Genomic DNA, 56,362 nt, shown 5'->3' with positions numbered 1-56,362 from the left:
CTATCGATCGGCGGCCGGCTTCGGCATCCGTCTCGACGGTGGCACCGCCTATTCCGGTGCGATCATCACCCGCTACTACGACCCGCTGCTGGTCAAGGTGACGGCGTCCGGCAGCACGCCGCAGGAAGCGATCAGCCGCATGGACCGTGCGCTGCGCGAATTCCGTATCCGTGGTGTCGCGACGAACCTCACCTTCCTCGAAGCGATCATCGGCCACCCGAGTTTCCGCGACAATTCCTACACCACCCGCTTCATCGACACGACGCCGGAGCTCTTCCAGCAGGTGAAGCGTCAGGACCGCGCGACGAAGCTGCTGACCTATCTTGCCGATGTGACCGTCAACGGTCACCCGGAAGTGAAGGGCCGCCCGAAGCCGCCGGCCGATGCAGCCAAGCCGATCATTCCCTTCATCGATGCCGAGATCAAGCCGGGCACGAAGCAGCTTCTCGACGAGCTCGGTCCGAAGAAGTTCGGAGACTGGATGCGCAACGAGAACCGCATCCTGATGACCGACACGACCATGCGCGATGGCCATCAGTCGCTGCTCGCGACGCGTGTTCGCACACATGACATCGCCAGGATCGCCGATACCTATGCCCGCGCTCTGCCGAACCTCTTCTCCCTCGAATGCTGGGGCGGGGCCACCTTCGATGTTTCCATGCGCTTCCTCACCGAGGACCCATGGGAGCGCCTAGCGCTGGTGCGCGAAGCTGCGCCGAACCTGCTGTTGCAGATGCTGCTGCGCGGCGCGAACGGCGTCGGCTACAAGAACTACCCCGACAATGTGGTGAAGTATTTCGTCCGCCAGGCCGCCAAGGGCGGCATTGATCTCTTCCGCGTCTTCGACTGCCTGAACTGGGTCGACAACATGCGGGTGTCGATGGATGCGGTCATCGAAGAGAACAAGCTCTGCGAAGCGACCATCTGCTACACGGGCGACCTCCTGAATTCGGCGCGGCCGAAGTATGATCTGAAGTACTACACGGCGCTTGCCGCCGATCTGGAAAAGGCTGGTGCCCACATCATCGCCGTCAAGGACATGGCCGGGCTTCTGAAGCCGGCTGCGGCCAAGGTGCTGTTCAAGGCCCTGCGGGAGGCGACGAGCCTGCCGATCCACTTCCACACGCATGACACGTCCGGCATCGCTGCGGCGACCGTGCTTGCGGCCGTGGAAGCCGGTGTCGATGCGGTAGACGCTGCCATGGATGCTTTCTCCGGCAACACGTCGCAGCCCTGCCTCGGCTCGATCGTCGAGGCACTTCGTGGTTCGGAACGTGATCCGGGCCTCGATCCACACTGGATCCGCCGTCTGTCCTTCTATTGGGAGGCCGTGCGCACACAATATGCGGCCTTCGAGAGCGATTTGAAGGGTCCTGCTTCTGAGGTCTATCTGCACGAGATGCCGGGCGGACAGTTCACCAACCTCAAGGAACAGGCCCGCTCGCTCGGTCTTGAAACCCGCTGGCACGAAGTGGCGCAGGCTTATGCCGACGCCAACCAGATGTTCGGTGATATCGTCAAGGTAACGCCGTCCTCCAAGGTTGTCGGTGACATGGCACTGATGATGGTGAGCCAGGACCTCTCGGTGTCAGATGTCGAGAACCCGGCCAAGGACATCGCCTTCCCTGACTCCGTCCTCTCGATGCTGAAGGGTGATCTCGGTCAGCCTCCGGGTGGTTGGCCGGAAGCGCTGCAGAAGAAGGTTCTGAAGGGTGAGCAGCCGTATATGGCCGTGCCCGGTTCGCTGCTCCCGCCCGCCGATCTCGATGCCGAGCGCAAGGTGATCGAGGAGAAGCTCGGTCGCGAGGTCACCGATTTCGAGTTTGCCTCCTACCTGATGTATCCCAAGGTCTTTACCGATTACGCATTAGCCGCAGATACCTATGGCCCGGTCTCGGTTATCCCGACGCCGCAGTATTTCTATGGCCTGCCGGCTGGGGAAGAGCTCTTCCTCGATCTCGAAAAGGGCAAAACGCTGGTCATCGTCAATCAGGCGCTCGGCAATACCGATGACAAGGGTATGGTCACCGTGTTCTTCGAGCTGAACGGCCAGCCGCGGCGCATCAAGGTGCCGGATCGGGCCCACGGTGCTTCGGGCAGCGCTGTCCGCCGGAAGGCAGAAATCGGCAATGTCGCACAACTCGGTGCGCCAATGCCGGGCGTTATTTCGCAGGTTTCCGTCTCTGCCGGCCAGGCCGTCAAGTCTGGCGACGTATTGCTTTCGATCGAAGCGATGAAGATGGAGACGGCGCTGCATGCCGACCGCGACGGGACGATTTCGGAAGTCCTTGTCCGGATCGGTGACCAGATCGATGCCAAGGATCTGCTGATCGTTTATTCGGCCTGACCCCTTTAACGACTACTCAAAAGAGAAGAGGCCCCGCCATCGCTGGCGGGGCCTCTGTCGTTTTGTCTATTCTGCTGCCTTGATTTTCGGCTTTCGTGCCGGCTTCTTTGCGGGCGTGGGCGCCGGCGGTTCGGGGAGATCCTGGCCTTGCGCCTGCGCCTTGCCGTCGAGCATCACGTCATAGCCGCTCGCGCTGCGCTTGACGTCGATGTCGATCTTGCGGCCCTCGATCTCCACCTGAGCCTTAAAGCCTTGCCAGTGGTCCGGCAGTGCGGGGCTAACCACGATCTCATTGCCCACGCGCCGAATGCCGAGGAAGCCTTCTACGGCAAATCGATAGAGCCAGCCTGCGGAGCCCGTGTACCAGGTCCAGCCGCCGCGTCCCGCATAGCCGTCACCGCCGTAGATGTCGGCCGCGACGATATAGGGCTCTACACGATAAAGCTCTGCTTCCTCTGCCGTACGAGCGTGGTTGACCGGGTTCAGCATTTCGAACACTCGCCATGCATCAGCCGTGCGGCCGGCCTTGGCCAGCGAGAGACCCAGCCAGATCGCGGCATGGGTATATTGACCACCGTTCTCGCGCACACCGGGAGGATATGCTCCGATGTAACCTGGATCGATCTCCGGCTTTTCGAAGGCCGGAGTGAAGAGGCGGACGATACCGTTTTCCGTATCCACGAGCCTGGAGACGGCCGAGTCGAGTGCCTTCGCAGCGTGCGCAGGGTCACCGAGGCCGGACAATACGCTCCAGGACTGCGCGATGGAATCGATCTGGCACTGAACTGACTCGTTTGAGCCGAGCGGCGAGCCATCGTCGAAATAGCCGCGACGATAGTGGTTGCCGTCCCAGCCTTCAGATTCCAATGCTGCCTTGAGCTTCACCACATGATCGCTCCAGCGCGCGCTGCGCTCGCGCTCGCCCCGCTTCTCGGCGTGGGTCTTGAAGCGTTCGAGCGTCGCGGCGAGCAACCAGCCTAGCCAGACGCTTTCGCCACGGCCTTCGGCGCCGACGCGGTTCATGCCGTCATTCCAGTCACCACCGAGAATCAGCGGCAGACCGTGCTGGCCGGTTCTGCTGACGGCGAGATCGAGTGCGCGAGCGGCGTGTTCGTAGAGGTCAGTCGTCTCGGCGGCGGTGCTGGGCAGGAAGAAGCTGTCATGCTGCCCCTCCGTCAGTTCCGGTCCGTCGAGGAACGGGATCTGCTCCGCGAGTATCTGATCATCGGCGGTGGCCGTCACATACTGATCGATCGCATAGGCGAGCCAGACCACGTCGTCGGAAATCATCGTGCGCACACCGGCGCCCGTCTGTGGCAGCCACCAATGCTGAACATCACCCTCGACGAACTGGCGCGCCGCTGCCGTCAGGATCTGGCGGCGGGCCAATTGCGGCTCGACAGTCAGGAAGGCCAGCGTGTCCTGCAGCTGGTCGCGGAAGCCATAGGCGCCGCTCGCCTGGTAAAAACCGGCGCGAGCGAAGATACGGCAGGCGCGTGCCTGGTAGGGCAGCCAGCGGTTGACGAGGTTGTCGAAGGCCTTGTCGCCGGTTTCCACCGAAAGCTTGCCGGTGAAACCTGTCCAGAAGTCACGATTTGTCTTCAGGATCGTTTCGAAGCCTTCAGCGCGAACCGATCTCACCAGATCTGCGGCAGCTTCCGCTGTGTCGGTCTCGCCGAGCAGGAAGGTCATGTCGCGGGACTGACCCGGAGCGAGCTGGATATCGAAGGCGATTGCGGCACAGGGATCGCTCTCGCTTTCGATCGAGCCCGTCAGGGTAGACGCGCGGGCAACGGCCTGCGGGAGTTTGATCGTTCCGTTGCGACCGATGAATTCGCGGCGGCTGGTCGTGTAACCCTCCGGCTGTTCCGGACCCGCCAGGAAGGCGTAGCGGCCCGAATGATTGATGTCGTAGGGGTTGGACGCGACAAGAGCGCCGGTCTGTTCGTCGAAGGTCGAGAGAACGAAGGGAGCTGTACGGGCCGGGTTGTTGCCCAGCACCCATTCTGCATAGCCATAGATGCGGAACTTGCGGGCTCCGCCGCTCGTATTCTTCAGCCGTATCTTAGAGAGCTTGACGGGGCGGTCGCGGTCAACCGTCTGTGTCAACTCGATCTCCAGATCCCCGTGTCGGCTGACGAAGGTCGAGTAGCCGAGACCGTGGCGGGCCTCGAACGTCGCTGCCGGATCGAGATTGAGCGCGCTCACCGTCGCATAGGCACGGCCGCTATCGAGGTCGGCCACGTAGAAGCCTTCGCCGGGGCGGTTGATGACCGGATCATTGGTCCAGGGGGTCACCTGGTAATCGCGCGAATTCTGGCTCCAGGTGAAGCCTGCGCCTTCGGCGGAGACATGGAAGCCGAAATTCTCGTTGGCGATCACATTGATCCAGGGATGCGGCGTCGTGCTATTTGCGTCGAGGCGGACGACGTATTCCGTGCCGTCCTTCGAGAAACCGCCGAAGCCATTCCAGAAGTCGAGGTCGGTGCCGTCGGGCGCTTGGCCCGCTTTGGTCGTGGTCGGCAGGGACGGCGGCAGACCCGCCCATTCGACATCGCCGTCGATGGTGCGCGGCGTGGCGAACAGCGAGACCGCACGGTTCACCTGGTCGACGATCTTGCCGTTGCGGGTGTGCAGGACGACACGGGCTGCCGCGAGGACGGCGAGCGTTGCGCCTTCGTCCTGCAGATCGTCACGAACGGTGAAGACATGCTGGCGACCGCCCGGCAGGCGATGGCGGAGATTGTCGGCCATCTGGTCAAGTGCATGCTGCATGTCCTGGGCATAGGACGTTGCGCGCTCGTTGATGATCGCAAGATCGGCGACGACGCCACGGCGGCGGAGATATTCGAGCGCACTCATAGCTTCACGGGCGATGTCCATGTCCATGTCGTCATTGATGCGCAGTGCGAAGATCGGGAAGTCGCCCGAGATCGCCATCGGCCAGAGGGCCGACTGTGACCGGAGGCCCTTGCGAACCGTTTCCGGATCTGCTCGCAGGTGGTTGTCTGGATAGACGAGATAGCGGCCGAGATGCTGGAAGGCGGCGGCTTCCTGCGAGGTGATGCCGATGTGCCTGAGCTCGACCTGAGCGCGGGTCCAGGCATGGATGAGCTCGTGGCTGAAGGCGTCCGGATGGCGATAACGCTCGATCGCCTTGTCGATTTCCTCGCGATTGGGTGCGGCCATGGTCCAGAAGATGACCTGAACCTTCTTGCCGGCGGGCACGCGCACGACGCGGCGCAGGCTGAGGATCGGGTCGAGCGTAAAGCCTTCCGTGCCCGACAGGTTGGCGCCCGGATCGAAGGCTGCGGCTTCGCCGAGTGTCCGGCCGCGGCCGAGGAATTTGCGGCGATCGGTTTCGAATTCCGTCGGGCGACCCTGGCCTGCGCTGTCCACCACGAGGTGGGCGACGCAGATATCGGGATCCGACGGGCTGCGCTTGTTGCGCTCGGCGCGAATGACGTCACGTCGGCGGCCGAATTCGGTCTTTACGAACATGCGGGAGAACAGCGGGTGAGCATTGTCGCTGTCCTCGAAGGCGAGAACCGGTTCGGTATAGGAGGTGACCTCGATGTAGCGGTCTTCGGTGCCCGTGTTCAGGATCGTCAACCGGCGGCCTTCTGCATCATGCTCGGTGCCGACGATGCATTCCACTGATGTCGAGATGTCGCCCACCGTCTTGAAGAATTCGGCCTTGTCGTCGCCGAAGATGACCTTGGTCTTTTCGTCTTCCGCACGGCGTGGCGCTGATGTCGCCGACCACCATTCGTTGGTCGCGGTGTCGCGCAGGAAGAGGTAGGTACCCCAGCGGTCTTCTGTCGTGTCGGGCTTCCAGCGGGTGACGGACTGGCCGTTCCAGCGGGAAAAGCCCGAGCCGGTCGCCGTCAGCATGACGGAGTAGTGGCCGTTCGACAGGAAGACGACTTCCCGGTCCTTGGTGAGGGGATCTTCGACCGTTCTGATTTCGGCGCGCAGAAGGTCGGCCTGGCCCTTGCCCGGCGTCTGCGGCTCGTATTTCGCGCTCATCACAGGGATTTCGCGCGGGGTCTTTTCCTGCAGAAGCAGTTCGGCGGCTTCGATCACCGGATCGGCGTGGAAGAGTGCACGCAGGCGACCGTTGAAGGCGACGTTGGCAATCGCTGCGATCGACATGCCGTGGTGGTGGGCATAATAATTGTAGACTACCGCACATTTCTTGCCGTCCGGCAGGCGGGTCGGCGTGAAGTCGACGGCATCGTGGAAACCGTAGGCGCCGAGCGCGCCGAGCTTGCGCAGGCGCTTCAGATTTTCAAGCGCTGCTTCCGGATAATACTGGCTGGCCAGGATGGAGGCATAGGGCGCGATGACAGCGTTCTGGCCGAGGCCGCGCTTCAGGCCCAGCGTCGGCACACCGAAGTTGGTGTACTGGTAGTTCATCTCATGGTCGCGGGCATTGAAAGCCGCTTCCGATATGCCCCAGGGGATATTCAGTCGGCGACCATGGTTCATCTGCTCGATGACGATCAGATTGTTTGTCTGGTTGAGAATGCCACCCTGACGCTCCTGCATGACGAGCGGCGGCATCAGGTATTCGAACATCGATCCCGACCAGGAAATCAGCGCAGCGCGGGCGCCGATCGGCACGACCTGGCGACCGAGGCGGTACCAGTGTTCCGTCGGCAGGTCGCCCTTGGCGATGGCAAACAGGCTGGTCAGGCGGCATTCGGAGGCGAGCAGATCGTAGCAGGCCTCGTCCAGTTCGCGAGCGTCGACACGGTAGCCGATCGATAGCAGGCGGCGCTCCGGACGGAAGAGGAAGGTGAAGTCCATCGAGAAGGCGATGTTGCGGGCGCGCTCGGACAGCTGGCTCAAACGCTGACGCAGCGGGTCGATGTTCGACAGGTCGAAGGCCGTGTCTGCGATATGGGCTTCGCAGACCGCGACGAGCGATTCCGTCCAGCGGACAACCTCGGCGCTCTGCTCCGAGCGCACTTCATGATGCAGGTTTGCCGCCAGTTTCTGGACGTCGCGTGCCAGGACTGCCAGGTTGATGATGCGGATCGAGGCGAATTCATGCTCGCGCTTGACCGCGACGAGCGCCGTGTTGAAGCCGATGATGCGCTCTTCCAGGCGACGCCGCAGGGGGCGAACCGTCTTTCGGTCGTCGGGCAGCTGCTCGAGAATTTCCAGGAGGATGCCGCCGACATCGCCGATGCCGTCGAGATTGCCTTGGAGATGTGCAGATGGCGCTTCCGCCCATTCACGGCAGGCGGATGAAATCGCGATCAGATGGCCGGCAAGGTTGCCGCTGTCGACCGCCGAAATGTAGCGGGGACCCAGAGTGTTGAGGGTGTCGGTGTAGTACCAGTTGTAGAGGTGGCCTCGATACTTTTCCATCCGCTCGACGGTGGAGATCGTCTGTTCCATGCGCTCGATCGACTGCTCGAAGCTCAGCCAGCCGAAGTGGCGGGCCGACACAACGGAGAGCAGGTACACGCCGATATTCGTTGGCGACGTGCGGTGCGCAATGACCGGCTCGGGCGTTTCCTGGAAATTGTCCGGCGGCAGATAGTTGTCGCCCGCCGTGGTGAAGGTCTCGTAGTAGCGCCAGGTGCGGCGCGCGATCTTGCGCAGTTCGTACGAGACGTGTTCGGGGACTTCGAGGCTGTCTTCCGTCTCGGCCGACTGGCTGACATACCAGGCGAGCAGCGGGGAGAGGACCCAGAGGAAGGCAAAGGGAAGCCCGATCAGATAGCCGTAACCACCAGGCAGGGCCGCAACCCCGACCGACAGGACCGCCAGGATCGGGGCGTGGCGCATGTTGTGATAGTATGAAGAGATCGTCCCCTGGGCGGCTGACTGCACGCTTGCGGCCGTTCGCCATTCGAGGAGAAGCTTGCGGCTCACAAGCAGACGATAGAGCGAGCGAACGATGGCGTCCGCCATCATGCAAGCATTGTCGGCGATGAACACGATGCGGAGCGCGACTTGAGCGTTGATCGAGCGGACTTCCGACCACAGTGTCTGGAAATGAGCGGCCGGCACGATGTCGGTCTGGCGCGGGACGATGCCCGACAGAAGCGACAGCGTGGGCGCGACGAAAAGGCTGAAGATCAGCAGAAGTTGCCAGATGGTGGCACTAACCGGATCCATCGTGGCCCAGCCTAGAACCGAGGCCGCATACCAGGCGATCGGGGTTAACGAGCGGCGCAGGTTGTCGACCATCTTCCAACGGCCGAGGCTAGTGATACCGCGGCCGGTGTCGCCGATATAGGGAATGAGCTGCCAGTCGCCACGTGCCCAGCGATGCTGCCTCGAGATCTCGACCTCGTAGCGCGTCGGGAAGTCCTCGACCAGCTCGACATCGGTGACCAGGGCGCACCGCGCAAAGGAGCCTTCGAGCAAATCGTGGCTGAGAACGCTGTTTTCGTCGATCCGCCCCTTGATGGCGGTCTCGAATGCATCGACGTCGTAAAGTCCTTTGCCGGTGAACGAGCCTTCCCCGGTGATGTCCTGATAGACGTCGGATACGGTGAAGACATAAGGGTCCAGACCGCGGTTCATCGAGAAGATGCGCTGGAAGACCGAGGCGTCCTTGCCTGTGGTCAACGACGGGGTGACGCGGGGCTGCAGGACGCCGTAGCCGCTGATCACGCGACCCGTCTCCTCATCATGCACTGGACGGTTGATCGGATGATGCATCTTTCCGACCAGCTTGGTCACGGCATCGCGCATTAGGCGCGTGTCAGCGTCGAGGGTCATCACGTAACGGACGTTTTCCGGGGCATTGCTCGCGCCGGGGAGATAGGAGGTGTCGCGGTCGCCGCGCAGCAGCAGGTTCAACTCGTGCAGCTTGCCGCGCTTGCGTTCCCAGCCCATCCAGCAGCCTTCGGCGTCGTTGTAGAGACGGCGGCGATGCAGGAGATAGAAGCGTGTCTTGCCAGCGAAGTCATAACGGCCATTGAGATGAGCTACTTCGCGCTTGGCATATTCGAGGACTTCGAGGTCGGCTGAGGATTCCTCGGTCTCGCTGTCCTTCCAGTCGCTGAGCAGAGCGAAATAGATCTCGCCGTGCGGATTGGTCAGATAATGTACTTCCAGATTGCGGACGAGTTCATCGACGTCGTCACGCTTGGTGATCATGCAGGGCACGACGACGAGTGTGCGCGCCTCTTCCGGGATGCCTTCCTTGAACTCGTAACCGGTCAGCCGGAACGGTTTGACGAAGAATGTGACCAGCGTATTGAACAGGCCTGTCGCTCCTTCCGAGACCGGCAGGGAAACCAGGATCAGCAAGATCAGCACCAGCGAGGCCGGCAGTCCTACTTGGTTGAGGAAGTAGCCGATGAATGCGAGTGCGGTGATCGTCAGGGCCACCACGGGCACGGCGATCGAGAACCAGTTCAGCCGCTTGATGAAGTCGGTGACGATGCGAGACAGGGGCTGGCTGTAGCCAATTGCATTCTCAAGGTCGGTGCGACGGCTGCCGACCAGATAGCTTCCGACGTCGAGCTGACCGTCCGGACCTGCCGCTTGGGTCGCCAGGTCGATCGCTGTCTGGGCGATCTCGATCTCCGAGAGGTCGCATCGTCGCGCCAGCTTTTCGATCGTGTTGCGGTAGGTGTTGCGCGAACCGAAGTCGAGCTCGCGGAAGTCGGTATGTTGGCCGAGGACACGGTCAATCTTGCTGACATCCTCCACCCAGACCGACCACTCCTTGTCGTCGATCTCGCGCAGGCCGCGGACGATGTTGCCCATCGTCACATTGCCGGAGGAAAGCCTGTTGTGCTCGGCATCCATTGCCTCTTCGGCTGTGCGCCCGGCGGCCTCCAGACGGCTTTCCAGCCATTCGACAGCAAAGCTCGTGTTTTGCGAACCGTTGCGCAGGCGGTAGAGGAACTGGGTTGCAAAGGTATTGTCGTCGGCGAGCTGTTCGATCTGGCTGAGATAGGTGGCAGCCGCGACCGGGTCGTTCAGGCGGATGATCTCGTCGGCCACTTCGTTGGCGCGGCGCCGCATCCGGCGCGAGCGATCGACGCGGGTTGCGATGCGGCGGAGGTTTTCCACCAGCACGAATCGCACGATCGACGGCAGCGCCCAAAGCTCACCAATTTCAAGCGTCTGATGTTCCTGGTATCCCTCGACCAGTGCCGTCATGCTTTCCTGGCTGACGGTGGAGTGGGTGTGGGCAACATAGAGCCAGGCCAATGCCATGGTCCGCGGTATTTCGCGGTGGCCAATCTTCATCGTCGGAAGCTGGCGGTAGAACTTCTTCGGGAAGTCGCGGCGAACCTCCTGGATCGCCTCCTCGATGATGTAGTGATTGTCGAGGAGCCATTCGGCGGCCGGCGTGATTGCAGCACCCGCCTCGACGTCTGCAGCCGTTGCGCGGTAGACCCGCAGGATCTCGCGCTCGTTCTCCTTGTGCCGGGCAAAGAAGTCGAAGTCTATCAGGGCCGGCAGTTCGGTTGCGCCGTTCAGCGCGAGTGACGCTGCGCTCTCCCGCAACTCCTCGATCGTGAAATAGGCAGATCGAATGGAATCGTTATGGTCGATCTGCTTGGGCTCGAGGTCGCGCGATGGGACATGCAGCGTCATGAAGAATAAGTTCTCAGTTCGGTGGTTGAATTGAAGGCCGTCGGGCTCGAACCGTCCGGTCATCGCCGTGGCGCCTCATTGCATACAATCTGGCTGTAGACCAACAATCGAGACAGAAAAAGGCCGTAATACGACGGGTAACCGGTTGCGAGGGAACTCTGTAGGCGACTTTGGCGTCCTGGCAGGTGAATTGGCGTTTTTATGCCTTATTTCAAGCGTCTGGCCAAGTGGCTTGCTGGCCGTCGCTCGGGGGCAGCCTCGCTTTGGCTCGTCCGTCGCAGTCGATCTGCCGTTGAGGTTACCAGATCCCAAATCAACATGTCGCCAATGGCTCTCCGCCTTCATTGTCTCGCGGTCGGAGCATCCCTGAGGGACAAGCCGCCGAGCAGTGCCTCGACAGCGTCGAGCGCAATGTCGGAGAGACGCCTTTCGTCGAAAAGATCGCTGGCAAGGGAGTTCTCCAGCCATAAACCGTCGATGAGCCCGTTGATGGCGACCGCGAGGTGGCGTCCCTCCGAAAAGGCCGGCTTGTGTCGGCAAGCGGTCAGGAGGGCATCCACCAGACCCTGGAGAATGCCGATGAAGAGAAGGTAGTTCTCCCGGTGGATGCGGGCGAGTTCGTCATCCGATCGGACACGACCGATGAAGGCCGCCCATAGGGACAGCGCCTTCGGATCTGCGATCGGTGGGCTGACATTGGCGACGATGAAGTCGTGCAGGCGTCGTCGTGGGTCGTCACCAGCCTCTGCCATGGCGTCCACTGCAGTCCCGGTCATGCCAGCCAGCATTTCCCTGTAGGCGGCCTGCACCATCTCGTCCTTGCCGGAAAAATAGTGGCGGATTAGCCCTCCGGTCACGCCGGCGCGGGCCGCGATGTCCCGAACGGTCGCACCTTCCAGGCCGTGATCGGAAATGCTGTCCAGCGTTGCTGCAATCAGGTCCTTGCGGCGCTCGGTTTCACCGGCACGCTGGAACGTGCGTCGTGTCATGCGGGCAACTCCGGCTTTGGATGGTGGCCTGGCCTGCGGGCCCTGCGCATACCTTTTTTACACGGTTGAACAACCAGCCGGCAAGTGCCAGAGTCCGCGCCTTCACGAACATGCCAGTCGATAGCCAAAAGGTAATTCCCATGACGATCCATGCTCCCAATGTGATGGCCGAAGTGCTTGCAACGCGCCATCATTTGCATCGGTTTCCGGAGATCGGTCTGTCGGAATTCAACACGTCGGACTACGTGGCGCAGCATCTGACGGCCCTCGGCTACGAGGTGACACGCGGGCTCGCGACAACTGGCGTGGTGGCGACGCTCAGGAACGGGTCGAGCAACCGGAGTATTGGCATCCGCGCCGATTTCGACGCTTTGCCGATCCTGGAAGAGACCGGATTGCCCTATGCCAGCGAGATCCCGGGTGTCATGCATGCCTGCGGGCATGATGGCCACACAGCCATGCTGCTTGGCGCGGCCAAAATCCTGGCCGAGCGTCGGAACTTCGACGGCGTTATCCATCTCATCTTCCAGCCTGCCGAGGAAAATTTTGGTGGCGCCCGCATCATGATCGAGGACGGGCTTTTCGATCGCTTCCCCTGCGATGCTGTGTTTGCGCTCCATAATGACCCGGACATTGCCTTCGGCCACTTCGCGCTTCGGGAAGGACCGATCATGGCCGCCGTCGACGAGTGCAAGATCACGGTGAACGGCCGCGGCGGTCACGGCGCGGAGCCGCAGTCAACGGCGGATCCGATCGTCTGTGGCGCATCGATCGTAATGGCCCTGCAGACGATCGTCTCGCGCAATATCCATCCGCTCCTTCGATCCCAAGGTTCGCGACCAGCTCGAGAGCCGCATTCGGGCCGTGGCCGAGGGGCAGGCTGCAAGTTACGGGATGGGCGTCACGATCAACTACGAGCGCGGCTATGACCCGACCGTCAACCACAAGGTCGAAACGGACTTCGTCCGCGATCTTGCCGTGAGCTTTGCCGGACAGGACAAGGTCTTCGACCTGCCACGGCCGATGATGGGCAGCGAAGACTTCGGCTACATGCTGGCAGAGCGACCAGGAACCTATTTCTTCCTCGGCACCCAGCGCACGCCAAATGATCCGCCGCTGCACCATCCGCGCTACGACTTCAATGACGACATACTTCCCATTGGCACCACCTTCTGGGTGGAGCTTGCCGAGCGCTACCTGTCGAGATCCTGAGAGGGCATGCGTCGCCGGGCAGCGAAGAGAATGATCATGCCGGCGCCGGCGATGAGCACGGCGCCTGCCCAGACGTTCGGACCAGGCACGTCTCGCCAGATCGCGTAGCCGAGTGCGAAGGCCCAGATCAGCGCGGTGTATTCGAGCGGTGCAATCACCGAGATTGGCGCGCGGCGTAGCGCTTCGAAGAAGCTGATCTGGCCGAGACCGCCGATGAAGCCGACGGCGAGCAGCAGGATCTGTGCTCCTCCGCTCGGCATGGTCCATGTCATGAGGGCCATGGGTGTAGTCAGCAGCAGGAAGAAGACATTGGTCATGGTCATCTGGACCATGCTGCTGGCGCTTTGGCTGGTGGTTCGCAGCAGGGTTGTGGCAATCGCCCAGCAGACGGCTGCCACCAGTGCGAGATAAACGGGCCAGCCGGTGGCAAGCCCCGTCGGGTTGCTGGCGATGACGACGCCGACAAAGCCGGTCAGGACGGCGATCCAGCTTGTCAGGGGTACCTTCTCGCCCAGGATCGGGATCGCCAGCAAGATCGCTGCGATCGGCGCGGCGAAGTAGAGTGTCGTGAGATCAGCGAGCGGCAGATGCTTGGCGGCGTTGAAGTAGCAGAGCCAGGCGGCGAGCAGGAAGAGGCTGCGCAGCATCATCGGGCGCAGGGCCGGCGACGTGACGGTTTCGCGGGCAAGCGATCGACCACCCAGGATGTAGCATCCGAGCAGGATCGCGATGCTTCTGCAAAACAGGATCTGCCAGACCGTCGTGGACTCCACGAGCAGCTTGATCATCGCGTCATGCATGGCGAAACAGAGATAGGCGAGACTGGAGAGCAGGATCCCAGTGCCGACTGCGGTTTTCACAAGGTGTATCTTTCAGGTAGGGCGGAGCCGAGCGAGCGACCGCTTCGGGCTCCATGTGTCGGAGCTCGAGCTCAGTCTGTCAATCCCGGCTGGCGGCAGTGCGATTGTTGTCGATCGAAACAAAAATTTACAATTCCGTCTGCTGTCCCACATTGCCGTCTAAATCGATTTAATTACAGTGCGCCCGACTCTGGGAGCAGGACATGAACGACATAACGCAGACTATCATTTCTACGGAGGCGCCCGCGCCGATCGTCACGAGGGAACGGGTGGCAGTCGCACTCCTGTTCTTCCTGAACGGTCTGGTCATTGGTGCCTGGGCGCCCAAGATCCCGTTCTTCTCGCAGGCTCTCAGCCTGACAGAACTGATGCTCGGTGTGATGATCTTCGTCTTCGGCGTCGGCTCGCTGGTGTTGATGCCGATCGCCGGCATGCAGATCGCCCGCTACGGCTCGCGTCGCGTGGTCGAGATCACCACGCTCTTGTTCATCCCGACGATCGTGCTCGTGACGCTCGTCGACAATATCTGGACGGGTGCTGTCGCCATCTTCCTGTTCGGTGGCCTGACCGGGGCGATGGATGTCGCGATGAACGCGAATGCAGTCGAGGTGGAGCGCAAGATGCGCCGGTCGATCATGTCCTCCTGCCACGCCTTCTGGAGCCTGGGCGGGCTCTGCGGTGCGGCCACGGGAGGCTTCCTGATCGCGACGCTCGGCGCCGTGGGCCATGTGCTGCTATTGGCTGCCGTCTGCTTCGTGCTGTTCGTGGCGGCACGTCCCATGATCCTGGCTGATGCACCGCATCTGACAGATGAGCCGGCCAGGGCCAAACTGCCGATGACGCCGCTGCCTTGGCTGATCGGCACCATCGCGCTCTTTTGCATGATCCCGGAGGGGACTGTGCTCGACTGGAGCGCGCTTTATCTGCGCAACGAGCTGAATGCTTCGACCGAAATGTCTGGCTTTGCCTTTGCGGCCTTCTCCTTCACCATGGCTGTTTGCCGATTTGCCGGCGACTTCGTTCGGGACCGGTTCGGTGCCGTCAACACGCTGCGCTTCTGCGGCATTGCAGCCATCATCGGCCTGGTCATCGCCGGGCAGTCCGGCAATGTAACGCTGGCGCTTATCGGTTTTGCCATCACCGGGATCGGGATTTCAAACATGGTACCTATCGCCTTTTCGGCAGGCGGGAATATTCCCGGTCTAGCGCCCGGTGTCGGCCTCTCGGTTGTCACGACGATGGGTTACTCGGGGATCCTGTTTGCGCCGTCACTGGTCGGCTTCGTTGCGGAATACACGTCGCTTTCGACCGTCTACACCGCGATCCCCTCGCTGCTGATCGTCGTACTCGCATTCTCGAGGCTCGCGCGCCATGCGGATCGGGTGACCGGCCATTAGCGGTGATGGGTGTCTGGAATGTCTTGAACGCGCATGTGATGGCATCGGCGTGCCTTGCGGTTGACAAGCGAACGGCTTTGATCCACCTCCATGGCGATTGAGGCTTGCAGAGAACCAGCCATGACCGCACCCATCATCCCGCCCGCCGACGCTTTCGACCCAAAGCCCCGCCGCTCTTCGGTGGCGGTCGAAGTCGGTGGTGTCATTATCGGCGGTGGCGCCCCCGTCGTCGTCCAGTCGATGACCAATACCGACACGGCCGATGTCGATGGCACAGTCGCCCAGGTCGCCGCGCTCTACAAGGCAGGCTCCGAGGTGGTGCGCATCACCGTCGATCGCGACGAGAGTGCGGCTGCCGTGCCGAAGATCCGCGAGCGGCTGCTGCGTCTCGGCATGGATGTGCCGCTCATCGGTGACTTCCACTATATCGGGCACAAGCTGCTCGCCGATCACCCTGCTTGCGCCGAGGCGCTGGCGAAGTATCGCATCAACCCCGGCAATGTCGGCTTCAAGGACAAGAAGGACAAGCAGTTCGCCGAGATCGTCGAGATGGCGATCCGCTACGACAAGCCCGTTCGCATCGGGGTGAACTGGGGTTCGCTCGATCAGGAACTCCTGACCCGGTTGATGGACGAGAATGCAGCGGCGGGATCGCCTCTGTCGGCGCGTCAGGTGACACGCGAAGCAATCGTTCAGTCGGCACTGATTTCGGCTGAACTGGCCGAAGAGATCGGCCTGCCGCGCAATCGCATCATTCTGTCGGCCAAGGTCAGTCAGGTGCAGGATCTGATTGCCGTCTACTCGATGCTCGCCGAACGCTCCAACCACGCGCTGCATCTCGGTCTCACCGAGGCCGGCATGGGCTCGAAGGGGATCGTCGCCTCCTCGGCTGCCATGGGCTACGTGCTGCAGCACGGGATCGGCGACACCATCCGGGTGTCGCTCACGCCTGAGCCTAATGGTGATCGCACGCGCGAAGTCCAGGTGGCGCAGGAACTGCTCCAGGTCATGGGTTTCCGACAGTTCGTGCCAGTCGTTGCTGCATGTCCCGGCTGTGGGCGCACAACCTCGACCGTCTTCCAGGAGCTTGCGCAAAAGATCCAGGACGACCTGCGCAAGAACATGCCGGTCTGGCGCGACAAGTATCCGGGCGTCGAGGGCCTGAACGTCGCCGTCATGGGCTGCATCGTCAATGGCCCAGGAGAAAGCAAACATGCCGATATCGGCATCTCGCTCCCCGGCACCGGCGAGAACCCGGCAGCGCCGATCTTCATCGACGGACAGAAGGCGATGACCCTGCGCGGACCGAACATCGCGGCCGACTTCGAGGCCTTGGTGGCGGACTATATCGAGAAACGCTATGGACAAAAGTCGGCGGCGGAGTGAGCTTGGCGGCCAACTTTTTCTTGCCGCAATTTCACGGTTGACGGATGATCAGCCGAATCCTGGAGGGACACCGAGCATGATCAAGAAGATCGCCATCATCGCGCTGAGCGCGACCTATCTGAGTGCCTGCACCACGACCGACCCCTACACGGGCGAACAGAAAGTTTCGAACACGGCGGGCGGCGCTGCAATCGGTGCAGCCGTCGGAGCTCTCGGTGGTCTCGCCGTCGGTGGTTCTCCGGTCGGACGTCGGAATGCAGCACTCATCGGTGCCGGTGTTGGCGCGCTCGCGGGCGGCGCCATCGGCAACTACATGGATCAGCAGGAATCCGAACTGCGCGCGCAGCTGCAGGGCACCGGCATTTCGGTCACCCGCGTTGGCGACCGGATCATCCTCAACATGCCGTCCAACATCACCTTCAACACCGATCAGGATGCGGTCATGCCGCAGTTCTATCCGACGCTGAATTCCGTGGCGATCGTGTTGCGCAAGTTCGACCGCACGCTCATCGACATCAACGGCCATACCGACTCGACGGGTAGCCAGGGATACAATCAGGCTCTGTCCGAGCGTCGTGCCATGTCGGTCGCGGGCTACCTCAACAGCCAGGGCGTCGATCCGCGGCGTGTCTCGGCCGTCGGCTTCGGTCCGAACCAGCCTGTCGCATCGAACGCTACCCCGGACGGTCGCGCGCAGAACCGTCGCGTGGAAATCCAGATCTCGCCGCTCACGCAGGGCTGAAGTTTCTAGACAATACGTCTGAAGGCGCCGCTATCCATGCGGCGCCTTTTTCGTTTCAGCGGAAGGTGAGCAGCTTTACTCCGGCAAAGGTGAAGAGAACTGCGAGCGTCCCGTCTATGTAGCGGCGTGCGGAACGGTAGACGCGCAGCGCACCCGGTGTCGAGAAAAGCAGCGCATAACCCATGAAGACGATGAACCCGGTCACCAGGCAGCCGGAGACAATGATGGCGACTGCCAACGGCGTTGCGTCGGCCGGCAGGCCCAGCGAAATGATCGCGAGCCAGGCAAAAATCGCCTTGGGATTTGTCAGGTGGATCGCATAGCCCATCAGGAATGTGCGGCGCAGGCCGGCCGTTGCCTTGCTCACGCTCATGGGATCGATGCTGCTTGCGGCAGAGCGGAAGGCGCGCCAGGCGAGATAGAGCAGGTAAAGGCCGCCGAGAATTCGCATCAGGATCAGAGCCTGCGCATATTGCGAAAGGATAGCGGCGAGCCCGAGGGATGCGGCGATCGCCCAGGTCATCGACCCGCAGAAAATGCCGGCAGCGATGGTCAGGCCGTGGCGACGACCCTGGCCGAGCGAGGCCGAAGCGATCGCCATCGTGGCGGGGCCGGGGCTGAGCACCGCGACGAGATAAACGAGATAGGCGGCCATGACCTGGGGCCAGTGGGCAAGAATTTCACTCATGGAATGCTCCGGCTCTTCCTACAAAGATCTGGAGACTAGACTCAATCTGTCCGCTTCACACATCAGATGATTTGATCGATCGCGCTCAGAAACTGATGGCATTCCTCGGTCGTGCCGATTGTCACGCGGAGAAAATCGGAGATGCGCGGCTTGCTGAAGTGCCGGACCAACACAGCACGCTCGCGTAGACCTCGCTGCAGATCGGCGCCCTCGTGTGCCGGGTGGCGGGCGAAGACGAAGTTGGTCGAGGAGGGCAGGACCTCGAAGCCGCGAGCCTCGAGCGCCTCAGTCACCATCGTGCGGTTGGCGATGATCTTGCCGCGGGCCTCGTCGAACCAGGCTTCGTCCTCTATGGCCGCAGTGGCGGCCGCTTGGGCGAGCATATCGACAGGATAGGAGTTGAAGCTGTCCTTCATCCGCTCCAGTGCCTCGATCATCGGTCGCTGGCCGAGCGCGAAACCGACGCGCAGGCCGGCAAGCGACCGGGATTTGGAGAAGGTCTGTACGACCAGCAGGTTGTCGTAGCGTGGGATGAGCGAGGCGGCGGTCTCGGCGCCAAAATCGACATAGGCCTCGTCGATGATTACGACCTGGTCGGGGTGGGATGCGACGAGCTTCTCGATATCCGTGAGCGGCAGCGCGATGCCCGTCGGGGCATTCGGATTGGCGAGGATGATCGCGCCGGATGGGCGGTCGTAGTCGGCGATGCGTACGCGCAAGGCGTCGTCCAGCGGGATTTCTTCGACCTTCACCTCGAAGAGCCGGGCATAGGTCTTGTAGAAGCTATAGGTGATATCCGGGTAGAGCAGGGGGGCGTCGTGCTTGAGCAAGGCGGCGAAGGTGAAGGCCAGGACCTCGTCCGAGCCGTTGCCGACGAAAACCTCGTCCAGCGTCAGGCCGAAACGTTTCGCAATCGCCTTGCGCAGGTCCGTGGAGGCCGGATCGGGATAGAGGCGCAGTCGTTCACCAGACGCAGCGGCGATCGCGTCCAGCACGCGCTGTGAGGGCCCGTAGGGGCTTTCGTTCGTGTTGAGCTTCACTAGGCCGGGGATTTTGGGCTGTTCGCCGGCAATATAGGGCTCCAGTGCGTGAACGGCGGACGACCAGAAACGGCTCATACTATTTCTTCCTGTAGGCGATGAAATGGGCGGCTTCTTCGAGTGGCGCTGCCTGCGAGCCATAAGGTTCAAGCAGAGCATTGGCCTCGGCCACCAGACGGTCGAGTTCGGCGCGGGCCCAGTCCGTACCCTTGAGGCCGACGAGGGTTGCCTTGCCCTTGGCGGCGTCCTTGCCAGTGGCTTTGCCGAGGGTCGCGGCGTCAGAGGTAACATCCAGAAGGTCATCGGCGACCTGGAAGGCACGACCGATGATCTCGCCGAAGCGGCGAAGGCGATCGCGATCTTGTGCCGGTCGGCCGGCGATGATCGCGCCGGCTTCACAGGCGAAGCGCAGTAACGCGCCGGTCTTCATGGCTTGGAGCCTGACGATTCCTGCTTCATCCGGCTGTTGCCTGTCGGCGGCGAGATCGAGCATCTGGCCACCGGCCATGCCTCCGATGCCGGCGGCGCGCGAAAGCTCCAGCACCAGTGCCACCTTGGCGGCATCCGGCACGAGTGTCTCCGGTGACGAGATAATGTCGAAGGCATAGGTCAGCAGGCCGTCGCCGGCGAGGATGGCGGTCGCCTCGTCGTACTGCTTGTGGACCGTCGGCTTGCCACGGCGCAGGTCGTCGTCGTCCATGGCCGGCAAGTCGTCATGGACGAGCGAATAGCTGTGCAGGCATTCAAGCGCGCAGCCGACTTGCAGGGCGGCCTCATCGCTTCCGGCGAACATGCGCGTCGCCTGCATCACGAGATAGGGGCGCAGGCGCTTGCCACCGTTCAGGGCGCCGTAATGCATGGCTTCGATCAGCTGCCCGGGACGCGCTATTTCCGCCGGACGAGGGGACCCATCCAACAGTGAAGCGAGCCTCGCCTCAACGATCTCGGCATAGGCGGACAAGCTTTGTTCAAAGGCTGCGGCGCTCTGGGTCATGCCGGCTATTTGGCACGCTGCCCCCTGACAGGCAACGGGAAATTGACATCGGACAGGGGCTTCTAACCGTGGTCTGTCTGGTCATTTCGTCGCGGTGCCGCTAAGAGGGGGCATCATCGATCATGGACCCACCTCATTGACACTGGAAGTCGAGGCATTGGAGCGACGCGAGCAGGTTGCGCCGGCGGAAAAGCGGAGACGGTGGCCCGGGATTATCCGGGCCGTCCTTATCGCGCTTCTTCTTTTGCTCGTCGGACCCTATGTGCTGATCCTGCTGTATCGCGCTGAGTTTGTGAGGCCGGTCTCGACCCTGATGCTGGCGGATCTCGCCACCCTGCAGGGTTATGATCGCCAATGGGTCGATTTCGAGGACATCTCCCCGAATGTCGTGCGCGCTGTGATGATGTCGGAGGACGGGCAGTTCTGCAATCATGGCGGCGTCGACTGGGCCCAGTTGCAGTCCGTCATCGACGACGCCATGGCGGGAGAGGTGACGCGGGGCGCAAGCACCATCCCGATGCAGACGGCCAAGAATCTCTTCCTCTGGAACGGCCGCTCTTTCATCCGCAAGGGCTTGGAGCTGCCGCTCGCCATGGCCGCTGACACCATCTGGCCGAAACAGCGGATGATGGAGATCTACCTCAATGTCGCGGAGTGGGGGCCCGGGGTCTACGGCATCGAGGCGGCGGCACAGTATCATTTCAAGACGTCTGCCGCGAAGCTCAGTCGCCAGCAGTCGGCCCTGCTTGCCGTGTCCCTGCCCAATCCGATCGACCGTGTGGCAAGCAAGCCGGGGCCTGGCCTCAAGCGTCTGGCCAATGTCGTCGATCGCCGGGCCCGCGCTTCTGGGGATTACATCACCTGTCTTTATGATTGAGATCAGAAGCTTTCGTTGGTCGAAGAGCCGGTGGTACGTCTAGGTTAGAGCTCAACCGTGCGGAGAGCCTTATGGACGAACTAACCCTGTACATCGCCAACAAGAACTATTCCTCCTGGTCATTCCGGCCTTGGATCGCAATGACTGCTGCCGGAATTCCGTTTCGCGAGGAACTGATCCCATTCGGGCCGGGCGCTACGCATCCGCGCTTTCGGGACTTGTCGCCGACAGGGCGGGTTCCGGTGTTGCACCACGGTGCAGTCCGGATCTGGGAATCGCTCGCCATTATCGAATATATTGCCGAGCTTTTTCCCGACGCCGGGCTCTGGCCTGCCGACCGCGAGAGCCGTTCGCTGGCGCGCTCCATCTCCATGGAAATGCTGTCTGGCTTCCGGGCCTTGCGCAGCGCCTGCCCGATGAACATGCGCCGGCCGGTCAATGGGATCGCGCTGCCCGAAGGCGTGATCGCCGACGTCACCCGGATAGAGGAGATCTGGCGAGATATGCGTCAGCGCTCCGGCGGACCCTTCCTGTTCGGCGCGTTTTCAGGTGCCGACGCGATGTTTGCTCCCGTGATCAACCGCTTTGCCACCTATGACCTCGTGCGCGATGCCGAGACGATCGCCTATATGGATGCGATGCGTGCGCATCCGGCCTGGCGGGTCTGGGAAGAGGCGGCACTTGCCGAATCCTGGATCGTGCCCGAGGACGAGGCTTGATTGGGGCGTGTCGCAGATTCGAAAAAAGTGACCTGGGGACTGGTCAAACCCACTTCGGGCATGTATAAGCCCGCCAAATTCCGAATTCGAGACGGGTTCTGTCCGGCCTCATCGAGGCCGAATAAACCCATCTTGCCCGTCACGTGGAGTAACGAAAATGGCTGTACCAAAAAGAAAAACAAGCCCGTCCAAGCGCGGTATGCGCCGCTCTGCTGACGCGCTGAAGGCATCGACCTATGTCGAAGACAAGAACTCCGGCGAACTGCGCCGCCCGCACCATATCGATCTGAAGACCGGTATGTATCGCGGCCGTCAGGTTCTGACGCCGAAGGAAAGCGCATAATTTTCTGCGCTTTGACAGACTAATTCGAAGGGCCGGCGCTTGCGCCGGCCTTTTCATTTTTCATTAGGCATAGTTAAATCGCGCGGTCGATTGCCGCCGAACCGGGCGGGGTCGCAATGCCAGGAAGGATCCCGCATGCTGATTGCCGTGCCGCTGATGATCGTCCCCTTCATCTTCTACAACGCCGTCATGCTGGGCAGCGGGCTTGCTGCCTTCTCCGGCGTGATCATGACTGTTCCGATGCTGTCGGGTGCCGTGTGGACGATGACGCTGGGTGATCTCGTGATCCTCTCTGCCCTCGTCTGCCTGTTTTTCGAAATGTTGAAGTCAACGCTGAGCACGCGAGGTTCGCTGATGAACCACATGCTGTCGATGATGGTCTTTGTCGGGTTTCTCGTGGAATTTCTACTGGTGCGTGATGCTGCCACGCAGCTTTTCTTCAGCCTGATGGTGATCGCTTTCATCGACGTGGTCGCCGGCTTTACCATCTCCAACCGGGCTGCCGGCCGGGATGTGTCGATCGGGCTCTGAGCGCGCCATCAAAAAAGGCCCCTTGCGGGGCCTTCGGGTTCTTCAGAGGTTGTCGAGCTTGTTCTGCAGGGAGCGCAACTGCTCCTTGAGTTCGTCGATATCCTTGGCTTCCGCCTTCTTCGTTTCCTTGGCCGGCTGCTGGCCGCCAAGAAACGGCGAGAACATCTGCATGGCCTGCTGGAACATGTCGGTGTTGCGCTTGACCTGCTCTTCCATCAGCTGAATGGGCATCTGAAGGTTCTTCGACAGCGGATGGTCGCCGAAGGCCTTGGTCATCTGCTCGCGCATCTGGGTCTGCTGCTCGGTGAAGGCTTTCATCGAATGTTCGAGGAAGCTCGGCACCACCATCTGCATCTGGTCGCCGTAATAGCTGATGAGCTGGCGCAGAAAGGAGATCGGCAGCAGTGTGTTGCCCGTCTTGGATTCCTGCTCGAAGATGATCTGGGTCAGAACGGAATGCGTGATGTCATCGCCGGACTTGGCATCCTGCACCAGGAAATCCTCCCCCTTCTTGACCATCTTGGCCAAGTCCTCGAGGGTGACATAGGTGCTCGTGCCGGTGTTGTAGAGGCGTCGATTGGCGTATTTCTTGATAACGATTTCGCCATCGGCTTTTGCCATTTCGGTCTCCTAACCCGTCGTTTTCTGATTGTTTTTGCTCTTCCCGACCCTGAGTGTAAGCGCAAATTCAGTCCGGTGACAATCTCTTTGTGCGATGCAGGATCGGCATTTGACGAAAGACAGGAAAGCGCCACCAAAGAACGAGATGGCTGGGTTTATCCTGTTTGACACCGGCGACAGTCTTTGTCAGTTTCTCCTCAATCATAAAACCCGAGGAGACGTCCATGAGCACCCCGTCCATCGTTATCGCGAGCGCTGCCAGAACCCCGGTCGGATCTTTCAACGGGGCGTTGGCGTCCGTCGCCGCGCATGATCTCGGCGCCATCGCCATCAAGGCCGTGCTGGAGCGCGCCGGTGTCGAGGCTGCCGAAGTCGACGAAGTCATCCTCGGTCAGATCCTGACGGCCGGACAGGGCCAAAATCCGGCTCGCCAGGCGGCCATGAAAGCCGGAATTCCGCAAGAGGCGACGGCCTGGGGTCTCAACCAGCTCTGCGGTTCGGGCCTGCGTGCGGTCGCCATCGGCATGCAGCAGATCGCGGCTGGCGATGCAAGGATCATCATTGCCGGAGGTCAGGAATCCATGTCCATGGCGCCGCATTGCGCACATCTGCGCAACGGCACCAAGATGGGCGACATGAAGATGATCGACACCATGATCAAGGACGGCCTGACGGACGCCTTTTACGGTTATCACATGGGGACCACGGCGGAAAACGTTGCCCGCCAGTGGCAACTGACCCGCGATGAGCAGGACGCATTCGCTGTCGCTTCGCAGAACAAGGCGGAAGCCGCACAGCTCGCCGGCCGTTTCAAGGACGAAATCGTGCCGGTCATCGTGCCGGGTCGCAAGGGTGACGTAACCGTCGACCAGGACGAATACATCCGCCACGGTGCCACGCTGGAAAGCATGCAGAAGCTCAAGCCGGCCTTCGACAAGGAAGGCTCGGTCACGGCGGGCAACGCATCCGGCCTCAATGACGGTGCGGCTACAGCTCTGCTGATGACCGAGGCGGAAGCTTCCCGCCGGGGCATCACGCCGCTCGCCCGTATCGTCTCTTGGGCCACCGCCGGAGTCGACCCGAAGATCATGGGCACGGGCCCCATTCCGGCCTCCCGCAAGGCGCTCGAAAAAGCCGGCTGGAAGATTTCCGATCTCGATCTTGTGGAGGCCAACGAAGCCTTCGCGGCCCAGGCCTGCGCAGTCAACAAGGATCTCGGTTGGGATACGTCGATCGTCAACGTCAATGGCGGTGCGATCGCGATCGGCCACCCGGTCGGTGCATCGGGCGCGCGTATCCTGAATACGCTCCTGTTCGAGATGAAGCGCCGCGGCGCCAAGAAGGGCCTCGCGACGCTGTGCATCGGCGGCGGCATGGGTGTTGCCATGTGCCTCGAGGCCTTCTGATCCGGACAGCCAGAATGGCACCGGCTCAATCTTAATGGAATGAGGCGCTGTCCCGGTCGCTTGCCGGGATCGCAAAGTCATGCCGTTGCGTCGGGAGCCGCGGCGGTCGATCCAGATGGGAACTCACATACAAGAAACGGGGAGGACAGCATGAGCAGAGTGGCTTTGGTGACCGGTGGCACGCGTGGCATCGGTGCAGCGATTTCGACCGCCTTGAAGAATGCCGGCTACAAGGTGGCCGCCAATTTTGCGGGCAATGAAGAGAAAGCGAAAGCTTTCGAGGCGGAGACCGGCATCCCCGTCTTCAAATGGGACGTATCGAATTATCAGGCTTGCGTCGACGGAATCGCTTCCGTTGAGGCCGCGATCGGCCCGGTCGAAGTCCTCGTCAACAATGCCGGCATCACGCGTGACGCCATGTTCCACAAGATGACGCCGGAGCAATGGGGTGAGGTCGTCAATACCAATCTCACCGGCCTCTTCAACATGACGCATCCGGTCTGGACCGGTATGCGTGACCGCAGTTTCGGACGCGTCATCAACATCTCGTCGATCAACGGTCAGAAGGGCCAGATGGGCCAGGCGAACTATTCTGCGGCCAAGGCGGGCGACCTCGGCTTTACCAAGGCGCTGGCGCAGGAAGGTGCGGCCAAGGGCATCACGGTCAATGCCATTTGCCCAGGTTACATTGGGACGGAAATGGTGCGCGCGATCCCGGAAAAGGTGCTGAACGAGCGGATCATCCCGCAGATACCGGTCGGCAGGCTCGGCGAACCGGAAGAGATCGCGCGCTGCGTCGTCTTCCTCGCTTCGGATGATGCCGGTTTCATAACGGGATCGACGATTTCCGCAAACGGTGGCCAGTTCTTCGTCTGAGGTGCTTGAGTTCCACTAATTGGGGCCGGCCTTGTGCCGGCCTTTCGTTCTCTGGAGGCGTGCATGTCTGAACCCTCCGTCGATTATGTTCACTTCGCTGAACGTCTGGAATCCGCGTGGTGTATCGAAACGTCCAGCCTGTGGTCCCCCGTCAATCCGGCGCGGGGACAATGCGGTGTCACCAGCCTCGTCGCCCATAACTTGTTCAAGGGCTACATATTGAAGACGTTGCTCCCAGAGGGGCCGCACTTCTACAATTTCATAGGCGGGCGTCGCTACGATTTTACGTCGAGTCAATTCGACCACCCGATCGACTATCAAGATCTAGCCGCAGATCGAGAAGAGGCGATGTCTGATACCAGTCCCGCATAGTATCGGGTGCTGCGCACACGGCTAGGGCTCACTGTTAAGGATTGAGCCTCCGCCTCGACGACGAGAGTCTTAATATCCACTGTGGCTTATGGTTAACAAATTGTTTTTCAACAAGATATAGCCGTGAACAAACCCGGAAGCTTGTTCGGTCCGTGATTCGTCGCCGATTCGTTCCGGCTTTGATCGGAAGGTTAATTCAGGTGACAAAAAAGCCGCCGGACCCGGGGATCCGACGGCTTTCTTCGAGGGGTAAGTTTTAGCGGCAGCGTGCTTCGTAGGTGCGGCCGTAGCGGTCGCGATAGACGCAGTAGCCGCGGCGTTCCTGGGAGTTGCCGATCAGGGCGCCAGCCACACCACCTACACCTGCGCCAATGGCGGCGCCACGAACGTTGCCGGTGGCAACGCCACCAATGATTGCACCCGAAGCCGCGCCGATGCCGGCGCCACGTTCGGTGGCGGTGCAAGATGCGAGGGGGGCGATCAATGCGAGTGCCAGAAGGGTCTTTTTCATCGTCCTATACCTTTTCACGTCGAGTTGGATTTCACATCAGGTCAAATGCGGCCCATCAGCATCAGGATGATGAGGATGAGAAGTACGAGGCCCAAGCCTCCCGACGGGCCGTAGCCCCAGCTGCGGCTATGGCCCCAGTTCGGCAAGGCGCCGATCAGCAACAGAATTAGAATGACGATGAGAATTGTACTCATTGGGGGCCCTCTCCTAAGCCGTGGTGGATATTCCAGTCTTGTGCCGATTGAACGCGATGGCTGGCGCTTTGTTCCATCGGGCCCAACAGGCGGCCGAGGAGCCGGTGCAAGCCCGCAACAGCCGAGGTGCTTCGCAGGACCGGCGTGATTGGCGCCGACGGCGCTGGCATCATCGAGAGACCATAGAGAAAAGCCGAGATCGCCTGATCCGTCCGGGCCTGGTGTTCGACCATCGGAAGGTGGCCGCAATTGCGCAGGATCACGGTCTGTGCCTGAGGCAGCAGCGTGGAGACGCGAAGCTGATGTGCAGGCGGAACGATCGCGTCATTGGCGCCGACAAGATTGAGCACCGGGACCTTGATACGCGGCAGATCCCTGACCAGCGTCGTCGCGGACATGAAGCGGATGCAGGCCGCGATGTCTTCCGGGCGCGCCCGCAGGAGTTCGAGGCGTACATCCTCCATCGCCTCGACCGCGCGATCGTCCTGCCAGGGGCATTTCTTATCATACACGCATTCAATCGATCCCCAGCGGAACTGTTCCTGGGTGGCAATCCAGCGCCGGAAGAATTGGCTAAAGAGGAAGGAGCCGACGCGGGGAACCCGGAGCAAGCGCGCGGGCAACCGCTCCTGACCCTCGAAACGTCCGCAGGCAAAGGCACCGATCAGAGTGATCGACCTCACCAAGTCGGGATAATGAAGCGCAAAGAGCAGAGAGACGAAGCCGCCGGTGGAGTGACCGATGAGATTGACGGGGCGGCCGCCAAAATCGCGCCGGATCGCCGCCGCATAGGCGTCGGCCACGTGACGAGGCCCGATCAACTGGCCCGGCTCGTCGAGCATCCACGGATAGTGGCCCGGAAGCGGATAGGCCGCTGTGCGCCCATGGCGGGAAATGTTCGGGGCGTAGGTCTGCCAGAAAGAGGCAGCCATGACCATGCCATGGATCAGGACGAAGTCCTGTCCCGAGTCTACTTTGGCGATCCAGTCCGAGGGTGGTGGTTGAAGTGTCATCGCGGGGTACCTCGGCCGAGGCAACGTGCGCCACGGGGCGAATGTTCCATCCGTTCCAAGGCTGTTCCGGCAGGAGGTGGGCATTTAAGTGGATCTGTCGATTCAGGATATGGTAGGGAATGCGGGTCTCCCTATCGACATCTAGCCGTGAACAAAGCCTGAATCCACTGGAGTCGTCGATTCGTCGCTGATTCGTTCCCAGAGTGTTCCCGAATCCAAAAACTGATTCTGATCAAGGGTTTGCACGGAATTCTGGGGTGATTGCGACAAGCGCCTTGCCTTTGCCCCGGTTCGTCTCCATCTGTTGGCCAAGGGCGCCGGAGAGCGGACGACGCGCGGTCCCGGCAAGCGGAGCGGTCTTTGAATACGCAACCCATGATCCTGAGTGGCCGCGGCGTGAGTGCTGTGCTGGGGCCAACCAATACCGGCAAAACCCATTTTGCGATCGAACGCATGGTTGCGCACGGATCCGGCATCATTGGCTTGCCGCTGAGACTGCTTGCCCGCGAAGTCTATACACGTGTCGTCGAGCGCGTCGGCGCGCAGAATGTCGCGCTGGTCACCGGCGAAGAGAAGATCAGCCCTCCCAACGCCCGGTTTTCCGTCTGCACCGTCGAGGCAATGCCGCGCGAGACGAAAGCGGCCTTTGTCGCGATCGATGAAATCCAGCTGGCCGGCGATCTCGAACGCGGCCACATCTTTACCGACCGCCTGCTTCACCTGAGAGGCTGCGAGGAAACGCTGCTTCTCGGGTCGGCAACGATGAAGTCGATCCTGATCCAGCTTTTGCCGGGGATCACCATCGTCGAGCGCCCCCGTCTCTCCCAGCTCTTTTACGCCGGCCAGAAAAAGATCACCCGCCTGCCACAGCGTACCGCCATCGTCGCCTTCTCCGCCGACGAAGTCTATGCGATCGCAGAGCTGATCCGCCGCCAGCGCGGCGGTGCGGCCGTCGTTCTCGGCGCGCTCAGCCCGCGGACCCGCAATGCCCAAGTGGGCCTCTACCAGGAAGGCGACGTCGAATATCTCGTCGCGACCGATGCGATCGGGATGGGCCTCAACCTCGATGTCGACCATGTCGCCTTCGCCCAGGACCGCAAGTTCGATGGCTACCAGTTCCGCAACCTCAATCCGGGCGAACTCGGCCAGATCGCCGGTCGTGCCGGTCGACACATCAGGGATGGCACGTTCGGCGTGACGGGTCGCGTCGATCCGTTCGACGACGAGTTGGTGGAACGGCTCGAAACGCATCAGTTCGATCAGGTCAAGGTTCTGCAATGGCGGACGGAGAAGTTCGATTTCTCGTCGATTGCCGGTCTGCAGCGAAGCCTTGATGCGGTACCGCGTGTCGAAGGGCTGACCCGCGCCCTGCCGGCGACCGACCAGCAGGCGCTAGAGTATCTGTCGCGCTATCCTGAGATTTCCGACATCACCGACCGGCCCGAACGCGTGGAAAAACTCTGGGAAGCCTGTGCGCTGCCCGACTATCGGCGCATTACGCCTGCACAGCATGCAGACCTGATTCAGAGCCTCTATTTCGATCTGGTGCGGCGCGGCACCGTCAACGAGGATTTCCTCGGCGAACAGGTGCGCCGGGCAGACCGGATCGACGGCGAGATCGATACGCTTTCGGCGCGGATTGCGCAGATAAGAACGTGGACCTATGTGTCGAACCGGCCGGGCTGGCTTGCCGATCCGACACACTGGCAAGAAAAGACGCGGGAAATCGAAGACCGATTGTCCGATGCGTTACATGAACGGTTGACGAAACGCTTTGTTGATCGCAGGACATCTGTGCTCATGAAGCGCTTGAGAGAGAATGCGATGTTGGAAGCTGAAATCAGTGTAAACGGCGATGTCTTCGTGGAAGGCCATGCCATGGGACAACTCTCCGGTTTCCGGTTTACGCCGATTTCCGGCATGGAAGGTTCGGATGCGAAGGCCGTCCAGGCTGCTGCCTACAAGGCGTTGGCGCTGGAATTCGAGGCGCGTGCCGCGCGACTTCATGCTTCCGGAAACAACGACCTCGCCATCAGCTCTGACGGCCTCGTGCGTTGGCTCGGTGATCCGGTTGCCCGCCTCGTCGGTACGGATCACATCCTGCATCCGCGTGTGATCCTGCTCGCTGACGAACAACTGACCGGCATTGCGCGCGACCATGTCGCTGCCCGCGTCGAGCGCTTCGTCAATCATCACATCTCGACCGTGCTGAAGCCGCTCGATGACCTTTCGCGTGCGGAAGACTTGCAGGGTCTGGCCAAGGGGCTCGCCTTCCAGCTCGTTGAAAACCTAGGGGTACTTTTCCGCCGCGACGTGGCAGACGATGTGAAGACCCTCGATCAGGATGGCCGCGCGTCCATGCGCCGCTATGGCGTACGCTTCGGCGCCTATCACATCTTCATGCCGGCGCTGTTGAAGCCGGCTCCGGCCGAACTCATCACGCTGCTCTGGGCGCTGAAGAATGACGGTCTCGACAAGGCGGGTTACGGCGACCTGATCCCCGTGCTGGCTGCCGGCCGAACCTCGGTCGTCACGGATCCGAGCTTCGAGCGCATGTTCTACAAGCTCGCCGGCTTCCGTTTTCTGGGCAAGCGTGCAGTGCGCATCGACATTCTCGAGCGTCTCGCCGACCTGATCCGTCCGCTGCTGCAGTGGAAGCCGGGTTCGCCGGCACGTCCTGATGGTGCCTATGATGGCCGCCGCTTTACGACGACGACTGCCATGCTTTCCATTCTGGGCGCTACGCCCGACGATATGGAAGAAATTCTGAAGGGTCTCGGTTACCGCGCCGACAGCGTTTCGGCTGAAGAGGCTGCCGCATTCCTCGGCGCCCAGACCGGCGCGGCTGCTCCGGAGGCCGTGGCTTCCGAGAAGGGCGATGACGATAGCGTCGATGATGCCGACCAGTCTGGCGAGGCGACTGCCGAGAGCGACGCGCCGGCTGCTGCTGTCTCCGAAGAGCCGCTTGCAACTGATGCGCCCGCACCGGAAGAAGCTCCCGTTGCGGCAGAACCGTCTGCCGAAGTCACCGAGCCGAAGCCCGTTCTTCTGTGGCGTCCTGGTGGCCGCAGCGACAATCAGCGTGGCACCGGTCGTCCCGGTGGGGAACGCCGTCCGCAAGGCCAGCGCAATCAGGCGCCACGTGAAGGTGGTGACGCTGCAGGCGAGAAACGTGGTGAAGGTCGCCGCGACGATCGTCGCTCCGACAATCGCGGTGGTGAGCGGCGGGATGATAATCGTGGCAAGTTCGCCGGCAAGGGCGACCGCCAGGATCGGGGTGATCGCAAGGACCGCGGGCCGCGTCCGGAGCGTGACAACAACAAGTCGCAGCCGGCTCGCTTCGAGGCCAAGCCGCCACGCAAGGAGAAGCCGATGGATCCGGATTCGCCCTTCGCCAAGCTCGCCGCTCTCAAGGAACAGCTGAAAAAATAATGGACGATAAGCAGTCACAAAGCGGTTCGCGCCAGCGCATCGACAAGTGGCTGTTCTTCGCCCGTGTGGCAAAATCACGCAGCCTGGCGCAGGACCGTGTGACTGCGGGCCATGTCAGCGTCAACGGGCAGAAGGTCCGCCAGGTGAGCTATCAGGTCAAGCCTGGTGACAGGCTGGAGATCGCCATGCCCGAACGCGATCTGATCCTGGTGGTGAAGCTTCCAGGCGAAAGACGCGGCCCCTATGAGGAGGCGAAGCTCCTCTATGAGGACCTGACGCCTCCATCAGAAAAGAAGCCCTTCAGTCCATCCGAGCCGGGCGTTCGGGCTCCGGGGGCAGGGAGGCCGACGAAGAAAGAGCGCCGCGCGCTCGATGATCTCCGCGGCGAGCCGGATTGGTCGGCGGATTAGAAAATTTCTACAAAGCCGCCAGAATTGAGGGCGTTTATCCTTGCCTTGTCAGGGATTCCGCTTTAGCTCACATGCCGTCCGACAGAAATTTTCGGCGGGGCGCGAGCCATCCGAGCGGGGTACATGCCCTGACCGAATGTTCCATATTCGCATCTCTCCTGCCGTTCGAGAACGTCCATCCTGGAGTGCCGCATGACCTATATCGTCACCGACAACTGCGTTCGCTGCAAATATACCGATTGTGTCGAGGTCTGCCCCGTCGATTGCTTCTACGAGGGCGAGAACTTCCTCGTCATCCATCCGGATGAATGCATCGACTGCGGCGTGTGCGAGCCGGAATGTCCTGCGGAAGCGATCAAGCCGGATACCGAGCCGGGCCTCGACAAGTGGCTGAAAATCAATGCCGATTATGCAAAGATCTGGCCGAACATCACAGTGAAGAAGGAACCCATGCCGGAAGCCAAGGAGATGGACGGCGTCGATGGCAAGTTCGAGAAGTTCTTCTCGGAAAATCCTGGTTCTGGAGACTGACAGGCGTATTCCGGAGGGTGGCTAAATCCTGCCCAATATTTTGTCATCCGGTGACGGATTCGCCGTCGGGTGCGTCACGATTGTGGCGCACTGCACTAAAATATTGATTTCCTCGTCTTTTTGTGATAGCCTCTTTGAACTGTTCCAATTTGCGGCATAGCTATGCCCTGAACCATCACGAAAGCAACTTCACCAACGCGCGATTTCTGTGACATCGGCGACACCGCTCGTGTCGTGTCTCTGTCGCGACCAAGTGATGTTTAACTGCGTGGTGGACTGGACCAGGATGACAAGTTTCGCAGTCTTGTCGTCTCATCCGGGCCTGACCGACCCGGCGCCGGCATCTCGCCGGGAGCAGAACAGGGAGTATTTGAATAGAATGACGACCCAGCAGAAAAAGAGTTCCTCGGCACGCCACGGCTTCAAGACCGGCGAGTCGATCGTATACCCGGCCCATGGCGTGGGTACCATCACCGCCATCGATGAGCAAGAAGTCGCTGGCATGAAGCTTGAGCTTTTCGTCATCGACTTCGAAAAGGACAAGATGCGCCTGAAGGTTCCGGTCGCCAAGGCCGTGAGCATCGGGATGCGCAAGCTGTCCGAAACCGATTTTGTCGAGCGTGCGCTGAAGGTGGTTCAAGGCAAGGCACGCGTGAAGCGTACCATGTGGTCGCGTCGTGCGCAGGAATACGATGCCAAGATCAATTCCGGTGACCTGATCTCGATCGCCGAAGTCGTTCGCGACCTCTACCGCGCCGAAAACCAGCCCGAGCAGTCCTATTCCGAGCGCCAGCTCTACGAAGCCGCGCTCGACCGTATGGCTCGTGAAATCGCGGCTGTGAACAAGATGTCCGAGACGGAAGCCGTTCGCCTTGTCGAGGTCAACCTTGCCAAGGGTCCCAAGCGCGGCAAGACGATCGAGGAAGACGATACTCAGGAAGAAGCCGCTTAAGCTGCTTGAACGCCTGGTCATGAAAAAACCTCCGGTGAGAGCCGGAGGTTTTTTTGTGTCTGCTGCTGAGCTGAGCTCAGCTGCTGTCAAATAAAAACCCCGCCGAAGCGGGGTTTCCCAGAGCCTGCTTCTATCTGTTAGTTGCGATTTCCGAGGAAGCGCAGCATGAACAGGAAGAGGTTGATGAAGTCGAGATAGAGACGCAGCGCACCCATGATGGCGTTGCGACCTGCCATCTCGCTCGAATGGCTTTCGTGGTAGGACTCCTTGATCGCCTGGGTGTCGTAAGCCGTCAGGCCTGCGAAGATCAGGACACCGATCACGGAGATCGCGAAGTCGAGGGCCGACGAGGCCATGAACAGGTTGACCAGCGACGCGATGATCAGGCCGAAGAGACCCATCATCAGGAACGAGCCCATCGCCGAGAGGTTACGCTTGGTTGTGTAGCCGTAGAGCGACAGGGCACCGAAGGACGCGGCCGTCACGAAGAAGGTCTGCACGATGCTCGCGCCCGTGTAGATCAGGAAGATCGACGACAGCGACAGGCCCATCATCGCAGCATAGACCCAGAAGGTCGTCTGCGCGGCTGCGACGCTCATCTTGTGGATGCGGAAGCTCAGGAAGAACACCATGGCGACCGGCGCCAGGATGACCACCCACTTCAACGGGCTCAGGAAAATGGCCTGGCCAAAGGCTGTCAGCTCGCCATTCGAGACGGCCATCTGAAAGGTGGCGAAGGCTGCGATACCGGTGATGGCGAGGCCCAGTGCCATCAGGTTGTAGACCTTCAGCATATAGGCGCGCAGACCTTCGTCGATCATCGTGGCCGACTGGGTCTGACCCGTACGGCTCTGATAGTTGCGAAGTTCGGACATGTTTTCCTCTCTCAAAGCTTCGATGTTGGACGGTAGAGCCTTGAAAAAGACCCCCGCACCGCTGCGAAGCCCAGCATGCGTGATATCAATATGAGGGGTTCCCGTGTCATCGACAAGGGCCGCAAGCTTAAATTGCCGTAATGCGGAGCGGCCGATCCAGGGGCCGCTCCCAGCGGTCACAGTTCCCGCAAGACCGGCGCTGCCTTCTGGCCCAAAATACGCCAAGTCCCGGCGAGACCGATGCCGATCGTGACGACCAGCGCGATGACGAGCGTCATCAGCGCCACGTCGGGCAGGAAGTTCGACGGCAGGTTCATGATCTGTGTTAGTACGAACCACGCAATACCGCCGCCAGCGATCAGGGCGAAGACTGCCGTCGCCGCGCCGAGCAGCATATATTCATAGGTGAAGGCGCGGATCAGCATGGCGCGGGTCGCCCCGAGCGTCTTCAGGATGACGGCATCATGCGTGCGTGCCCGGTTGCCGGCCGCGAGCGCGCCCGACAGCACGAGGACCGAAGCGATCAGAGCAATCGCTGCAGCCGCGCGGATCGCGGTTGCCAGCTGCCCGACCAGACGATCGACGATGTCGAGCGCATCCTTGACGCGCACAGTCGTGATCGTGGGGAATTGCTGGGTGACCGAGCGCAGGATTGACGCCTCCTGGGCCGCCGTCGCGTCCTGGTCGATCAGGGTCGCCAGCCAGGCATGGGGCGCGCCGGCAAAAGTGTTGGGCGAGAAGACCATGACGAAGTTCATCGACAGGCTTTCCCACTCCACCGTGCGGAAGTTGGCGATCTTGGCCGTGATGTTGCGGCCGAGCACGTTGATCGTGATCGTATCGCCGATCTTCAGACCCAGTTCACGGCCTTCCTCCTCCGCGAAGGAAACCAGCGGCTCGCCCGTATAGTCATCCGTCCACCATTCGCCTTCGGTGACAGTGCTGTTTTCGGGAATGTTGCGCGCATAGGTGAGCCCTCGATCGCCGCGCAGCACCCAACGTCCTTCCGGCGGCACCTCGACCTTGGCGACGTCGGTGCCGTTGAGCTCAACGATGCGGCCGCGCAGCATCGGCACCTCGATCAGTTTGCCCTGTGGCGCCATGCTTTCTACCAGGGTGCTGAACCCTTCGATCTCTCCGCTCTGGATGTCGACGAAGAAGAAGTTCGGGGCGCGCTCGGGCAGGTTTCCGGTCAATTCACGCCGCAGGTTTCCGTCGATCAGCGCGAGCGCCACGAGGAGGCTGAGGCCGAGACCCAGCGACAAGGTGACCGCCGGCGTTAGGGCGCCTGGGCGATGAATGTTGCCGACTGCGAGCCGGAGGGCCGCCGAATGGATGGGAGGACTGCGCTTTGCGAGCCAGGCGATGCCCATGGCCACCACGCGCAGCAGCACGAAGCCCGCAGCCATGGCCGCCAGGAAGATTGTCGCGATCCGCTGCTGTTCGGATGTGAAGATGGCCAGCGCTGCAAGCGCGCCGAGCGCCAGCGCCATAGCGAGCAGATAGGGCCAGGATGGCAGGCCCGCAGCTTCGAAGCCCTGTTCGCGGAAGAGCGCTGTGGCGGGGACTTTCCTTGCGTGTCCGAGCGGCAGGATCGCAAAGGCAAAGGTAACCAGGATGCCGAAAACGGCGGCGAGAAGCAGTGCGCGCGGGTAGATGGTCGCTTCGGCGGAAATCGGTAGAATACCAGAGAGGTAGTTTGCGACGATCGGCGGCGCGATCACGCCGAGCGCGAGGCCGGCCAGGATGCCGATCGATGCGACCAGCGTGATCTGAATCAGGTAGACCATCACCACGACGGAGGCCGGTGCGCCGACGCATTTGAGCGTCGCGATGACCGTCCGCTTTGAATCGAGGAAGGCGCGGACCGCATTGGCGACGCCGACGCCGCCGACGACAAGAGCGGTCAGACCGACGAGCGTCAGAAACTGCGAGAAGCGTTCGACATTCTCTGTGAGAGCAGGGGCAGCGCGGTCGCTGCCGCGAATGGACCATCCGGCCGTGGGGAACTCCGCCTGGGCACGCTCGCGGATCGACTCAGCCGTTGGAGCGGGCGCGGTGTAGCGGATCTTGTAGGCGTGTTCGATGAGGCTTCCGGTCGCCACGAGACCGCTTGAAAGCAGCCCCTCACGGCTCGTCAGGAAACGCGGTGCGAAACCGAAGCCATCGGAGATCGAGTCGGGCTCGGTGACAATAGTGCCGTTGATCCGAAAGCGGGCATTGCCGACCAACAATTCGTCGCCGACCTCGATATTCATGCGGTCGAGAAGGAGCGGGGCGACGACTGCGCCATAGGCGCCACCGTTCGCAGCCAGCAGTTCGGCAAGCGGCTGATCGGGCTCGGCGATGAGACGGCCGTAGAGAGGGTAGGCCTCATCGACCGCCTTTATCTCGACCAGCGACTGATCGGAGCCGTCGGCGAGACGGGCCATGGAGCGTAGATTTGTCGTCACAGAGACTGCACCGAAACGCTCCAGAAAGGCGAGCTCTTCAGGCGTTGCCTCTCGGTTGTCGAGCTCGAAGCGAATGTCGCCTGCCAGGAGCGTTCGGCCCTCCGAGGAGATGGCATCGGTGATCGCCGTGGAAACGGAGTTGACCGCCGCGATTGCACCTGTCCCGAGCGCAATGCAGGCGAGGAAGATGTAGAAACCCTTCAACCCGCCGCGCAATTCGCGCAGAGCAATGCGGAAGGCGACGGAGAAGCGTGTACCGAAGGATGTCATGCGGACACCGAAGCGAGACGAGTCTGCTCGTTTCGGCTGTCGCCTGCGATCTGGCCGGAGGCAACTCGGATCTGGCGTGTGCAGCGGGCGGCAAGTGACGGATCATGGGTCACCAGGATCAGCGTCATGCCGCGTTCGCTTTGCTTGTTGAACAGGAGATCGGCGATCTGTCGGCCGGTTTCCGTATCGAGATTGCCGGTGGGTTCGTCTGCGATGAGAACAGCCGGCGAAGGCGCCAGAGCTCGTGCGATCGCGACGCGCTGCTGCTCGCCGCCGGACAACTGGCCAGGATAGTGGCTTAGACGTTCCCCGAGCCCGACGGCTTCCAGCTCCTTGCGAGCGATGTCAAAAGCGCCCTTCACGTTAGCGAGCTCCAACGGAACGGCGACGTTTTCAAGCGCCGTCATGTTGGCGATCAGATGGAAGGACTGGAAGACGATGCCGATGTTCTTGCCACGGAAATCCGCAAGCCGATCTTCGCTCAGTGTATGCAGTGGTGTGTCACGGACGTGGATCTCACCGCTGTCGAGGCGTTCCAGCCCGGCCAGCACCATCAGAAGCGTCGACTTGCCAGAGCCGGATGGCCCCACGATCCCCACGGCCTCGCCTTCCGCGATGGAAAGGTCGATGCTCTTCAGAACGTGAACGGAGGCTGCGGAATTGCCCAGCGTGAGATCGGCGCTTTTCAGTTCGATGATGCTGTTTCTCACACTCGACCATCCTATATCTGGAAATGATGCTTCGCCGCACTGCGGCATTGCCGACAATCTAGGGAAGCCACCATGACATTTAAAGCAGCGCTCCTTCATTTCGCCGTGATCCTGCTCGCCGGACTGGCCGGCCCCAGGATCGCATTGGCTGAGCCTTTGCAACTCGTCGGTTTCGGAGACAGTCTGATGGCAGGCTATCAGTTGCCTCAGGAGGACGCGTTGCCAGCCCAGCTTCAAAGGCAGCTCACTGCCAAGGGGCATGAGGTCGTGATCACAAATGCGGGCGTCTCGGGCGACACGACTTCGGGTGGATTGTCCCGCGTCGATTGGTCGGTGCCAGATGGTACCGATGGCGTCATCCTCGAACTGGGGGCCAATGACGCTCTGCGTGGAATTGCGCCGGAGGAGACAGAAAAAAACCTCGAGCAGATCATCATGCGATTGAAAGAACGCAATATTCCGATCTTCTTTGTCGGCATGCTGGCTCCGCCGAACATGGGTGACGATTACGGTCAGAAGTTCAATGCGATCTATCCACGCCTTGCCGAGAAATACGATCTGCCGCTCTATCCCTTCGTGCTCGATGGGGTGATCACCGAACGTAGCCTTTTGCTGGACGACGGCATGCATCCCAACACCGAGGGGCTGAAACTCATGGCAGAGCGTATGTTGCCCCTCGCCGAATCTTGGGTGGCGGGCATAAAGGGACAATAGAATTAAACGCTTGCGCCCCATGCCATTGCGTGATTCGCTGTGAGCACCTGCAAAAGATTCGGGGAGCGCTCCATGCCGAGATTGTTCACTGCCCTCGAAATTCCACGCAACGCCGCCATGAGCCTCTCATTGCTGCGCGGCGGGCTCCCCGGAGCGCGCTGGATCGACGTGGAAAACTACCACGTCACGCTTCGCTTCATCGGTGATGTGGACGGACGGACGGCAGACGAAGTCGTCGACAGGCTCGACCGCATCGATCGCCCCGAATTTTCCCTGACATTGAACGGTATCGGCTCCTTCGGCTCCAAGAAGCCGCATTCCATCTGGGCGGGTGTATCACCTGCGCCGGAACTCTACGCGCTGCAGGGCGAGATCGAACGGATCTGCCAGCGCATCGGCCTTCCTCCGGATCCACGCAAGTTTACCCCGCATGTGACCCTGGCAAGGCTGAAGGCTTCGCGGGTTGAGGACGTCGTGCATTACCTCGGCGGACGCGGCGATTTCCAGACAATGCCGTTCCGGGTCGGACGCTTCGTGCTGCTCTCTTCCCGGGACTCGGTCGGCGGCGGCCCTTATCTGACCGAAGAGGTCTTCCCGCTCCGCGAGGCTGTTGGCTACTCGAATTTCGCCACGACCGCGCTGCAGCCCGAAAAGAGCATGCTGTAGACGGCTTCGAAGTCCTCCGGTTCACCGTAATAGGGGTCCGGCACGTCCTGCCGGGTGCCGAAAGCAAGATCGGCGAATAGGTGCAGGCGAGCCGTCGCTTCGGCGGGCATGACGGTTTCCAGTGTTGCGAGATTGCTCTCGTCCATCGCAACCACCAGATCGAATTCAAGGAAATCCTCAGGGCGGACCTGTCGCGCGCGCTGACGTGAAATGTCGATGCCTTTCGCGGCGGCCACTTTGATCGAACGCCGGTCGGGCGGGTTGCCGATATGCCAGCCACCGATCCCGGCAGAGGCGATCAAGGGCTTTTCACTGGCAGCCGCCGTCAAGTGGCGGTAGATTCCTTCAGCCAATGGCGATCGGCAGATATTGCCCAGGCAGACAAAAAGTATCGACGGTAACGGCATCGGTGGATCCTGGAGGAGTGAGGCCTTTGAAATACGAGAAACTGGATGCGGCGTCCATTGCCGCTCGATTGAGTGAGCTCAATGATTGGACGATCGGGCGCGAAGGCGGCGCCATTGAGAAGCGGTTTGCCTTTCGCGATTTCCGTCAGGCCTTCGGCTTCATGACCGAATGCGCGCTCGCGGCGGAGAAACTCGATCATCATCCCGAATGGTTCAACGTCTACAAGAAGGTCGATGTGACGCTGACCACGCATTCGGCCGGCGGTGTGACGGAACTGGACTTCAAGCTTGCCGTTCTCATGGACATGGCCGCTTCCCGAGGCGGGTGATATTGCGCGGTGATTGAATTCCAAAGCCGGCATTCACATATGATTGATCGGGTCCGAACGAAAGGATCGATGGGCTATGGATGATGTGAAGATCGGTGAGATCCTGCTTCCCGGCGACGAGAAGACGCAAAAAAAGCAGGAAGAGAAGGTGCGCAGCCGTTTCTGGCCAACCTTCAAGAAAGCTGCCCGGCAGATCCCGTTTTCGCGGGATCTGGTTGCCGCCTATTATTGCGCGATGGACCGCGAAACGCCTTTCCGCGTAAGGGGTATCCTCCTTGCTGCTCTGGGTTATTTCGTCCTGCCGATCGATGTGATCCCCGACGTGCTTGCGGTTGTGGGCTTCACCGATGACATTGCGGTGCTGACGACGGCGATAGCTCTGATAAACAGGCATATCAAGGAGCGCCACTACGAGGCCGCCGACACGGTCCTCGGCGACGAGGAACTGAGGGCCTGATCCCTCACATGGCTGCCGTGGTCTCCAGGGCAGCCCAACTCTTGCCTTTTTCTTTCCTTCTACATCGTTCGCAAGGTCGAGGTCCGAGAAGCGCTTTTTGCCGGATTTCGGGGCGCCACACGAGACGGCGACGCCAAATGTGACATCAAGGCGTGCGTTGTTCATCGTTTGGTAAGGTAAATTAAGTCAAACTGAACACAGGTTTTGACGATGAGCGCCCGGCCGCACGGTCGGGTGATGGATGGAAACAACCGGCAGGAAGACATGTTCGTAAGAAGTAGCGTAACCGCACTGGCAATCCTCCTGGCGAGCAGCGGGCTCGCCAACGCGCAATCGCCCACGCGGATCGAGCAGTTCAGGGCTTGGGGCGCCTATTCCTACAAATCGAATGGTGGCACTGTTTGTTACGTGCTCTCTGTTCCGACGACCAAGGAACCGGCCAGCGTCAATCACGGCGACATCTTCTTTGTCGTGTCGCAGCGTCCCGGCCAGAACATCTCGTATGAGCCGCAGGCCATGATGGGTTACCCGATGAAGGGCGACTCCAAGGTCAATGTGACAATCGACAGCAAGAACTTTGTCTTGTTCGTCAAGGACAGCTCAGCCTGGGTCGAGAATGCAGCCGAAGAACCGGCGCTCGTGGCCGCGATGAAGGGTGGCTCGACCATGACCGTCAAGGCGACGTCGGCGCGTGGCACAGCCACTAACTACACCTATTCGCTTTCCGGCATTTCGGCAGCGCTGCAGAAGATCCAGAACTGCAACTGAGGCCGATAAGGCAGATATTGATGAAAGGGGCCGGCAGCATCTGCCGGCCCCTTTCATTTGTGCATGGCCGCCTCGCAGGCAGTCGGGGTGACGAAAGGCAAAAAAGCTGCTATTGGCCGCTGCAAATAGGGCATAGGGCTCGATCCCCCTGTCCGCCATGATCCATGAATTCACACCCGCCAGCCGGGACGCGCTCGATCCGAGCAAGCTTCTCCATATGGTCCAGAGGTTCAAACGATGACAGTTTCAGTGACGCTCCCCGAGCGTAGCCAGACTGCGGCTCCGGTTCGCCCCACCGCTTTCGTCGAAAAGCCAAGCCTGATCGGCTTGGATCGAGACGAGCTGGGTGAGGCTTTGCGCGACAAGGGCGTGCCGGAAAAGCAGATCAAGATGCGCGTGGCGCAGATCTGGAACTGGCTCTACGTGCGGGGCGTCTCCGACTTCGATCACATGGTCAATGTCTCCAAGGACATGCGCGGAATGCTGAAGACGCATTTCACCATCGCGCGTCCCGAGATCGTCGAAGAGCAGGTCTCCAACGACGGCACCCGCAAATGGCTGTTGCGCTTTCCGCCGCGCGGGGCCGGCCGTCCCGTCGAGGTTGAAAGTGTCTATATCCCGGAAGAGGGTCGCGGAACGCTCTGCATCTCGAGCCAGGTCGGCTGCACGCTGACCTGTTCCTTCTGCCATACGGGCACGCAGAAGCTCGTGCGAAACCTGACCGCGGAAGAGATTCTTGCGCAGCTCCTGCTCGCACGCGACCGTCTCGGCGATTTTCCCGACCGTGAAATTCCCGTCGGCACCATGATGCCGTCGAGCGACCGCAAGATCACCAACGTCGTCATGATGGGCATGGGCGAGCCTCTCTACAATTTCGAAGAGGTGAAAAAGGCCCTGCTCATCGCGACCGACGGCGACGGCCTTTCGCTGTCCAAGCGTCGCGTCACCTTGTCCACCTCGGGCGTGGTGCCAGAGATCTACCGGACAGGCGAGGAGATCGGCGTCATGCTGGCAATCTCCCTGCATGCCGTGCGCGACGAGCTGCGCGACATGCTGGTGCCGATCAACAAAAAGTATCCGTTGAAGGAGCTGATCGAGGCCTGTCGCAACTATCCGGGCGTGTCGAATGCCCGGCGCATCACCTTCGAATATGTGATGCTGAAGGACGTCAACGACAGTCTGGAAGATGCCAAGGGCCTTATCCAGCTGCTCAAGGGCGTGCCGGCGAAGATCAACCTCATCCCGTTCAACCCGTGGCCGGGCACCAATTACCAGTGTTCCGACTGGGCACAGATCGAGAAGTTCGCCGACTTCATCAACCAGGCCGGTTTTGCCTCGCCGATCCGCACACCACGCGGCCGCGACATCCTCGCCGCCTGTGGCCAGCTCAAGTCGGAATCCGAGCGCATGCGCAAGACCGAGCGTCTAGCGTTCGAAGCGATGATGATCGCCAATCACGGCGAAGACGACGATTGAGTTTCGGCGGGACGGCTGTCCCGCCATTGAACTTACTTGGTCTGCGTCATGAAGATCTTTACCGCGAAGATCGAGAAGACACCGGCAAAGGTGTAGTCGATGCCGCGCAGGACCTTGCGGTTCGCCTGTAGCCAGCTCGACATGAAATCCGCCCCATAGACGATGCCGATGCCGATCGGCAGCGACAGGATGATCGACCAGAGACCCAGGAAGATCAGCTTGCCCGTCACGTTCGGGTCGGTGGCGGTGACGAATTGCGGCAGGAAGGTCATGAAGAAGATGATGACCTTGGGATTCAAGAGATTGACCCAGAGCCCGTTCAGGAAGGCGCCCTTCTTCGAGACGACCGCATCACCATCCGCCTTGATGACGAAATTCGAGCCGTGCCTGACAGCCTGGAGCGCCAGCCAGAGCAGATAGGCTGCGCCACCCGTCTTGAGCAGCAGGAAGGCCGTCGGCGAGGCGACGATCAGCGCCGAGATGCCGAAAGCGACCAGCATGGTGTGGATCGAGATCCCGAAGCTCGTTCCGGCGAGCGTCATCAGGCCGATCGCGCGACCATCTCGGAGCGAGCGGCTGATCCAGAGCGTCATGTCCGGACCGGGGGTGATGGCAAGGAGGAGTAGCGCCAGGCTGAAGGCAAGAAAGACGGGAAGGCTCGGGATAAAATCCATTGATGTCACCGTATGACGAAGCACCCGCGACCTGCGGGTGATCAATCCATAACGGCCTTCGCCGACCTTGCCAATCAGCCTCTGGGGATCGACAGGTAGGTCTTGAAAGCGTCGGCATAGTCCGGATGCCAGCGCGAAAGCGGCGGGCGATTTTCGATGATGTCGCCGGCGGCCCAGGCGATCCGCTTTTCGTCCAGTGCGCGGTTCACATCGTTATCCGGGCAGAGGATGTAGAAGTCCCCTCTGACAAGGCTTTCCAGCATGAACTCGACCGTTTCCTCCGGTGTCCAGGCGCCGGCCGGCTTTTCGGTGCGGCCATTCGCCGTCAGACCCGTGAAGACGAAACCGGGGATCAGCAGGTGAGCGGTGACATTGCAGTCCGGCGTGTTGCGCAGCTCGTGCTGAAGCGCTTCGGTGAAGGCCTTCACGCCGGCCTTCGAGACATTGTAGGCCGGATCACCCGGGGGCGTCGTGATGCCCTGCTTGGAGCCTGTGTTGATGATGAGGGCCGCATCCTTGTGGGCGACCATGCCCGGGCCGAAGGTGCGGGTGCCGTTGATGACGGCCATCAGGTTGACGCCGAGTACGTTCTCCCAGTTTGCCTGCGGCCCGAAGAGCGCGCTGCCCGGCTGGATGCCGGCATTGTTCATCAGCACATGTACGCGTCCGAAACGCTGGATGACGGCGCGCTCCAGCGCTTCCAACTCGTCCAGTTTCGAGACGTCAGTGCCGATTGCGACGACATCGGCATCACCGCCGGGCGCCAGAGACATGACTTCGGCAGCAGCCGCTGCCAAGCGGTCACCTTCGAGATCGACAAGCACAATGCAAAGACCCATGCCGGCAAATGCCTTGGCCGCGGCGAGGCCGATCCCCGATGCGGCACCGGTGACGACGGCGACATGACCCTTCATAAGTGCCGGATGCTGGATCGTCATGGGCAAACTCCTTTAGAACCTGTGGTGTTTTCGCTGGTGGCGATATGGTATCCTGAACCAGCATCGTCAACGTGACAGCGCTCGATGGAGGCATGCTGCGATGAACAAGGTTACGACCGTTACTGTTTCCGGAGAGCTGGCCGAGTTCATGGAAGCTAAGATTTCTGCCGGAGATTATGCCTCGGAAGCTGAGGTCATCGAGGCAGCCCTTGCATTATTGCGCGATGAGATAGACGGCCTTGCCGCCATCCGCGCCGCCATCGAGGAGGGGGAGGCCTCCGGCGAACCGCAGCCGTTTGATCCAGTTCAGTTCCTGGATGAAATCCATCGGAAATACAGTGATTGATGTGGCGACCTACAAGCTCTCGCCGCTGGCGCGGAAAGATCTTGAAGGAATTTGGTGTTACTCGTGGGAACGATGGTCTAAGGACCAAGCCGATAGATATTATTCGCAAATCGTGGCTGCACTCCATGACTTGGCGAACGGTAGCAGAGAGGGTAAACCGCTCATTGGCTTCAAAACCGGATATCTCAGTCTATCTTGTGGGTCGCATTTCATAATCTATGCTCGGCGTAAGAACGCCGTCGAGGTCATCCGCATCCTTCACCAACGGATGAATATCGGCCGTCATCTCTGACGCTCGCACGTCCACATGCCCTTGCACGCCAGAGGAATCTCGCTAAAAGTGCCGCCATTCTTGATCCAGGCGGGGTCTGAGCCTCGCTCCTTCCAGACGGAACGCATCACATGGCACTCCCCAAAGACGTGAAGAAAGTCGTCCTCGCCTATTCCGGCGGCCTCGACACCTCCATCATCCTGAAATGGCTGCAGACCGAACTCGGTGCTGAGGTCGTCACCTTCACCGCCGATCTCGGCCAGGGCGAAGAGCTTGAACCGGCGCGCAAGAAGGCCGAGATGCTGGGCATCAAGGAGATCTTCATTGAGGACGTGCGCGAAGAATTCGTCCGCGACTTCGTCTTTCCGATGTTCCGCGCCAACGCCGTCTATGAAGGCGTGTACCTGCTCGGCACCTCGATTGCCCGTCCGCTGATCTCCAAGCATCTGATCGATATCGCCAAGAAGACCGGCGCCGATGCCATCGCCCATGGCGCTACCGGCAAGGGCAATGACCAGGTTCGCTTCGAACTTTCGGCCTATGCACTGAACCCCGACATCAAGATCATCGCCCCGTGGCGCGACTGGGCCTTCAAGAGCCGCACCGATCTGCTCGCCTTTGCCGAGCAGAACCAGATCCCTGTCGCCAAGGACAAAAAGGGCGAGGCGCCTTTCTCTGTTGACGCCAATCTGTTGCACTCCTCCTCCGAGGGCAAGGTTCTCGAAGATCCGTCCGTCGAGGCGCCGGAATACGTGCATATGCGCACCATTTCGCCGGAAGCCGCCCCCGACAAGGCCACGACGATCAAGGTCGGCTTCGAAAAGGGTGATGCTGTCTCGATCAACGGCGTTCGCATGAGCCCGGCGACGCTGCTGGCCGAACTCAACAACTACGGTCGCGACAACGGTATCGGCCGTCTCGACCTCGTCGAAAACCGCTTCGTCGGCATGAAGTCGCGCGGCGTCTACGAGACCCCCGGTGGCACGATCCTGCTTTCGGCACACCGCGCAATCGAATCGATCACGCTCGACCGGGGTGCCGCCCACCTCAAGGACGAGATCATGCCGCGTTATGCGGAGCTCATCTATTACGGCTTCTGGTTCTCGCCGGAGCGCGAGATGCTGCAGGCGCTGATCGACAAGAGCCAGGAGCATGTCGAAGGCGAAGTGACGCTGAAGCTCTACAAGGGCAATGTCATGGTCATCGGCCGTGAATCGTCGAAGTCGCTCTATTCCGACCAGCTCGTCACCTTCGAAGACGACCAGGGCGCCTATGACCAGAAGGATGCCGCAGGCTTCATCAAGCTGAACGCGCTTCGCCTGCGGACCCTCGCCAAGCGCAATCTCGGCAAGTAAACCAACATCATCATTCAAGATCGCCCGTCTTCCACATGGAAGGCGGGCTTTTTCATGCCCGTCGTTCGAGGTGTCTGAGCCAGAGGAAGCCGGCGACGGCGCTCAGTTCCATGAAGGGAATGATGATGCCGAAGGCGGTGAGCGGATCGCCGATCGAGGCTGCTGCGACCCCGCCTGCGAAGCCTGCACTCATCTGCAGGAAGCCTGTCAGGGCAGACGCTGACCCCGCGATATGCGGGAAGGGGGCCATGCTCATCGTCACGACATGAGGGCTCAAGAAAGCGAGCCCGAAGGTGCAGACCGCTACCGGTCCCATGACCGACAGGAAGAAGGGCGGTACGAAGGCGACCGACAATGCCATCGCGATGGCACCCGAGCCGCAGAGTGTGATACCGAGCCTCGACGCCGTGAGACCGGAAATCCGGCGAGAGACGAGTTTCAGCGTGAGCGATCCCGTCAAATAGGCCCCTGATTGCATCAGCATGCCCAAGCCAAACTGGGTGGGTGTCAGGCCGACCTCGTTGATCAAAACAAAGGGGAGCATGGTCGACTGAGCGTAGAGGGCGCCGATGGTGCCGCTGAGCACCAGGGAGGCGGCGAGGAAGCGGCCATTGCCGGCGACTTCGATATAGCTGCGCCACAACTGGCTGGGTCGCAGACGACCCATGTCCGGAACGATGGTTTCCCGGAGCAGCAACAGCGTGAAGGCCATGGCCATCAGGCCGAAGGCGACCATCAGCAGAAACACAGCATTCCAGCCGAAAGCGGCGAGCGTCAGGCCCCCCAGCGTTGGCCCCATGGCCGGGCCGACTGCGAGGAAGATGCCGATGGTATTGAGAATGCGGGAGGCATCCGCGCCGGTGTAGAGGTCTCGAACGATCGCGCGTCCGACGACGACGCCAACGGATGCACCGATGCCCTGCACAAGGCGTGCAGCCAGGATGAATTCGACGCTCGGCGCCACGAACGCCAGAAGCGAACCGGCCAGATAGATCGCCAGAAAGATCAGCGTCGCCTTCTTGCGACCGAGCGCATCGGCAAGCGGTCCGGCGACCAGCTGGGCGAGGGCGAAGCCCGCGAAGAACATCGAGAGACTGAGCTTGATGGCGGCGTCCGTCGTGTCGAAGGCGCGCACGAGTTCGGGCATTGCCGGCGTGTAGATCGCCATGGATATGGGGCCGAGCGTCGTCAGGAAGGCACCGAGAAACGTGGTGCGGCGCTCGCTCATGCGCATTTGTGTCATGAATACTCGCTCAGGAACTCACAGAGTGCCGCCGTTCGCACGACGCCCGTCAGGACTTAGAGCGAATGCGGGTCTGGATCGAGTCCCGAAATGAGAGAAGTCGTCGTTCTGCTCGGTCAGGTGCTGCGAGTGAAGAAGTCGAGGACCTTCGAATAGGAGTCCGCCACGTCCATGTCACCGATCATTTCGGCCAGAGAGTGCTGTGTCCTGTAATACTCGGCATAATCAAATTGCGAGTCGTCGGTGAGCGTCGACAGATCGGTGACGTTTCCGTTCCGGTCGACCATCTGCAATGGAAGTTCGGTCGACAGTTCGCGATAGGTGTTTTCGTCGATCTCGTCGCGCTGGAAGCTCTCGCTGGCGATTTCGCGCAGCCGCCGCGGCGTCATGCTGGCGAAGACGGACAAGGCCTCCTCGAAGACTTCCGTATCGCGGTTTAGAACCTTCTTCGGCTCCAGGTCGGAGAGTCGAACGTCTGTTTGGGGATTGCTTTCTTTGACGCGGAGCGTCGATACGCCTACCGGCTGGATCGGAAAGATTTCCATGGCCATGGACCGTCCTTTCATAGGATGCATCGATCTATGGGCCTATTCGAATGTACGTCAATGATGTGGGAATGAGGGGCCGGAAAAATCTGTTCTTTTTCACTGATTTTTGCGTGCGCGTCTTCATCCGGTCGGGATAGCATGCGGCAAATCAGTGCGCCGCTGCTCTCAAACGGCGCCTAAGGAGGTTTCTGAATGACTGAGTCGTCCGTACTAAATCCCGCTGTCATCGATTGGAGCGGCCCGCATGGTCTGCCGCAATTCGAGAGAGTCGGTGACGAAGATTATGCGCCGGCCTTCGAGGCAGCCTTGAAGGAGCATGATACCGAGATCAACGCGATCGCTGACAATTCGGAGCCCGCAACCTTCGCCAATACCATCGTCGCACTCGAACTGGCGGGTGATGCGCTGTCGCGCGTGTCTGCGCTGTTCTGGAACCGCGCTGGCGCGCACACCAATCCGGGCATCCAGGCGCTGGAACGCGAGATCGCGCCCAAGATGTCGCGCCATTATTCGAAGATCGGCATGAACGCTGAGCTGTTTGCTCGCATCGACGATCTCTGGACACACCGTGCCGATCTCGGGCTGACGGTCGAAGAAACGCGAGTTCTCGAACGCCACTGGAAGGGCTTCGTCAAGGCGGGCGCCAAGCTGCCGAAGGCCGAGCAGGAGCGGCTGGCCGCCATCAACGAGCGGCTTGCGAGCCTTGGCGCCAGTTTCGGCCAGAACGTGCTCGCCGACGAATCCTCCTGGATCCTGCCGCTGTCCGGCGAAGAGGATCTCGCCGGCATCCCTCCGTTCCTGCGCGATACGATGGCCTCGGCCGCTGCCGCGCATGGCGCCGGGCACGCCCACGTGGTCACACTGTCCCGCTCGATCATCGAGCCGTTCCTGACGTTCTCCGAGCGCCGCGACCTGCGTGAGACCGCCTTCAAGGCCTGGACCTCGCGCGGTATCAACGGCGGCGAAACCGACAATCGGGCGATCGTCAAGGAGACGCTCGCACTTCGGGCGGAGAAGGCGAAGCTGCTTGGCTACAAGGACTTTGCGTCCTTGAAGCTCGACAACACGATGGCCAAAACACCCGAAGCGGTGAACGGGCTTCTGATGCAGGTGTGGGAGAAGGCCGTCTCGCAAGCACGCGCCGAAGAGGCGGAACTTGCAGCTCTGATTGCCGACGAAGGCAAAAATCACGCGGTCGCCCCCTGGGACTGGCGCCACTATGCCGAGAAGCTCCGGGCGCAGAAGTTCAATTTTTCGGAAGCGGAGCTGAAGCCCTATCTGCAACTGGAGAAGGTCATCGAGGCCTGCTTCGATGTTGCGGGCCGCATCTTCGGTATCCGCGCCGTGCCGCTCACCAATGTTGTGGGCTATCATCCGGACGTGCGCGTCTTCGAAATCCGCGACCGCAACGATGTGTTGGTCGCCCTTTTCCTCGGCGATTATTTTGCGCGTCCGTCCAAGCGCTCCGGTGCCTGGATGAGCAGTTTCCAGGCGCAGCATCGCCTGCCGCTCAAGAACGGCCGGCAGGGGGAATTGCCGATCATCTACAATGTCTGCAATTTTGCGAAGCCCGAACCGGGCCGCCCGGCGCTGCTGTCGCTCGACGATGCCCGCACGCTGTTCCACGAATTCGGCCACGCTGCGCATGGCATGCTGTCCAATGTCACCTATCCCTCCGTGTCAGGTACGGGCGTCTCGCGCGACTTCGTCGAACTGCCCTCGCAGCTTTATGAGCATTGGCTGACCGTGCCGGAAATCCTCAAGACCTATGCGGTCCACTATCAGACCGGCGAGCCGATGCCGCAGGCCCTGCTCGACAAGGTGCTTGCGGCGCGCACTTTCAATGCCGGCTTCAATACGGTGGAGTTCACCTCGTCCGCGCTGGTAGACATGGCCTTCCATACGCAGGGGCCCGTCGAAGACCCGATCGCCGTGCAGGCTGAGGTGCTGGAAAAGATCGGCATGCCTGCCTCTATCGTCATGCGCCACGCCACGCCGCACTTCCAGCATGTGTTCTCCGGTGACGGCTATTCGGCCGGCTACTATTCCTACATGTGGTCGGAAGTGCTCGACGCCGATGCCTTTGCCGCCTTCGAGGAAACCGGCAATCCCTTCGATCCGGAGACGGCCCTCAAGCTCAAGACCCATATCTATGCGTCCGGCGGATCGATCGATCCGGAGGAGGCCTACAAGGCATTCCGGGGCAAGATGCCGAGCCCGGAGGCCATGCTGAAGAAGAAAGGGCTTGCGGCTTAAGGGCTGCTGGACCCACAAAATGCGACGCCGGCGGTAACCATCGCCGGCGCATCGGGCGTTTCCCCCTTTCGCAAATGCAAAAAACAAGCTATGAGCGCGCCAAAGTAAATCGGCGCCACTCTCCCGTATTGCGCCCCAGCTATCAGAGATCACAAACATGAAAATGCGCAACATCGCGATTATCGCGCACGTCGACCATGGAAAAACGACCCTTGTGGACGAGCTTCTGAAGCAGTCGGGTTCTTTCCGTGAGAACCAGCGCACCGCCGAGCGCATGATGGATTCGAACGACCTCGAAAAGGAACGTGGCATCACGATCCTGGCCAAGGCGACCTCGATCGAGTGGAAGGGTCACCGCATCAACATCGTCGACACGCCCGGCCACGCCGACTTCGGTGGTGAAGTCGAGCGTATCCTGTCGATGGTGGACGGCGCGATCGTTCTGGTCGACTCCTCCGAAGGCCCGATGCCGCAGACCAAGTTCGTCGTCGGCAAGGCGCTGAAGGTCGGTCTTCGTCCGATCGTCGCGATCAACAAGATCGACCGTCCGGATGGCCGCCATGAAGAAGTCATCAACGAGGTCTTCGACCTCTTCGCCAATCTCGACGCGACCGACGATCAGCTCGACTTCCCGATCCTCTACGGCTCTGGCCGCGATGGCTGGATGAACGTCAACCCGGAAGGCCCGAAGGATCAGGGTCTCGCCCCGTTGCTCGACCTGGTTCTCGAACACGTGCCGGAGCCCAAGGTCGAAGAAGGCCCGTTCCGCATGATCGGTACGCTTCTCGAAGCCAACCCCTTCCTCGGCCGTATCATCACGGGCCGCATCGCCTCCGGCTCGATCAAGCCGAACCAGGCCGTCAAGGTTCTCGGCCAGGACGGCAAGACCGTCGAAACCGGTCGTATCTCCAAGATCCTCGCGTTCCGTGGCATCGAGCGTCAGCCGATCGAAGAAGCCCATGCTGGTGACATCGTCGCCATCGCCGGCCTCTCCAAGGGCACCGTTGCTGACACCTTCTGCGACCCTTCGGTCACCGAAGCCATGACCGCACAGCCGATCGACCCGCCGACGGTCACCATGTCCTTCCTCGTCAACGACAGCCCGCTGGCCGGCACTGAAGGTGACAAGGTCACGAGCCGCGTTATCCGCGACCGTCTGTTCAAGGAAGCCGAAGGCAATGTCGCGCTGAAGATCGAAGAATCCGACGGCAAGGACTCGTTCTTCGTCTCCGGCCGCGGTGAATTGCAGCTGGCCGTTCTGATCGAAACCATGCGTCGCGAAGGCTTCGAGCTTGCCGTTTCGCGTCCGCGCGTCGTCATGCACAAGGACGAGAGCGGCACCACCATGGAGCCGATCGAAGAAGTCGTGATCGACGTCGACGAAGAGCATTCCGGCATCGTGGTCCAGAAGATGTCCGAGCGTAAGGCCGAGATGGTCGAGCTTCGCCCGTCCGGCGGCAGCCGCGTCCGTCTGCGCTTCTACGCACCGACCCGTGGTCTGATCGGCTATCAGTCGGAACTTCTGACCGACACGCGCGGCACGGCGATCATGAACCGCCTGTTCCACGACTACCAGCCTTACAAGGGTGCGATCACCGGTCGCGTCAACGGCGTACTTCTCTCGAACCAGTCCGGCGAAGCCGTCGCTTATGCGATGTTCAACCTGGAAGACCGTGGCCCGATGATCATCGAGCCGGGCGAGAAGGTCTATGCCGGTATGATTATCGGCATTCACACGCGTGACAACGACCTCGAAGTCAACGTTCTCAAGGGCAAGCAGCTGACCAACATCCGCTCGGCCGGCAAGGACGAAGCCGTCAAGCTGACCCCGCCGATCCGCATGACGCTCGACCGCGCTCTGTCCTGGATCCAGGACGACGAACTGATGGAAGTCACGCCGAAGTCGATCCGCCTGCGCAAGATGTTCCTCGATGCGAACGACCGCAAGCGCATGGACAAGGCCAAGGCCGCCATCTGAGGCGCAAGTCTCTGAAAATATGTCTCGTTTTGAAACCCCGGTCTGCAAGGCCGGGGTTTTGTTTGTTGAACTTGTTCCTCCTGCCTTGCGGGTAGAGTTAAAAAAGCGTTAAATTTTCACCGTGGGACCGATGCAGGTTCAGGCTCCGCGCTCCAGTGCTGGGCGCGTCAGGGTGGGTTTACGTTATGAAGACGTTGTCGATCGACATGCGCTTGGCAGGTCCCGGTGATGCCGCAGCGGTCGCGGATGCTCATCGCAGTGCCTGGACACACGCCTATTCCGGCATCATTCCTTATCGTGCCTTGACCCGGATGATCGAACGCCGCGGCGAAAGCTGGTGGCGCAAGGCGGCGCGTGGTCCGGCCACGATACTGGTGGCAGAGGTGGCCGGGACGGTCGCTGGCTACGCCTCTCTCGGATACAACAGGGCCCGTGCTCTGCCGCATGAAGGCGAGATCTACGAACTTTATCTGCGGCCGGAATATCAGGGCATAGGTCTCGGCTATCAGCTGTTCCACGAGGCGCGGCGCACGCTGAAATCGCTCGGCTGCAACGGCATGGTTGTGTGGTGCCTCGAAGACAGCGAGATTGCCGCCAATTTCTTCCGGTCGAATGGTGGCGTCGACGCCGTCGAAGGCATGGAAGATTTCGACGACGTGCATCTGAAGAAGCTCGGATTCATTTGGAACTGAACGGCAGATCTTGCCCTGATAGGCCCTGTCCGTGCGACCGGGTTGTCGATTAAGCCACTGAGGATGTCCGCGGCGTGCCCGCTTCTGGCATAGAACTCCGTCGAAAGCCGTGTTGCATTGCGCCATTATTCGCATTAGGTAGCGCAGGAATTCAACACTCTACGGGGTCCAATAATATGCGTATTGATGCAATTGCCATCGGCAAGAACCCGCCGGAAGACATCAACGTCATCGTCGAAGTTCCTGTCGGCGGCCAGCCGATCAAGTATGAAATGGACAAGGACGCCGGCACGCTGGTCGTCGACCGCTTCCTCTACACCCCAATGACCTATCCGGGCAATTACGGTTTCGTGCCGCACACGCTTTGCAAGGATGGCGATCCGCTCGACGTTCTGATCTGCAACACGCGCCCGCTGGTGCCGGGTTGCGTCATCAATGTCCGCCCGATCGGCGTGATGATGATGGAAGACGATGGCGGTATGGACGAGAAGATACTTGCCGTTCCGGTGCCGAAGCTGACGCGTCGCTACGACAAGATCACCAATTACACGGATCTTCCGGAAATCACGCTGAAGCAGATCCAGCACTTCTTCGAGCATTACAAGGATCTGGAGCCCGGTAAGTGGGTTAAGATCGGCGACTGGATGGATGTCGACTTCGCCAAGCAGATCATCCTGGAGTCGATCCAGCGCGCTAAGGACGAAGGCAAGTAAGCTCAGGCCGACGCCAGCGTATCTATCTTGAATTTCAAGTCCTCCGGGTCGCCATCGATCCGGAGGATTTTTTGTCTGGCGGTGTCGCCGGAGACGACGGTGATCGCGGTCTTCGGAACCTTGAGTGCCTTCGAGAGCAGGGAAATCAGCGCCTTGTTGGCTTTCCCTTTTTCCGGAACGGCAGTGACCCGTGCTTTCAGATGTGTATGCCCGTCGCCGTTGACATCCACGCCGTCAAACGCATCGCGCCCGCCGTTCGGTGTCAACCGTACGGCAAGCAGGATGTGATCTTCGCGCGATCGATAGGGGTTGGTCACGCCACCAGCGGATAGACGCTGTTCCAGAGGAAAGAGCGCAGGAAGAAGATGATCAGCAGAACCACGATCGGCGAGATATCAATGCCACCAAGATCGGGCATGAAACGCCGGATCGGGCGGAGGACAGGTTCGGTGACGTTGTGGAGGAACTGCCCAAGCGTCGCGACGAATCGATTGCTGGAGTTGATCACGTTGAAGGCGTAGAGCCAGGAGAAGATCGCACTGCCGATCAGAATCCAGGTAAAGATACTCAGGGCAAGGTCGATCGTCTGAAACAGTGCGTACATTCAGGTCTCCATTTCTCGGTTGACAGAGATGTAGACATTGGCGACTTAACGGACAAGTGGATGGGGCCCACGCAACACGAATCATGTTTAACGGCGGGCCCGTCCGCAGCTCAAGGTCAATTCGATGCACCCGTCCCCGGCCGATGATCGTTTCGCGGCATTTCGGCATTCCTCCTACACCCGCTTCTTCTTCGCCCGCTTCCTCGGCGCCTTCGCCACGCAGATCCTGAGCGTCTCTGTTGGCTGGCAGATGTATGATCAGACAGGCAATGTCTTCTACCTCGGTCTGATCGGGCTGGTGCAGTTCCTGCCGTCGCTTCTGCTGATTCTGGTGACCGGTTCCGTTGCCGATCGCTACAATCGCCGGGCGATCGTGTCGATTTGCATGATCGCGAGTTCGATCTGCGCTGCCGCGCTCCTGGGGCTTACGATCGCGGATGCTTTCGAACCGACGATCGTCTTTGTCATCCTCGTGATCTTTGGTATCGAACGGGCCTTCGCGGCGCCCGCGGTGCAGTCCCTAGCCCCCAATCTCGTGCCGCAGAAGGATCTGTCGAACGCTGTCGCCTGGAATTCGTCGTCATGGCAGACGGCGTCGATCGTCGGGCCGGTGGCTGGCGGCCTTCTTTATGGCGTCAGCCCGGTGATGGCCTATTCCATCTCCTTCGCTTTCTTTGCCGCGTCCGCCGTGCTGGTCTTCCTGGTCAAGCGTCCGCCGCAGCGGAAGTCCGAAAAAGCGGTCAGCCTCGACACTCTGTTTGCCGGCTTCCGCTTTATCTTTGGTGAGAAGGTGGTTCTTGGGGCGATTTCGCTCGATCTATTCGCCGTTCTTCTCGGGGGTGCGGTTGCCTTGATGCCGGTCTTTGCGCGGGACATTCTCGATCTCGGCCCCTGGGGCCTCGGCCTGCTGCGTGCCGCCCCTGGCATTGGCGCCATCATCGTTGCGATCGCACTGGCGACCTTTCCGATCCGCCACAATGCCGGGACCTTCATGTTCATCGGCGTGGCACTCTTTGGTGTCGGGACGATCCTATTCGGGTTTTCCGAAAGCGCCTGGATCTCGATCTTCGCGCTGATGCTGATGGGAGCCGCCGACATGGCGTCGGTCTATGTGCGAGAGACGCTGATTGCGCTCTGGACGCCGGACGAAGTTCGCGGCCGCGTCAATGCCGTCAATATGGTCTTCGTCGGGGCATCGAACGAACTCGGAGAGTTCCGCGCCGGCACCATGGCGCATTTCATCGGACCGGTCCCAGCAGTCGTGCTCGGTGGCTTTGGGACGCTTGCGGTCGCTGCCGTCTGGGCGCTCGGCTTCCCGCAATTGCGTAAGATCGACAACCTCGAGGCGCCGGAGCGTCAGGAGGCGCGCTGATCGCGCTTGAAGATCAGGTCGAGGAAGTCGGAGAGCCAGGCCCGCAGCGGCGCGTCGAAGATCATCCGGCCTTCCAGATGCTCTCGGCCCTGCTGGGCATTCGGGAGCACGAAACGATGGGCACCATGGACGACCCAGCGGTGCATCATGGCGCGGGTGAGTTCTGCATGGAACTGCACGGCCCAGGCGTTCTCACCATAGCGAAAAGCCTGGTTCGGATAGATGTCTCCGGTCGCCAGCAGCTTGGCGCCATGCGGCAGGCTGAAGCCTTCGCGGTGGAAGTGATAGACCATCTTCGGCCAGTGCATGAGCAGTCGGCCATGTTCGGTCGGATTGATCGGATACCAGCCGATCTCGGTGCGCTCTTGCAGGTCGGCCTCGACCTTGCCGCCGAGGTGGCGGACCAGCATCTGGGCACCGAGGCAGATGCCGAGGAACGGCTTGTTTTCCCTCAGCGGCACGTCGAGCCAGTTGATCTCGGTGCGGATGTAATCTTCCGGGTCATTGGCGCTCATCGGGCCGCCGAAGACGACGGCACCGGCATGGTCTGCCAGGGTCTTTGGCAATTCCTGCCCGAGCACCGGCCGGCGAATGTCGAGCAGGTAGCCCTTTTCTTCGAGCATTTGTCCGACGCGACCGGGGCTGGAGCGTTCCTGATGCAGGACGATCAGCACGGGTTGCTTGCGATCGCGGGGATGCGATCGTTCGTCAGGTGGCATCGTCGATGACTCCGAGGCCTGCGCGTTCCGCGGCCTCCTGTCGCTGGACGATCCGTTCGCGACCGGAGACGCCGAGCAGATCGGCAACGCGCCAGATGGCATGGTCTTCCATTTCGCTCCGAGTGCCATCGGCATAGACGATGTCCCAGAGCAGACCGACAAGCTGCTGGCGCTGTTCTTCGTCCAGCTGCCGCTTCAATTCCGTGGTGAAACGATAGTAGTCGACCGCCTGGTTCTCCGCGTCCTGTCCCGCTGCGATCAATGCATCGAGATTGGCTCCGTCGAGTCCGTATTGATCTTTCAAGATCTCGCGCAGCTTTTCCCTCTCGGCATCCCGTACGATACCGTCTGCCTCCATGACCTGGAGACAGAGAGCCGCCACGGCTATGCGGGGATCATCGGGCGCGAAGACCGCCTTCGGGCGGTCTTGCATCACGGTTTGGAAGAAAGCTTGCAAGCGATCGAGCATGCGGATCCTGTCAGAAAAGTTTCAGGCGGGTCTTGG

52 protein-coding genes and 1 pseudogene (2 of these 53 only partly in view) are annotated in these 56,362 nt (G+C 60.9%); 30 read left to right on the top strand and 23 right to left on the bottom strand.

What is annotated here, in order from left to right; genetic code table 11:
- Positions 1–2,347, top strand: the 3' portion of a protein-coding gene (pyc, locus tag E9677_RS20100; protein ID WP_136559840.1) for a pyruvate carboxylase. It extends 1,115 nt beyond the left edge of the window; 2,347 of the gene's 3,462 nt are visible here — the last part of the coding sequence; its start codon lies beyond the left edge, outside the window; it ends in the stop codon at positions 2,345–2,347.
- A 66-nt stretch (positions 2,348–2,413) separates the two neighbouring features.
- On the opposite strand, the gene E9677_RS20095 is transcribed toward pyc, so the two are convergent.
- Positions 2,414–10,927, bottom strand: a complete 8,514-nt coding sequence (locus E9677_RS20095) for a GH36-type glycosyl hydrolase domain-containing protein (RefSeq protein ID WP_136559839.1) — start codon at positions 10,925–10,927, stop codon at positions 2,414–2,416.
- Positions 10,928–11,268: 341 nt separating this feature from the next.
- Positions 11,269–11,916: a TetR family transcriptional regulator C-terminal domain-containing protein gene (locus E9677_RS20090; RefSeq protein WP_136559838.1), complete on the bottom strand. Its 648-nt coding sequence runs from the start codon at positions 11,914–11,916 to the stop codon at positions 11,269–11,271.
- A 140-nt stretch (positions 11,917–12,056) separates the two neighbouring features.
- On the opposite strand from E9677_RS20090, the pseudogene E9677_RS20085 reads away from it, so the two are divergent.
- Positions 12,057–13,128, top strand: a pseudogene (locus E9677_RS20085) (M20 aminoacylase family protein).
- On the opposite strand, the gene E9677_RS20080 reads toward E9677_RS20085, so the two are convergent.
- Positions 13,110–13,988: a DMT family transporter gene (locus E9677_RS20080; protein WP_136559837.1), complete on the bottom strand. Its 879-nt coding sequence runs from the start codon at positions 13,986–13,988 to the stop codon at positions 13,110–13,112. The pseudogene E9677_RS20085 and the gene E9677_RS20080 overlap by 19 nt on opposite strands.
- Before the next feature lie 203 nt (positions 13,989–14,191).
- Between E9677_RS20080 and E9677_RS20075 the strand changes: the two genes are divergently transcribed.
- The 3 genes from E9677_RS20075 (at position 14,192) to E9677_RS20065 (ending at position 17,513) form a co-directional block, all read left to right on the top strand.
- On the top strand, positions 14,192–15,385 hold the full coding sequence (locus tag E9677_RS20075; protein ID WP_136559836.1) for an MFS transporter: 1,194 nt from the start codon (positions 14,192–14,194) through the stop codon (positions 15,383–15,385).
- A 120-nt stretch (positions 15,386–15,505) separates the two neighbouring features.
- Positions 15,506–16,771, top strand: a complete 1,266-nt coding sequence (gene ispG, locus E9677_RS20070) for a flavodoxin-dependent (E)-4-hydroxy-3-methylbut-2-enyl-diphosphate synthase (protein ID WP_205910176.1) — start codon at positions 15,506–15,508, stop codon at positions 16,769–16,771.
- A 76-nt stretch (positions 16,772–16,847) separates the two neighbouring features.
- The gene (locus tag E9677_RS20065) at positions 16,848–17,513 is read left to right on the top strand and encodes an OmpA family protein (protein WP_136559835.1); all 666 of its coding nucleotides are present in this window, start codon (positions 16,848–16,850) and stop codon (positions 17,511–17,513) included.
- A 55-nt stretch (positions 17,514–17,568) separates the two neighbouring features.
- On the opposite strand, the gene E9677_RS20060 is transcribed toward E9677_RS20065, so the two are convergent.
- The 3 genes from E9677_RS20060 to E9677_RS20050 all read right to left on the bottom strand — a co-directional run bounded on the left by E9677_RS20060 (position 17,569) and on the right by E9677_RS20050 (position 20,235).
- On the bottom strand, positions 17,569–18,201 hold the full coding sequence (locus tag E9677_RS20060; protein ID WP_136559834.1) for a LysE family translocator: 633 nt from the start codon (positions 18,199–18,201) through the stop codon (positions 17,569–17,571).
- 62 nt (positions 18,202–18,263) lie between these two features.
- The gene (gene hisC / locus E9677_RS20055; protein WP_136559833.1) at positions 18,264–19,319 is read right to left on the bottom strand and encodes a histidinol-phosphate transaminase; all 1,056 of its coding nucleotides are present in this window, start codon (positions 19,317–19,319) and stop codon (positions 18,264–18,266) included.
- Position 19,320: 1 nt separating this feature from the next.
- A complete protein-coding gene (locus tag E9677_RS20050) occupies positions 19,321–20,235 on the bottom strand; it encodes a polyprenyl synthetase family protein (RefSeq protein ID WP_136559832.1) in 915 nt (304 codons plus the stop codon).
- 157 nt (positions 20,236–20,392) lie between these two features.
- Here E9677_RS20050 and mtgA point away from each other — a divergent pair, with 157 nt between their 5' ends.
- The 4 genes from mtgA (at position 20,393) to E9677_RS20030 (ending at position 22,705) form a co-directional block, all read left to right on the top strand.
- Positions 20,393–21,112 carry a monofunctional biosynthetic peptidoglycan transglycosylase gene (gene mtgA, locus E9677_RS20045; protein WP_235883054.1) on the top strand — a complete coding sequence of 240 codons (720 nt, stop codon included), beginning with the start codon at positions 20,393–20,395 and terminating at the stop codon, positions 21,110–21,112.
- Between the two features lie 71 nt (positions 21,113–21,183).
- The gene (locus E9677_RS20040; protein ID WP_136559830.1) at positions 21,184–21,831 is read left to right on the top strand and encodes a glutathione S-transferase family protein; all 648 of its coding nucleotides are present in this window, start codon (positions 21,184–21,186) and stop codon (positions 21,829–21,831) included.
- Positions 21,832–21,988: 157 nt separating this feature from the next.
- Positions 21,989–22,174, top strand: a complete 186-nt coding sequence (gene rpmF, locus E9677_RS20035) for a 50S ribosomal protein L32 (protein WP_006724402.1) — start codon at positions 21,989–21,991, stop codon at positions 22,172–22,174.
- A 135-nt stretch (positions 22,175–22,309) separates the two neighbouring features.
- Positions 22,310–22,705, top strand: a complete 396-nt coding sequence (locus E9677_RS20030; protein ID WP_136559829.1) for a hypothetical protein — start codon at positions 22,310–22,312, stop codon at positions 22,703–22,705.
- A 42-nt stretch (positions 22,706–22,747) separates the two neighbouring features.
- Here E9677_RS20030 and phaR read toward each other — a convergent pair whose 3' ends face one another.
- Positions 22,748–23,326 carry a polyhydroxyalkanoate synthesis repressor PhaR gene (phaR, locus tag E9677_RS20025; RefSeq protein WP_136559828.1) on the bottom strand — a complete coding sequence of 193 codons (579 nt, stop codon included), beginning with the start codon at positions 23,324–23,326 and terminating at the stop codon, positions 22,748–22,750.
- A gap of 224 nt (positions 23,327–23,550) precedes the next feature.
- Here phaR and E9677_RS20020 point away from each other — a divergent pair, with 224 nt between their 5' ends.
- From E9677_RS20020 to E9677_RS20010, 3 genes are all read left to right on the top strand, one after another.
- Entirely contained in the window at positions 23,551–24,732 is a 1,182-nt protein-coding gene (locus E9677_RS20020) for an acetyl-CoA C-acetyltransferase (protein WP_136559827.1), read from the top strand.
- Between the two features lie 150 nt (positions 24,733–24,882).
- Positions 24,883–25,608 carry a beta-ketoacyl-ACP reductase gene (phbB, locus tag E9677_RS20015; RefSeq protein WP_136559826.1) on the top strand — a complete coding sequence of 242 codons (726 nt, stop codon included), beginning with the start codon at positions 24,883–24,885 and terminating at the stop codon, positions 25,606–25,608.
- Positions 25,609–25,671: 63 nt separating this feature from the next.
- On the top strand, positions 25,672–25,980 hold the full coding sequence (locus tag E9677_RS20010; protein ID WP_136559825.1) for a YunG family protein: 309 nt from the start codon (positions 25,672–25,674) through the stop codon (positions 25,978–25,980).
- Positions 25,981–26,236: 256 nt separating this feature from the next.
- Here E9677_RS20010 and E9677_RS20005 read toward each other — a convergent pair whose 3' ends face one another.
- The 3 genes from E9677_RS20005 to E9677_RS19995 are packed head-to-tail and all read right to left on the bottom strand — an operon-like array spanning position 26,237 to position 27,698.
- Positions 26,237–26,491, bottom strand: a complete 255-nt coding sequence (locus tag E9677_RS20005) for a glycine zipper domain-containing protein (RefSeq protein ID WP_136559824.1) — start codon at positions 26,489–26,491, stop codon at positions 26,237–26,239.
- Positions 26,492–26,532: 41 nt separating this feature from the next.
- Positions 26,533–26,685 (bottom strand): DUF3309 family protein, encoded by a 153-nt coding sequence (locus E9677_RS20000; RefSeq protein ID WP_102021035.1) that lies wholly within the window; start codon positions 26,683–26,685, stop codon positions 26,533–26,535.
- Positions 26,682–27,698 carry an alpha/beta fold hydrolase gene (locus E9677_RS19995; protein WP_235883043.1) on the bottom strand — a complete coding sequence of 339 codons (1,017 nt, stop codon included), beginning with the start codon at positions 27,696–27,698 and terminating at the stop codon, positions 26,682–26,684. Before E9677_RS19995 ends, E9677_RS20000 begins: the two co-directional genes overlap by 4 nt.
- 375 nt (positions 27,699–28,073) lie before the next feature.
- Here E9677_RS19995 and E9677_RS19990 point away from each other — a divergent pair, with 375 nt between their 5' ends.
- From E9677_RS19990 to E9677_RS19975, 4 genes are all read left to right on the top strand, one after another.
- Positions 28,074–31,130: a helicase-related protein gene (locus E9677_RS19990; protein WP_136560044.1), complete on the top strand. Its 3,057-nt coding sequence runs from the start codon at positions 28,074–28,076 to the stop codon at positions 31,128–31,130.
- Positions 31,127–31,540, top strand: coding sequence for an RNA-binding S4 domain-containing protein (locus E9677_RS19985; RefSeq protein WP_408014760.1), 414 nt, complete (start codon positions 31,127–31,129; stop codon positions 31,538–31,540). Before E9677_RS19990 ends, E9677_RS19985 begins: the two co-directional genes overlap by 4 nt.
- A 192-nt stretch (positions 31,541–31,732) precedes the next feature.
- Complete coding sequence (gene fdxA, locus E9677_RS19980; RefSeq protein WP_136559822.1) at positions 31,733–32,071, top strand: ferredoxin FdxA; 339 nt, start codon at positions 31,733–31,735, stop codon at positions 32,069–32,071.
- Positions 32,072–32,450: 379 nt separating this feature from the next.
- Positions 32,451–33,023, top strand: coding sequence for a CarD family transcriptional regulator (locus E9677_RS19975; RefSeq protein WP_136559821.1), 573 nt, complete (start codon positions 32,451–32,453; stop codon positions 33,021–33,023).
- A 137-nt stretch (positions 33,024–33,160) separates the two neighbouring features.
- On the opposite strand, the gene E9677_RS19970 is transcribed toward E9677_RS19975, so the two are convergent.
- The 3 genes from E9677_RS19970 to E9677_RS19960 all read right to left on the bottom strand — a co-directional run bounded on the left by E9677_RS19970 (position 33,161) and on the right by E9677_RS19960 (position 37,331).
- A complete protein-coding gene (locus E9677_RS19970; protein WP_136559820.1) occupies positions 33,161–33,898 on the bottom strand; it encodes a Bax inhibitor-1/YccA family protein in 738 nt (245 codons plus the stop codon).
- A gap of 176 nt (positions 33,899–34,074) precedes the next feature.
- On the bottom strand, positions 34,075–36,621 hold the full coding sequence (locus tag E9677_RS19965; RefSeq protein ID WP_136559819.1) for an ABC transporter permease: 2,547 nt from the start codon (positions 36,619–36,621) through the stop codon (positions 34,075–34,077).
- On the bottom strand, positions 36,618–37,331 hold the full coding sequence (locus E9677_RS19960; RefSeq protein WP_136559818.1) for an ABC transporter ATP-binding protein: 714 nt from the start codon (positions 37,329–37,331) through the stop codon (positions 36,618–36,620). The genes E9677_RS19965 and E9677_RS19960 overlap by 4 nt, the downstream gene beginning before the upstream one ends.
- 72 nt (positions 37,332–37,403) lie before the next feature.
- On the opposite strand from E9677_RS19960, the gene E9677_RS19955 reads away from it, so the two are divergent.
- Complete coding sequence (locus E9677_RS19955; RefSeq protein ID WP_136559817.1) at positions 37,404–38,045, top strand: arylesterase; 642 nt, start codon at positions 37,404–37,406, stop codon at positions 38,043–38,045.
- A gap of 72 nt (positions 38,046–38,117) precedes the next feature.
- Positions 38,118–38,711 (top strand): RNA 2',3'-cyclic phosphodiesterase, encoded by a 594-nt coding sequence (gene thpR, locus E9677_RS19950; RefSeq protein ID WP_136559816.1) that lies wholly within the window; start codon positions 38,118–38,120, stop codon positions 38,709–38,711.
- Here the strand turns inward: thpR and E9677_RS19945 are convergent.
- Positions 38,660–39,118: a low molecular weight protein-tyrosine-phosphatase gene (locus E9677_RS19945; protein WP_136559815.1), complete on the bottom strand. Its 459-nt coding sequence runs from the start codon at positions 39,116–39,118 to the stop codon at positions 38,660–38,662. The two genes, thpR and E9677_RS19945, sit on opposite strands and share 52 nt — an antisense overlap.
- Positions 39,119–39,144: 26 nt before the next feature.
- Here E9677_RS19945 and E9677_RS19940 point away from each other — a divergent pair, with 26 nt between their 5' ends.
- From E9677_RS19940 to rlmN, 4 genes are all read left to right on the top strand, one after another.
- Positions 39,145–39,447, top strand: coding sequence for a 4a-hydroxytetrahydrobiopterin dehydratase (locus tag E9677_RS19940; protein ID WP_136559814.1), 303 nt, complete (start codon positions 39,145–39,147; stop codon positions 39,445–39,447).
- Positions 39,448–39,523: 76 nt separating this feature from the next.
- Positions 39,524–39,904: a YkvA family protein gene (locus E9677_RS19935; RefSeq protein ID WP_136559813.1), complete on the top strand. Its 381-nt coding sequence runs from the start codon at positions 39,524–39,526 to the stop codon at positions 39,902–39,904.
- Positions 39,905–40,168: 264 nt separating this feature from the next.
- Complete coding sequence (locus E9677_RS19930; RefSeq protein ID WP_136560043.1) at positions 40,169–40,672, top strand: invasion associated locus B family protein; 504 nt, start codon at positions 40,169–40,171, stop codon at positions 40,670–40,672.
- Between the two features lie 237 nt (positions 40,673–40,909).
- Positions 40,910–42,148, top strand: coding sequence for a 23S rRNA (adenine(2503)-C(2))-methyltransferase RlmN (gene rlmN, locus E9677_RS19925; protein ID WP_136559812.1), 1,239 nt, complete (start codon positions 40,910–40,912; stop codon positions 42,146–42,148).
- A gap of 32 nt (positions 42,149–42,180) precedes the next feature.
- On the opposite strand, the gene E9677_RS19920 is transcribed toward rlmN, so the two are convergent.
- Positions 42,181–42,822: a LysE family translocator gene (locus tag E9677_RS19920; protein WP_136559811.1), complete on the bottom strand. Its 642-nt coding sequence runs from the start codon at positions 42,820–42,822 to the stop codon at positions 42,181–42,183.
- A 74-nt stretch (positions 42,823–42,896) separates the two neighbouring features.
- On the bottom strand, positions 42,897–43,760 hold the full coding sequence (locus E9677_RS19915) for an SDR family NAD(P)-dependent oxidoreductase (RefSeq protein ID WP_136559810.1): 864 nt from the start codon (positions 43,758–43,760) through the stop codon (positions 42,897–42,899).
- A 100-nt stretch (positions 43,761–43,860) separates the two neighbouring features.
- Between E9677_RS19915 and E9677_RS19910 the strand changes: the two genes are divergently transcribed.
- The 3 genes from E9677_RS19910 to E9677_RS19900 all read left to right on the top strand — a co-directional run bounded on the left by E9677_RS19910 (position 43,861) and on the right by E9677_RS19900 (position 45,732).
- Positions 43,861–44,106 (top strand): type II toxin-antitoxin system ParD family antitoxin, encoded by a 246-nt coding sequence (locus tag E9677_RS19910; RefSeq protein WP_136559809.1) that lies wholly within the window; start codon positions 43,861–43,863, stop codon positions 44,104–44,106.
- On the top strand, positions 44,078–44,398 hold the full coding sequence (locus E9677_RS25950; RefSeq protein ID WP_136559808.1) for a type II toxin-antitoxin system RelE/ParE family toxin: 321 nt from the start codon (positions 44,078–44,080) through the stop codon (positions 44,396–44,398). The genes E9677_RS19910 and E9677_RS25950 overlap by 29 nt, the downstream gene beginning before the upstream one ends.
- 110 nt (positions 44,399–44,508) lie before the next feature.
- Positions 44,509–45,732: an argininosuccinate synthase gene (locus E9677_RS19900; protein ID WP_136559807.1), complete on the top strand. Its 1,224-nt coding sequence runs from the start codon at positions 44,509–44,511 to the stop codon at positions 45,730–45,732.
- A gap of 52 nt (positions 45,733–45,784) precedes the next feature.
- Here E9677_RS19900 and E9677_RS19895 read toward each other — a convergent pair whose 3' ends face one another.
- On the bottom strand, positions 45,785–46,975 hold the full coding sequence (locus tag E9677_RS19895) for a multidrug effflux MFS transporter (protein WP_136559806.1): 1,191 nt from the start codon (positions 46,973–46,975) through the stop codon (positions 45,785–45,787).
- Positions 46,976–47,091: 116 nt separating this feature from the next.
- The gene (locus E9677_RS19890) at positions 47,092–47,526 is read right to left on the bottom strand and encodes a hypothetical protein (protein WP_235883042.1); all 435 of its coding nucleotides are present in this window, start codon (positions 47,524–47,526) and stop codon (positions 47,092–47,094) included.
- A 189-nt stretch (positions 47,527–47,715) separates the two neighbouring features.
- Here E9677_RS19890 and E9677_RS19885 point away from each other — a divergent pair, with 189 nt between their 5' ends.
- The 4 genes from E9677_RS19885 to ppa all read left to right on the top strand — a co-directional run bounded on the left by E9677_RS19885 (position 47,716) and on the right by ppa (position 53,162).
- Positions 47,716–49,779 (top strand): M3 family metallopeptidase, encoded by a 2,064-nt coding sequence (locus E9677_RS19885; protein WP_136559805.1) that lies wholly within the window; start codon positions 47,716–47,718, stop codon positions 49,777–49,779.
- A 157-nt stretch (positions 49,780–49,936) separates the two neighbouring features.
- Positions 49,937–51,757, top strand: a complete 1,821-nt coding sequence (typA, locus tag E9677_RS19880; protein WP_136559804.1) for a translational GTPase TypA — start codon at positions 49,937–49,939, stop codon at positions 51,755–51,757.
- Between the two features lie 185 nt (positions 51,758–51,942).
- A complete protein-coding gene (locus tag E9677_RS19875) occupies positions 51,943–52,449 on the top strand; it encodes a GNAT family N-acetyltransferase (protein WP_136559803.1) in 507 nt (168 codons plus the stop codon).
- Positions 52,450–52,625: 176 nt separating this feature from the next.
- A complete protein-coding gene (ppa, locus tag E9677_RS19870) occupies positions 52,626–53,162 on the top strand; it encodes an inorganic diphosphatase (protein ID WP_136559802.1) in 537 nt (178 codons plus the stop codon).
- 2 nt (positions 53,163–53,164) lie between these two features.
- Here the strand turns inward: ppa and E9677_RS19865 are convergent, their stop codons facing one another.
- Together E9677_RS19865 and E9677_RS19860 are read right to left on the bottom strand one after the other, a co-directional pair.
- Positions 53,165–53,479, bottom strand: coding sequence for a DUF167 domain-containing protein (locus tag E9677_RS19865; protein WP_136559801.1), 315 nt, complete (start codon positions 53,477–53,479; stop codon positions 53,165–53,167).
- A complete protein-coding gene (locus tag E9677_RS19860) occupies positions 53,476–53,766 on the bottom strand; it encodes a YggT family protein (RefSeq protein WP_136559800.1) in 291 nt (96 codons plus the stop codon). Before E9677_RS19860 ends, E9677_RS19865 begins: the two co-directional genes overlap by 4 nt.
- Positions 53,767–53,890: 124 nt before the next feature.
- Here E9677_RS19860 and E9677_RS19855 point away from each other — a divergent pair, with 124 nt between their 5' ends.
- A complete protein-coding gene (locus E9677_RS19855; RefSeq protein ID WP_136559799.1) occupies positions 53,891–55,138 on the top strand; it encodes an MFS transporter in 1,248 nt (415 codons plus the stop codon).
- Here E9677_RS19855 and E9677_RS19850 read toward each other — a convergent pair.
- The 3 genes in view from E9677_RS19850 to E9677_RS19840 are tightly spaced (at most 10 nt apart) and all read right to left on the bottom strand, a layout consistent with a single transcriptional unit that may run on beyond the window.
- Positions 55,123–55,857 (bottom strand): glutamine amidotransferase, encoded by a 735-nt coding sequence (locus E9677_RS19850; protein WP_136559798.1) that lies wholly within the window; start codon positions 55,855–55,857, stop codon positions 55,123–55,125. The genes E9677_RS19855 and E9677_RS19850 overlap by 16 nt on opposite strands.
- Positions 55,847–56,326 carry a tellurite resistance TerB family protein gene (locus tag E9677_RS19845; RefSeq protein WP_136559797.1) on the bottom strand — a complete coding sequence of 160 codons (480 nt, stop codon included), beginning with the start codon at positions 56,324–56,326 and terminating at the stop codon, positions 55,847–55,849. Before E9677_RS19845 ends, E9677_RS19850 begins: the two co-directional genes overlap by 11 nt.
- 10 nt (positions 56,327–56,336) lie before the next feature.
- Positions 56,337–56,362: the 3' end of a heme biosynthesis protein HemY gene (locus E9677_RS19840; protein ID WP_136559796.1), read on the bottom strand. It continues 1,624 nt past the right edge of the window; only the last 26 of its 1,650 coding nucleotides appear in the window; its start codon lies beyond the right edge, outside the window — the gene reads right to left on this strand; it ends in the stop codon at positions 56,337–56,339.

The organism is Peteryoungia rhizophila, assembly GCF_004912145.1.
Taxonomy (GTDB): Bacteria; Pseudomonadota; Alphaproteobacteria; order Rhizobiales; family Rhizobiaceae; genus Allorhizobium; species Allorhizobium rhizophilum.
This window is presented reverse-complemented; position numbering and strand designations above follow the sequence as displayed.

What these genes read in the sequence shown, in the direction of transcription:
- E9677_RS20095 (WP_136559839.1), bottom strand. Translation starts at nt 10,927, where the DNA reads ATGACGCTGCATGTCCCATCGCGCGACCTCGAGCCCAAGCAGATCGAC.
- E9677_RS20090 (WP_136559838.1), bottom strand. Translation starts at nt 11,916, where the DNA reads ATGACACGACGCACGTTCCAGCGTGCCGGTGAAACCGAGCGCCGCAAG.
- E9677_RS20075 (WP_136559836.1), top strand. Translation starts at nt 14,192, where the DNA reads ATGAACGACATAACGCAGACTATCATTTCTACGGAGGCGCCCGCGCCG.
- ispG (WP_205910176.1), top strand. Translation starts at nt 15,506, where the DNA reads ATGACCGCACCCATCATCCCGCCCGCCGACGCTTTCGACCCAAAGCCC.
- E9677_RS20065 (WP_136559835.1), top strand. Translation starts at nt 16,848, where the DNA reads ATGATCAAGAAGATCGCCATCATCGCGCTGAGCGCGACCTATCTGAGT.
- E9677_RS20060 (WP_136559834.1), bottom strand. Translation starts at nt 18,201, where the DNA reads ATGAGTGAAATTCTTGCCCACTGGCCCCAGGTCATGGCCGCCTATCTC.
- hisC (WP_136559833.1), bottom strand. Translation starts at nt 19,319, where the DNA reads ATGAGCCGTTTCTGGTCGTCCGCCGTTCACGCACTGGAGCCCTATATT.
- E9677_RS20050 (WP_136559832.1), bottom strand. Translation starts at nt 20,235, where the DNA reads ATGACCCAGAGCGCCGCAGCCTTTGAACAAAGCTTGTCCGCCTATGCC.
- E9677_RS20040 (WP_136559830.1), top strand. Translation starts at nt 21,184, where the DNA reads ATGGACGAACTAACCCTGTACATCGCCAACAAGAACTATTCCTCCTGG.
- rpmF (WP_006724402.1), top strand. Translation starts at nt 21,989, where the DNA reads ATGGCTGTACCAAAAAGAAAAACAAGCCCGTCCAAGCGCGGTATGCGC.
- E9677_RS20030 (WP_136559829.1), top strand. Translation starts at nt 22,310, where the DNA reads ATGCTGATTGCCGTGCCGCTGATGATCGTCCCCTTCATCTTCTACAAC.
- phaR (WP_136559828.1), bottom strand. Translation starts at nt 23,326, where the DNA reads ATGGCAAAAGCCGATGGCGAAATCGTTATCAAGAAATACGCCAATCGA.
- E9677_RS20020 (WP_136559827.1), top strand. Translation starts at nt 23,551, where the DNA reads ATGAGCACCCCGTCCATCGTTATCGCGAGCGCTGCCAGAACCCCGGTC.
- phbB (WP_136559826.1), top strand. Translation starts at nt 24,883, where the DNA reads ATGAGCAGAGTGGCTTTGGTGACCGGTGGCACGCGTGGCATCGGTGCA.
- E9677_RS20010 (WP_136559825.1), top strand. Translation starts at nt 25,672, where the DNA reads ATGTCTGAACCCTCCGTCGATTATGTTCACTTCGCTGAACGTCTGGAA.
- E9677_RS20005 (WP_136559824.1), bottom strand. Translation starts at nt 26,491, where the DNA reads ATGAAAAAGACCCTTCTGGCACTCGCATTGATCGCCCCCCTCGCATCT.
- E9677_RS20000 (WP_102021035.1), bottom strand. Translation starts at nt 26,685, where the DNA reads ATGAGTACAATTCTCATCGTCATTCTAATTCTGTTGCTGATCGGCGCC.
- E9677_RS19995 (WP_235883043.1), bottom strand. Translation starts at nt 27,698, where the DNA reads ATGACACTTCAACCACCACCCTCGGACTGGATCGCCAAAGTAGACTCG.
- E9677_RS19990 (WP_136560044.1), top strand. Translation starts at nt 28,074, where the DNA reads ATGATCCTGAGTGGCCGCGGCGTGAGTGCTGTGCTGGGGCCAACCAAT.
- fdxA (WP_136559822.1), top strand. Translation starts at nt 31,733, where the DNA reads ATGACCTATATCGTCACCGACAACTGCGTTCGCTGCAAATATACCGAT.
- E9677_RS19975 (WP_136559821.1), top strand. Translation starts at nt 32,451, where the DNA reads ATGACGACCCAGCAGAAAAAGAGTTCCTCGGCACGCCACGGCTTCAAG.
- E9677_RS19970 (WP_136559820.1), bottom strand. Translation starts at nt 33,898, where the DNA reads ATGTCCGAACTTCGCAACTATCAGAGCCGTACGGGTCAGACCCAGTCG.
- E9677_RS19965 (WP_136559819.1), bottom strand. Translation starts at nt 36,621, where the DNA reads ATGACATCCTTCGGTACACGCTTCTCCGTCGCCTTCCGCATTGCTCTG.
- E9677_RS19955 (WP_136559817.1), top strand. Translation starts at nt 37,404, where the DNA reads ATGACATTTAAAGCAGCGCTCCTTCATTTCGCCGTGATCCTGCTCGCC.
- thpR (WP_136559816.1), top strand. Translation starts at nt 38,118, where the DNA reads ATGCCGAGATTGTTCACTGCCCTCGAAATTCCACGCAACGCCGCCATG.
- E9677_RS19945 (WP_136559815.1), bottom strand. Translation starts at nt 39,118, where the DNA reads ATGCCGTTACCGTCGATACTTTTTGTCTGCCTGGGCAATATCTGCCGA.
- E9677_RS19935 (WP_136559813.1), top strand. Translation starts at nt 39,524, where the DNA reads ATGGATGATGTGAAGATCGGTGAGATCCTGCTTCCCGGCGACGAGAAG.
- E9677_RS19930 (WP_136560043.1), top strand. Translation starts at nt 40,169, where the DNA reads ATGTTCGTAAGAAGTAGCGTAACCGCACTGGCAATCCTCCTGGCGAGC.
- rlmN (WP_136559812.1), top strand. Translation starts at nt 40,910, where the DNA reads ATGACAGTTTCAGTGACGCTCCCCGAGCGTAGCCAGACTGCGGCTCCG.
- E9677_RS19920 (WP_136559811.1), bottom strand. Translation starts at nt 42,822, where the DNA reads ATGGATTTTATCCCGAGCCTTCCCGTCTTTCTTGCCTTCAGCCTGGCG.
- E9677_RS19915 (WP_136559810.1), bottom strand. Translation starts at nt 43,760, where the DNA reads ATGACGATCCAGCATCCGGCACTTATGAAGGGTCATGTCGCCGTCGTC.
- E9677_RS19910 (WP_136559809.1), top strand. Translation starts at nt 43,861, where the DNA reads ATGAACAAGGTTACGACCGTTACTGTTTCCGGAGAGCTGGCCGAGTTC.
- E9677_RS25950 (WP_136559808.1), top strand. Translation starts at nt 44,078, where the DNA reads ATGAAATCCATCGGAAATACAGTGATTGATGTGGCGACCTACAAGCTC.
- E9677_RS19900 (WP_136559807.1), top strand. Translation starts at nt 44,509, where the DNA reads ATGGCACTCCCCAAAGACGTGAAGAAAGTCGTCCTCGCCTATTCCGGC.
- E9677_RS19895 (WP_136559806.1), bottom strand. Translation starts at nt 46,975, where the DNA reads ATGACACAAATGCGCATGAGCGAGCGCCGCACCACGTTTCTCGGTGCC.
- E9677_RS19890 (WP_235883042.1), bottom strand. Translation starts at nt 47,526, where the DNA reads ATGGCCATGGAAATCTTTCCGATCCAGCCGGTAGGCGTATCGACGCTC.
- E9677_RS19885 (WP_136559805.1), top strand. Translation starts at nt 47,716, where the DNA reads ATGACTGAGTCGTCCGTACTAAATCCCGCTGTCATCGATTGGAGCGGC.
- typA (WP_136559804.1), top strand. Translation starts at nt 49,937, where the DNA reads ATGAAAATGCGCAACATCGCGATTATCGCGCACGTCGACCATGGAAAA.
- E9677_RS19875 (WP_136559803.1), top strand. Translation starts at nt 51,943, where the DNA reads ATGAAGACGTTGTCGATCGACATGCGCTTGGCAGGTCCCGGTGATGCC.
- ppa (WP_136559802.1), top strand. Translation starts at nt 52,626, where the DNA reads ATGCGTATTGATGCAATTGCCATCGGCAAGAACCCGCCGGAAGACATC.
- E9677_RS19860 (WP_136559800.1), bottom strand. Translation starts at nt 53,766, where the DNA reads ATGTACGCACTGTTTCAGACGATCGACCTTGCCCTGAGTATCTTTACC.
- E9677_RS19855 (WP_136559799.1), top strand. Translation starts at nt 53,891, where the DNA reads ATGCACCCGTCCCCGGCCGATGATCGTTTCGCGGCATTTCGGCATTCC.
- E9677_RS19850 (WP_136559798.1), bottom strand. Translation starts at nt 55,857, where the DNA reads ATGCCACCTGACGAACGATCGCATCCCCGCGATCGCAAGCAACCCGTG.
- E9677_RS19845 (WP_136559797.1), bottom strand. Translation starts at nt 56,326, where the DNA reads ATGCTCGATCGCTTGCAAGCTTTCTTCCAAACCGTGATGCAAGACCGC.